Origin of the sequence: Kribbella sp. NPDC051952 (assembly GCF_040680855.1) — a bacterium.
Lineage (GTDB): Bacteria > Actinomycetota > Actinomycetes > Propionibacteriales > Kribbellaceae > Kribbella.
The window spans coordinates 57,533-115,203 of record NZ_JBFAXQ010000019.1; the positions used below are offsets into that span (position 1 = coordinate 57,533).

The window sequence follows — 57,671 nt, forward strand, 5'->3', positions numbered from 1 at the left end:
ACCACCAGGCCCACGAGGAAAAGGTAAGCCGATGGAGCAGAACAACGGGATCAGCGTCGGCGGGAACTTCGTCGCCGGGGCGGTCGCGGCCGGTAAGCACGCCCGGGCGACGAACATCTCGACCGGCGAATCCCTGGACGACGCAAGGACCCGGATGCAGGTGCTGCTCGACCTGCTGCACACACACGCCGGCGAACTGGCGCGACCCGACGAGACCATCGCAGTCGCCGAGCGCGCACGGCGGGAGCTCGAGACCGACGAGCCTGACAAACCGACGGTCCTCGGCTGGCTGACGACCGTCGCTTCCGGAGCCGGCTCGATCGCCGCGATCTCCGGAGCCGTGGCCGCTGTCCAGCAAGCGATCGCGGCGCTGCTGTGAATCTCACTGGTCAGGGATGACGTCATGCCTACCTTTTGCACCGAGTGCGGCACCCGCCGCGAAGGTGACCAGTCGTTCTGCACGAACTGCGCAACCAGGTACGACGACGTCGTACGACGTGACCGTTCTGCCGAAACGCCCGACGAGGCGGCCGAGGAGTCGGTCGGCCACGGCGCCGGCTGGTACGTCGGTCTCAGCGTGGCTCTCGCGGTCGTTCTGATCGGCGCGGTCGTCGGCGGCGGCGCCCTGCTGCGGAACCGGGTGTCGTCCGCCGATGTCACCGATGGTCCGATTTCCGGCGTGCGGCTGAACAGCGACGGGTTCATCGTGACCGGCGAGCCGGGCGACGAATCGACACCGGGCCTCGAAGAGCCGTCGTACTCCGAGGAGCCGTCCTATACCGAGGAGCCGCAGTACATGCCCGAGCCGACTCCGACGTACACCGAGGAGACGCTCACCCCGACTCTTACTCCGACTCTTACCCCGACAATGGCACCGCCGGACCTGGGCAACGCGACCGTATCCGTCGCACCTGAGGTCGCGAACAGCGCTACGGCGCGAGCGGTCGTCGCCCTGCTCACCGGCTACTTCACCGCCATCAACGAGCGGGACTACGCCAAGTACCGGCAGGTACTCACCCGGGGAGCACGGCAGACCCAAGCCGAGTTCGAGAAGGGCTACCGCACGACGAACAACTCCCAGGTGCTGGTGCGTGAGCTGGCAATCGGCGAGGACGGCCGCCTGATGGCGACGGTCGACTTCGTCAGCACCCAGGATGCCGCCGACGGCCCGGACGGCCAGACCTGCACGCGCTGGACCGTAGGCAAGTTCTTCGAGAAGGAGAGCTCCAAACTCCGCATAGGCAAAGCCCTGAAAGGCCACAGCTCCACGCTGGCCTGCTGATGGCCCGCGTACGTTCCAGTCAGGAACCCGTAGTACCCGCGACCGATTGGTTGCTCGCGGCACCTTTGGGGGTGAGCGTCGTTAGGGGGTGAGCGTCGTTTGGGAGGTGAGCGTCGCCGTGTCGTCGGGGCCGCACGTGAGCGTTCGTACGCCGAGAGTCAATGGGTATCTTCTTCAGCTCAGGTATGAGAGTTATCCACAGATTGCGAAGACCGGCCCTTCTGGCGCCCGAAAGTCCATATGTTCTTGGGCGAAGGAGGTGCTCGATGAGTGCTGGCAACGACAGAGACGGCCGCAAGGGTGGCCGTGGAGGCAGAAAGCGAGACAGCGGGATCGACGGCGATCGGCCGCATCCGGAGCTGACGCCGCTGACCATCACCCAGGCCGACCGATTGGTCCGTCTGGCCGAGGCTGCGGTCGCCGAACGCGGGTTGCCGATGCGGTACGACGGCGCAACCGCGCTGGTGCCGATCGGAGACGACGGCGCTCCGGTGGGCGACGGTACGTTCGCCGGGCTCGTGAATCTCGCACGCACCGTCGGCGGGTTGCCACGACAGCGGTGGCGCGACGCAGTGGCTGCGCACTTCGACCAGATGTTCCCTCCGGGCGGACGGCCGGCGATTCCGGAAGACCTGGAGGCCGAGCTGTACCTTCGCCTGGTCAGCGCGTCCGCGATCGAGCCCAGCTGGACAGACCGAGTGCCAGAGTTCGTGCCAGGTGTGCTCATCGCGCCGGCGACCTACGCGGGAACCGCCGTCGCGATGCATTTCGACATCGACCGGCTCGGCGTGCCGTGGGACGAAATGACCAGGATGGGCCTGGCGAACTTGCGCCGCCTCAAGGACGAGGTCGACCTCGTGCAACAGCCCGGTGACAACGGTGCCGAGGTTGCCATGCTCACCGGCGGCATGTTCACCGCCTCCCGGGCGCTGGTGCTCGACACCGTGCTGCGCGAGTCGCTGCGCGTCGAGAATCCGCCGTTCGGTTGCCTCGTGGCCATGCCGGCCCGGGACATGCTGCTCATTCACGTGCTGCGAGATCAGACGGTGGTGAGCGCCTTCGGCATGCTCGCCGGACTCGCCAGCTGCTTCTTCGCCGACTCGCCAGGACCGGTGAGTCCGCACGTGTACTACGTGACGGGCAGCGAGTGGCAACAGGTGACCGACTACAGCACCGGCACCGCGCGTCTCCAGGCCGGCGGTCGCTTCTCAGAAGCCCTGCGCCGTCTCGACACCGATCCACGCGGCACACCTCACTTCACACCGGCGCCCGGACGGCAGGACAACGCCGGAGCCGATCATGCCGATGATCACTGATCACTGGCTCTGGTAGTCGGTGAGTTCTCCGGACTCGCCCGGTTGCGGCGGTGCGCTGCGCAGGAATTTGTTTGCCTGCGGTTGGCGTTCGACGGGCCCCGTGGAATCCGTTGCTCGCGGCGACGGCGATGTCCGGCACGGGTTCGCGCTCCTCCAGCCGCGATGTGGTCAGGACCCTAGAGCGAGCGCAGAACATGCCCCAGTCCCCCGCCACCCCAAGCCTGCTGCCTGTGGATAACTCACCCCCGACACGAGCGGGGACTCCTACCCTCCGTTCCGGTGCACTCGACTCCCCGCTCTCCCCCCGGGGTGACGGGCGGGCGGGCCGTGACTGACGCTTTCAGGGATCCGAGAATCAGGCTCTCCGGCACGGCTCTAAGCAACGCTCGCGTGGGTCGATCGGACCTCGGTCCGGATCTGGTGCCCTCTGCAACTTCTCGGTAACGGGAAACTGGGGCATTGTCTGGGAAATCGATTTCTGCGACACTCCGTCGCGTGAGAAGGATTGTGAACCTCTGCGGGGACGGGGCGGTGTAGCTGTGCCGTCCCGACTCCCTCTGCCCTGTCGCCCCGGTCCCGTGGTCACCGTCGGCGTCGTGATCGGGCTGGCCTGCCTGGTCCTGTCGACCACCGCGGCCTGTACGGCGGCGCCCGGCAAGAATCCGCGCACCGACACGGCCCCGGATACGCCGTTCCGCCTCGACCGGGTCGATAACGTCACGAAGGTGGCGCAGCTGACCGGTCATGACTCGATGAACCACACCGGTGCGGTCGAGGTCGTGGGCCAGGACCTCGGCTCGATGTTCGACGCCGACGGCCGGACCTGGTTCGTCTTCGGCGACACCTTCGGGCAGCGGGACGAGGGCCAGACCGGCGGCGGTGGCACCGAGTGGCGGTCGAACACGATGGCCTGGACGACCGACACCGACCCGACCGACGGCATCACCTTCGGCGGCTACATCACCGACGAGACCGGCTGGGCCAAGGAGCTGATCCCCGGCAAGAAGGTCGACAACGACGAGATGACGATCATCCCGACGTACGGGTTCGCGGCCAACGGCGCCATGTACCTCGCCTACATGTCGGTGCGCCACTGGGGCGAACCGGGCGAGTGGGAGACCAACTACGCCGGTCTGGCGAAGTCGACCGACCACGGCCAGAACTGGACTCCGCTCGAGTCTCCGCGCTGGGACGGTGAGAGCAACTTCGTCCAGGTCAGCGTCGCCGCCCTCGACGGGAAGCTCTACTTCTGGGGCGTCACGCACGGCCGGTTCGGAGGCGTCGCCCTGATGCGGGTGACCGAGGCCGACGTCGAGCACCAGAACGCCTACGAGTACTTCACCGGCGTCCGCAACGGCGAGCCGACCTGGGGCAAAGATCCGGCCGCCGCCACCAAGATCGTGGACGGCACCGTCGGTGAGCTGTCCGTGGTGTGGAACGAGTACCTCGAACGCTGGATCATGACCGCCACGGACGGGTCCGGCGTGGGTTCCACCATCCGCGAGGGGATCTCGCCCTGGGGACCGTGGGGCGAGCCCAAACCTCTCGTCACACAAGACGACCTGCCGGGCGTCTACTCGCCGTACCTGCATCCCCGGTACGTCGCCAACGGCGGCCGGACGATCTACTTCACGATCTCCCAGTGGGATCCCTACAACGTGTTCTGGTACCGCGCCGACCTCGTCAAGACGCCGTGACGCCACCACCGACACCCAGCACCATCCATCGCAGATCACAAGGGAGCATCGACATGCGTCAACGGAGACTCAGGATCGTCGCGGCAGCGGCCGTGGCCGCGTTGCTCGTCCTCGCGGGCTGCAGCTCGAACTCCGCCAACTCGGGGAGCTCCGGGGCAAAGGGCGGTCCGGCCGAGATCACCTTCTGGCAGTCGCAGTTCGAGCCGTACCAGCAGAAGTGGTTCAAGACGTACGTCGACAAGTTCAACGCGTCGCAGACCGACGTCAAGGTCAAGTACCAGGTCGTCCCAGGTGACACCTGGCAGCAGAAACTCAAGGCCGCGCAGGCCGCCGGCACGCAACCCGACGTCGCGACGACGAACTACGGCGGCATCCCCGCGGGCGTCGCGAACGGCCAGTTCGCCGAGCTCGACGGGCTGCTGCCGGACAAGGCGTGGAGCGACCTCAAGGCCAACGTCGCCGGGTTCGTCCAGGTCGGCGGCAAGCACTACGCGTACCCGATGCTGGTCGAGCCGTCGACCGTGCTCTACTACCGCACCGACCTCGTCAAGGCTGCCGGTCTCGACCCGGCCACGCCGCCCAAGACCTGGGACGAGCTGCTCACCTGGGCCGAGAAGCTGACGAAGGGCAAGGTCAAGGGCATGTCGACCGCCTCCGTCGCGCCCGACCTCGGCTGGTCGAGCTGGGGCCTGCAGTACAACGCGTGCGGCCACCTGCCGATCAACGACGACTGGTCCGCCGCCAACGCCAAGGACCCGTGCTACACGAAGCTCTTCGAGCTGTACCAGACCCTCTTCCAGAAGGGCTGGATTCCGCAGCAGCCGAAGGTCGGTTACCCCGACGCGACGCCGTACGGTCAGGGCCAGGTCGCGATGATGGCGAACGGCTCCTGGGCGGTCGGTCAGCTCAAGCAGACCTTCCCGGCGATGATCAAGAACACCGCGGTCGCTGCGTTCCCGTCCATCGACGGCGATCCCAGCAAGCCGACCGCGACACTCGGTGGCTGGTCGCTCACGGTCGACGGCAAGTCGAAGCACAAGGAGGCGGCGGCGAAGTTCATCGAGTACCTGCTCGCGGGCGACCCGGCAGTGATGGCCGACTTCTTCCGGCAGAGTGGCTTCTCGAAGTACACCGTCCGCACCTCCGTGGACCAGGCGCTCGCCAGTGACCCGGCCGCGACGTCCGACCCGTTCATGAAGATCATCACCGACAAGGTGGTCGCGACCGGCAAGGCCGAGCCGGCGTACCCGTTCGACATCTCCCTCGCCTTCGCGACGGCGATCGAGTCCGTCATGAAGGGCAAGGCCGACATCCCGGCCGCGACGCAGAAGGCGAGCGACGCGATCGACCGCGTCATCAAGCAGCAGCGTCTCAAGGGCACGGCACCGAAGGGCTGACCGACAAATGCTCGACACCTCAACGCAGCCGACGGGCCCGGTCACCCAGGTGACCGGGCCGAACGGCCCGTCGCGCCGGCGCCGGCGCGGCGGGAAGGTCTCCGAACAGGTGCCGCGGCACCTGCGCGCGCACCTCACCGCGTACCTCATGATCACGCCGATGGTCGTGCTGCTCGGCATCTTCGTGATCTGGCCGCTCGTCTACGCCTTCTACCTCAGCTTCTTCGAGATGAGCTTCTACAAGGACGCCGACTTCGTCGGGTTCGACTTCTACAGGTTCGTGCTCACCGACCCGGACTTCTACGAGTCGCTCATGGTCGGCCTCAAGCTCGCCCTGATGGTGGTGCCGGCGATCCTTGTCCTCGCGCTGCTCCTCGCGAGCTTCATCGCGACGCTGTCGAAGCGGATGGCGGCGTTCATGAAGACGACCGTCTACGTGCCGGCCGTCGTCTCGAGCGTCGTCGCGGCGATCATCTTCGTCTTCATCTACCAGGACGAGGGCGTCGCGAACTGGTTCATCGGGCTGTTCGGCCAGGGCCCGCTCGCGTGGCTCAACACGGCGTCGACCGCGCTGCCGGCGGTGGCGATCCCCTCGATCTGGCTCGGCTTCGGCGTGTCGACCCTGATCATGCTCGCGGGCATCCTCGACATCCCCGACAGCTACTTCGAGTCGGCCAAGCTCGACGGCGCGAACTTCTGGCAGCGCACCCGCTACATCACCATTCCGTCGCTGCGCAACGTGATCCTCTTCCTGCTCGTCTCCGGCCTGACGGTGACGATCCAGGAGTTCCAGCTTCCGCTCGTGATGACGAACGGCGGTCCGGTCAACGCGACGAACACGCCGAACCTCTATATCTTCAACAGTTTCCGCGACGCCACGCCGTACGCGACGAGCTACTCGCTGACGGCGGCGCTGCTGCTCTTCATCGTCATCGGCACCATCTCGATCATCATCTTCCGGGTCGTCAGCTCCGAGAAGTCGTCGGACGCCTGAGGTGGCGTCATCGAAAGGACTCCGATGAACCGCTCGTGGTACGCCCCGCGCCGGCTGCTGTCGTACCTGCTCGTCGCCGGTATCGCCGTGACCGCGCTCTTTCCGCTCGCGTGGATGGCGATCTCCGGCTTCAAGGGCCAGACCGAGGTACTGCGCAGCCCGTTCCAGTTCTTCCCTGATGTCTGGCAGCTCGACAACTACCGCCAGATCCTCGCGGACCCGGCGTTCGTCCGTGCCATGGGCGTGACGTTCGGCGGGGCCGTCATCTTCACCGTCGCGAGCCTCACGGTGAACTCGATGGCGGCCTACGCGTTCGCCCGCCTCGAGTTCGCCGGGAAGCGGCTGTGGTGGCTCGTCTGCATCACGCCGATGTTCGTACCGGCGATGGCGATCCTGCTCACGTCGTTCGTCGTGGTGAGCAAGCTCGGCATGCTCGACACCCTGGCGGTGCTGATCATCCCCGGCGTCGCGGCGAGCGGCCAGATGTTCTTCCTGCGGCAGTTCTATCTCAACATGCCGGCCGCGGTGGAGGAGGCCGCGCTGATCGACGGCGCGACCCGGTGGCAGATCTTCCTGCAGATCTTCGTACCGCAGTCACTCGGGCCGTTCGTTGTCGTCGGCATCGCCTCGTTCCTCGGGTACTGGAACTCGTACGTCTGGCCGGTGCTCGTCATCTCGAACCCCGATCTGACCCAGATCATGCAGTACCTCGCCACGTTCCGGTCCGCGCGCGGCAACGAGTGGGGCCTGCTGATGGCCGGATCGACGCTGGCGGCGCTGCCGACGATCCTGCTCGTGCTCATCTTCCAGCGCTACATCGTCAACGGCGTCCGCCTGGCGGGCATCAAGTGACGCCAGGGCGCTGACAGGTCACCGGCATCCTGGGCGACAGGCCGGGGAAAGTAATGTACCTCTGGTAGTTGTCTCAGGTACTTTTTTGCCGTAGGCACCGACTGCCCCCTCGGTGCCGCCTGCGCTGCAGGTGTCCCTGCCCTTGAGGAGTCCCCATGCGGTACCCGTTCCGAACCTCCCTGGCCGTGGCTCTCGCCGCGGCCCTGGCTCTCGCCGGCTGTTCCTCGTCCGGTACGTCGGGAACCGCGTCCGGTGGATCCGGGGGCACCCTGGTCGTCGGCGTCACCTCGGACCCGGACACGCTGTTCCCCTGGAAGGCAACGCAGTTCCAGGCCGTCAACGTGCTGCAGAACATCTACGGGACCCTGACCGAGTTCGACAAGGACCTGAAGGTGGTGCCGGGCCTGGCCAAGGAGTGGAAGGCAAGCGACGGCGGCAAGACCCTCACCCTGACCCTGCGTGACGGTGTCACGTTCAGCGACGGCAGCCCGATGGACTCGGCGGACGTGAAGTTCTCGCTCGACAAGATCATGGACGAGAAGACCGCGGCCGTCGCCCGTGCCTCGCTCGCCTCCGTGAGCGCCGTACAGGCACCCGACCCGCACACGGTCGTGCTCAAGCTCAGTACGCCGGACGCCGGGCTGCCGGCGAACCTGGCCAGCACCAACCTGGCGATCCTGTCGTCCACGGACACCGAGCAGAAGCTCGGCTCGGCCACCAACGGCACCGGCCCGTACAAGCTGTCGAAGCGGACGGCGAGCCAGTCCCTGACGCTGGCCAAGAACGACAAGTACTGGGGTACGGACAAGCCCAAGCTGGACACCATCGAGTTCCGCGTGATCCCGGACGAGTCCTCGATCGTGTCCGCGATGCAGTCCGGTAACGTCCAACTGGCGGTCTTCGACGACCCGCTGGTCGCCAAGACCGCCGAGGGTGGCAACCTCCAGGTCGCCAAGACGCCGCAGCTGAGCTACCACGTGCTGCAGCTGAACGCCCGCCATGGTGACCTCGCCGACCTCAACGTCCGGCTGGCGATCCAGTGTGCGATCGACCGTAAGCAGGTGCTGGACGCGGCCGCGCTCGGCGAGGGCGAGGTGACCGGTCCGATCACGGCGCCGGAGTTCAAGTCCGACCCGGCGCAGCGGCCCTGCGCCCAGCGGGATCTGACCAAGGCGGCCGACTACCTCGCGAAGGCCGGCAAGCCCGACGGGTTCCACCTGAAGGCAATCGTCTCCCAGGGCGAGTACGCGACCTCGGTCAACGAGGCCCAGAGCCTCAAGGCCCAGCTCGCCGACGCCAAGATCACCCTCGACCTGGAGACGCTCGAGTCCGGCGCGTTCGTCGACCGGTGGGTGGCGGGAACGTTCGACGCCGCCGTCGCCCTCAACGGCGGCCGACCCGATCCCGACGGCATGTACGGCCGCTACTTCACGAGCAAGGGCAACCTGAACAAGGTGGCCGGCTACAGCTCCCCCAAGCTCGACCAGCTCTTCGCGGCCGGCAAGGCCAGCACGGACGACGCGCAGCGCAAGCAGATCTACAGCCAGGTCTCGGCCGAGCTGGAGAACAACGCGGCGTGGATCTGGCTCTTCACCGGGTTCACCTACACCGCCACCACCTCCCAGGTGCAGGGATTCGTCCCGATGGTGAACGGTTCCCTGCAGTACTTGCGCGCGACAACCATCAACTGATGGTCCGGCGTCTCCTGCGGCACCGCGTCGTACGGCGTATCGCGAGCACGATCGGCACCCTCCTCGGTGTTGCCGTCTTCGTGTTCGTGATGCTCCGTGCGATCCCGGGCGACCAGATCACGGCCGGACTCGGCACCGAGGCCGCGGCGCTGACCCCGACACAGCGAGAAGCGCTGTCCCAGTACTACGGACTCGACCAGCCGCTCCCGGTCCAGTTCTTCTCCTGGCTGGGCAACGTGTTCACCGGGAACCTCGGATTCTCCGCACGGGCCCAGCGCAGCGTGCTCGACCTGACGCTCGCCTCGTTGCCGGTGACACTGGAGTTGGCCGTCCTCGCAATCGTGCTCGCGATCCTCATCGGCGTACCCCTGGGCATGCTGGCGGCCTCGAAGCCCGAGTCGCCGCGGGATGTGCTCGGCCAGGTGGTGAGCCTGGCGGGCCTGTCCGTGCCTGCGTTCCTGCTGGCCACGACGCTGCTGTCGGTCTTCGCCGCCGAGCTCGGCTTCAACCCCAATGGGCGAGGTTTCGCGACGCTGGTGCAGGATCCGGGCCTGAATCTGCAGCAGATGTTCATGCCCGCGCTCGTGCTCGGGTTCGGCATCGCCGCACCGATCCTGCGCACGACCCGGACCGCGGTCCTCGACATCCGGTCCAATGACTTCATCCGGACCGCCCGCGCCAAGGGGGTGCCGCCACGCCGGCTGCAGTTCAAGCATGTGCTCGGCAACGCACTGGTGCCGATCGTGACGATGACCGGCCTGCAGTTCGGCTACCTCCTCGGTGGAGCGGTGGTCGTCGAGCAGATCTTCTCGCTCCCCGGCATCGGCCGGCAGGTCCTACTCGGCATCCAGCAGAAGGAGTACGCCGTGGTCCAGAGCACGGTGCTGGTGATCGCGCTCGCCTTCGTGCTCGTCAACCTGCTGACCGACACGCTCTATCGGATCATCGACCCGAGGGTGCGTGCGTCATGACCGATATCTCCCAGGCTGCGGAGATCCCCGCCGGCACCCGCCCGCACGGGCTTCTCATCCTGCGCAGCCGGACGGCAGTCACCGGACTGGTCGTCCTCGCGATCCTGCTGGTCCTGGCCCTGCTCTCAGCGCTCGGCCTGCTGCCTCACGATGCGATCGCCCAGGATCCGACGGCGAGGTTGCAGTCACCGTCGGGCAGCCACCTTCTCGGCACCGACCAGTTCGGCCGCGATGTCTTCGCCCGCGTAGCCGCAGGCGTGGCCAACTCGGCCCTGATCGCGGTCGTGGCGGTCGCCTTCGCAGCCGTCGTCGGAACCCTCGCCGGTCTCGTCGCGGGCTTCTACCGCGGCGCCTCGGACGGACTGATCGGCGGCGTCACGAACGTGCTGCTCGCGTTCCCGCCGCTGCTGCTGGCGCTGGCCCTGGCCTCGGTGCTCGCCCGCAACTGGTTCACCGTCGCGGTGACGATCGCGATCGTCTACGTGCCGATCTTCATCCGGGTCACCCGTGGGCCGGTCCTCTCGCTCCGCGAGATCGAGTACGTCAAGGCGGCCGTCAGCACCGGTCAGAGCCGGTGGATGGTGATGATCCGCCACGTCCTGCCCAACATCAGCTCGATCGTCGTCATCCAGGTGGCGCTGTCGCTGTCCTGGGCGGTCCTCACCGAGGCGTCCCTGAGCTTCCTCGGCCTCGGCACCCCTCCCCCGGCGCCGTCACTCGGCTCGATGATCCTCGAGGCCCGCACGCTCGTGTACGTCGCTCCGTGGACGATGATCGGCCCCGGCGTGGCGATCGTGCTCTTCGTCATCGGCCTGAATCTCCTCGGCGACGGACTGCGGGACACCCTCGACCCACGCAGCCGGAGCGGGCGATGAGTGACCTGCGGGCAACTGCCACCCGCCTGATCGCCTACGCCGGTGCTCCCCCGGGCATCGTCCTGGGGATCAACACTCCGGACCTCAAGGCGTCGGTCAGTGCCGGTTATCGAACCGTCGAGTGGGAGGGCGACGTACGGCGTGGGATGGCGGAGATGACCGTGGAGACCCACCACGATCTCGCCTCGGTCACCAAGGTTGTGGCTACGACGACGGCGCTGATCCGGCTGGTGTCCGCGGGCATGGTCGACCTCGATGCCGCCGTACGCCGCTATCTGCCGACCTTCACCGCCGACGCAACGGTCCGGGATCTCCTCCTCCACCGAGCCGGCCTCTGGGAGTGGTATCCCCTCTACATCACTCCTGACCCGGTGGAGGCGCTGCCACTGCGGTACGAACCTGGCCGCGAACGTCACTACTCCGATCTCGGCTTCATCCTGCTGGGACGGATCATCGCAACGGTCTTCGGCGCGGACCTGTCGTCGGCCGTGACCGACCTCGTCACCACTCCACTCGGGTTGAGCAGCACGCGGTTCGCCCACCCAGCGGGCGAAGCGGTCGCGACCAGCGCCCGCGACGATCGGGTCGAGATGACGATGCTCGACACCGGGCAGCCCTACCCGGTACCACACCGCAGTACCGAGTTCACCGGCTGGCGGCACCACTCGATCGACGGGGAAGTTGCCGACGGCAACTCCTACCACGCCTTCGGCGGCGTCTCCGGCCACGCCGGTCTCTTCTCGACCGTGCCGGATCTCCTGCGCTGGGCGACGGCTTTGGCCAACTACGAGGAGTACGAGGCGCTCTGGCGGCCGGACGTCGCCCGGGAATTCTTCACCGCAGGACCGGACGAGTCGCAGGCGTTGGGTTTCCGGCGCTACCGTCTCGACCTGCCCGACGAAACAGTCACCGTGCTGGGTCATCCCGGGTACGTCGGTTGCGCGGCGGGCTTCGTCCCGGGTCGCGGCATTGCGCTGGCCCTCGGGAGCAACCGGCTGCTCGTCGACGGACCTCCGGTCGGCACCGAGGCGCTCTTCACCGAGCTGCTCACCACAACCGGCGATCTGGCCCGAGGAGTTGCCCGATGACCGAGGTCGACGTACCGCTGCTGGCGATCCGGGACCTGACGGTCGCGTTCCGGACGCGGGACCGTGAGGTGACCGCGGTTCGCGGGGTCAGCCTGGAGATCCAGGCCGGGCAGACGGTCGCGGTCGTGGGCGAGTCGGGTTCCGGCAAGTCCACCACAGCCGCCGCGATCAATCGGCTGCTGCCCGGCAACGGCCGCATCGTCAGCGGCGAGGTGCTGTTCGAGGGCCGGGATCTCGCCCAAGCCAGCGAACGCGAGCTGACCGCGATCCGTGGCGCGGGGATCGGGCTGGTCCCGCAGGACCCGATGTCCAACCTCAACCCACTGATGCGGATCGGCGAGCAGATCGCCGAGGCACTCGTCGTCCATGGGCAGAGCACCGGCGCACGTGCCAAGGCGATCGAGTTGCTCGAACAGGTCGGCATCCCCGAGCCGGAGCGTCGGGCCGCGCAGTACCCGCACGAGTTCTCCGGCGGTATGCGCCAGCGGGCCCTGATCGCGATGGGGCTGGCCTGCCGCCCGAAGCTCCTGATCGCCGACGAACCCACGTCGGCGCTCGACGTGACCGTCCAGCGACGGATCCTGGATCAGCTCGAGCAACTCACCGCCGAGATGGGAACGGCGATCCTTCTCATCACCCATGACCTCGCGCTGGCCGCGGAGCGGGCCGACACGATCCTGGTGATGTACCGCGGCGAGATCGTCGAGGCCGGACCGGCCGCCGAGATCATCGCCAGGCCGCAGCACGAGTACACCCAACGGTTGCTCCGGGCGGCGCCCAGCCTGACGACGGTCAGCATGGTGACGAAGCTCGCCCCGGCCGACGCCGCGAACCCTGCCGAGGTCGCGAACCCGACCGACCTGGTCCGGATCGAGGACCTGCGCAAGGTCTTCACGCTGCGTGCGTCGAAATCCGGCGCCGCCTCCGAGTTCACCGCCGTCGACGGTGTCAGCCTCACCATCCCGCGTGGACAGACCGTTTCCATCGTCGGCGAGTCCGGGTCGGGCAAGTCGACCACGGCGAATCTGCTGCTGGGCCTGGAAGACATCACCTCCGGGCACATCCTCTTCGACGGCACAGACCTCACCTCCCTGAGCCGGCGCGACCTCTTCGCCTTCCGCCGCCGGGTGCAGCCCGTGTTCCAGAACCCGTACGCCGCACTCGACCCGAGGTACACCGTCGAGCAGTCGATCGCCGAACCACTACGAGTCCACCGGGTAGGCACGAAAGCGACTCGTACGAAGACCGTGGCCGAGCTGCTCGACAAGGTCTCGCTGCCGTCCGAGCTGGCCGACCGGCTACCGCACGAACTCTCCGGCGGTCAGCGTCAACGGGTGGCGATCGCCCGGGCGCTCGCCCTCTCCCCCGAACTCGTCGTACTGGACGAAGCCGTGTCCGCGCTCGACGTCCTCGTCCAGGCGCAGATCCTCGAACTGCTCGCGGAACTGCAACGGGAGCTCGGCCTCAGCTACCTGTTCATCAGCCACGACCTGGCCGTCGTACGGATGATCTCCCACACCGTCCACGTCATGCAGACCGGCCGAATCGTCGAAGGCGGCCGCCCCGACGACCTCTTCACCAACCCCCAGAACCCCTACACCCGCGAACTCCTGGCCGCCATCCCGAACCCGTCAGGCGTGTAGTCACAGGCATTGCCCCGAGCAACGATCAGTCGGCGGCGTGCGGGTCGAGGCCCTCGATCAGCGCGTTGAGGCCGGTGCTGAACTCGTGGTCCGGGCCGAGGACCGCGACCTGCTCGGCAAGTTGGACGAGGTGGGCCGCTTCGGGAGAGAGATCGCCGTCCGGGAAGAGGATGGCGCTGCCGTCGCGGGCCGATTGCTGTTCCAGCGTCGCACCGATGGTGTAGCGGGAGACGGCGATGAAGGCCAGGATCGCGTCCGCCCCAGTGAAACCTTGCCGCTCGAGGAGCGAGACCTGCGCGATCGCGTTGGTGAGCTCAGGAGCTCTCGGCCCGGCAACCACCAGCAAACGCGCCCCGTCCCGGACTGCGAGCATGGCACGACGCAGACTGTGCGAGTTGCGGGCGAGGAAGTCGCGCCAGTCCTCGTTCGGTTCCGGCAAGCGGTCGGTGTGCCAGCGTGCGAGCACCTCGGTGGCGACCGCGGCCAGGATCTCCTGTTTGTCGTGGAAGTGGTGGTAGAGCGCCGGCTGCCGCACCCCGAGGCGGGCCGCCACAGCATGCAGCGACAACTTGTCGAGGCCTCGCTCGTCGAGGACCTCGATCGAGGCAGCCACGATGGCCTGGCGATCCGTCCGTCGTTGCTGGGGCACGCGGGGAACCGTACCGGGAAGAGCTGAAGTTTATCAATGATAAGCTTCAGCTCACTGTGACCACGAGCGAAGGAGATGAGTCATGGACCAAGGGGATGCCTGGAGCGGGATTGTCCGGAAGAAGTCGCGTGGACTCTTCGACGGCTCGAATCTCTATCGCCGGCTCGAGGTCGAGTTCGACGACGGCGCGGTCCGGAAGATCAAGGTGAATCGCGACCTCTGGAAGCAACTCGAGGTCGGTGACCGGGTAGTGAAGGACGCCGGCGCCGATCCGAGCCGCGGCTGATCGCCTGCTACCGCTTGGCAGTCAGCCGGCGTGTAGCTGTTCGAATCTGTCGAGGAGGTAGGACAGGCCGTCCTCGAAGTTGTCGGTCTGGGCGGCGAAGCCTTGGCGCAGCAGCGGCACGATGTGGGGGTAGTCGCCGCTTTCGGCGCGTTCGGTCAGATAGCTGTTGACACTCGAGGTCCACTCGCCGGCGGCCGCTGGATCTGACGGTACGGCGCGTCGCTGCGCGGTGAGCCGGATGACATAGCCGACTGTGTAGTCGTTGACGGCTGTCGCGATGCTCCAGGCCGCTTGGTCGTCCAGAGCCAGCGGCGCCAAGGCTCGCATCCACTCGTCGAGGACCCGGAGGGTGTTCGGTCCCAGCGGGATCCGGTCGACCTGCACTTCGATCGTCCACGGGTGCGCCATCCCCTGGTCCCGCGTACGCCGCGCGATGGCCTCGAGCGCACTCCGCCACCGCGGCGGGAGTTCGTCGCCGAGCAAGCACTCCCCCGCGACCTGGTCGAACATGAGGTCGAGCAGGTCCTCCTTGCTCGACACATGCCCGTACAGGCTCATCGGCCGGACCTCGAGCGCCGCGGCGACGCTCCGGATCGAGACGGCGTCGAGCCCGTCGCGGTCGGCGATATCGACCGCCGCCTGCACGATGGCACCACGCGTGAGCGTCCTTCGCCGGGGCCGGCGGTCGTTCCGCGCCCAGACCGGTCCCGCAGTCTGACGGGTCGGTTCAGGCATCTGACCTCCGGTCGGCGGCGCCACGGGCGGGCGCTCGTGCGGGCATCGGCGGTACAGGATATCCGCCGGCGAAGGCGTCGAAGTCGGTCACCTCCTCCTGCTCGGCGAGGTCGGACCGCTTCTTCTCGGACGCGAACGTCAGTACGCCGATCACGACCAGGCAGACCGCGATCGCCACGAACAGCCACTGCCGGTCGACACCACCCCTGAGATCGATCGTGCGGATCGTGGCGACCGCGAGGATCCACAGCAACGACAACGGCATCAGCCGGGTCCAGCCGAAGTGCATGAACTGGTCGTAGCGCAGCCGCGGCAGCGACGCGCGCAGCCAGATGAAGACGAAGATGAAGAACATCACCTTGCCCATGAACCACAGGACCGGCCAGTAGCCGCTGTTCGCGCCGTCCCAGACCAGGTTGATCGGCCAGGGTGCGTGCCAGCCGCCCAGGAACAGCGTGGTGGCCATGGCCGACACCGTCGCCATGTTCACGTACTCGGCAAGGAAGAACAGCATGAACTTCGCCGACGAGTACTCGGTGTGGAACCCGCCGACCAACTCACCCTCGGCCTCGGGCAGGTCGAACGGTGCCCGGTTGGTCTCGCCGATCATCGAGATCACGTAGATCACGAACGACGGTGCGAGGACCAGGCCGTACCAGATCTTGTCCTGCGCCGCGACGATCTGCGAGGTCGACATCGAACCGGCGTACAGGAACACGGCGACAAACGACAGGCCCATCGAGATTTCGTACGAGATCATCTGGGCGCTCGACCTCAGTCCGCCGAGCAGGGAGTACGTCGCCCCGGACGACCAGCCGCCCAGCACGATGCCGTAGATGCCGACCGAGGCCATCGCGAGCACGAAGATCACTGCGACCGGCAGATCGGTCAACTGCAGCGGGGTGTGGGTGTCGCTCCACGGCAGCTTCACGGACGGCCCGAACGGGATCACCGACCAGGTGAGAAACGCCGGAATCACCACGATCAGCGGCGCGCACAGGAAGACCACCTTGTCGGCCGTCTTCGGGATCAGATCCTCTTTCAGGATCAGTTTCATGCCGTCGGCAAGCGATTGGAGCAGCCCGAAGGGACCGTTGACCGTCGGGCCGATGCGCTGCTGCATCCGGGCGACCACCCGGCGCTCGGCCCAGATGTTGAACAGCGTCAACAGCATCAGGAGCACGAAGATCAGCACTGCCTTGAGCACCAGCAGCCACCAGGCGTCGTGCCCGAACTGCGGCAACTCCGCAGCGCTGCTCCACCGAATGCCGTGCATTGCCATCGTCCCTCCGCCGTCTCCGCTAACAGATACGGTGTATCATTAAGAGTGAACGGGTCGCAAACGACAAAGGGAAAATCAGTCTGGCCGGGGTCTGGTTGTGTCGTAGTGTCGCTCTCTGATCGTTCGCCGGAGAGGGAGCTCAGAGTCTCGGTCATGGATGCCAACGGATTTCCTGCCCAGTCAGCACGAACCCGCCGGTTCACCCTCGGAGTGCCGCGCGCCTTCAGCCTCTCGCCCGCGGGCGACCGCGTGCTGTTCCTGCGAACCCGCGGCCCGGAGGACCGGACCAGCTGTCTCTGGATGCTCGACGGCGACGAGGAGCGGCTCCTGGTCGCTCCTGAGGATCTCGGCCCCGGCGGCCCGGTTCCCGACGAGGAGAGGATCCGGCGCGAGCGGGCTCGGGAGAGTGCGGCCGGGGTGGTCGCGTACTCGGCCGACTCGGACCGGAACGTCATCGCCTTCGCGGTCAGTGGTGATCTGTGGGTACTCGAGGTGGGCTCCCGGCCGCGGCCGGTCGCGACGGCCGGCCCGGTCGTCGATCCCCGCCTCGATCCGACCGGGAGCCGCGTCGCGTACGTGACCGGCGGAGCGATCCGGGTCGTAGAGCTTGCTGACGGCAACGATCGCCTGCTCGCCGCCGACCCGGACCCGGACGTCAGCTGGGGGCTCGCCGAGCACGTCGCGTCGGAGTCGATGGGGCGATTTCGCGGCCACTGGTGGTCGCCGGACGGCACCCGCCTGCTGGTGACGAGGGTCGATCTCGGCCCGGTCCAGCGGTGGTGGATCGCCGACCCGGCGAATCCGGCCAGCCCGCCACGAGAGATCGCCTACCCCGCGGCCGGCACGCCGAATGCCCTGGTGTCGCTGCACGCCTTCGCCCTGACCGGCGAATCCGTCGAGCTCGAGTGGGACCGGACGGCGTACGAATATCTCGCTTCGGTGGGATGGGACGCGCACGGCCCACTGCTCAGCGTGCAATCACGGGACCAGCGGACGCTGCAGGTGCTCGCAGCCGATCCAGACACCGGCCGGACAACTCTCCTGCACGAGCAGACCGATCCAGCGTGGATCGAGCTGATTCCTGGCACTCCGGCTCGGACGGCGGCGGGCAAGGTCATCCACACCGAGGACAGCGGATCGACCCGACGGCTGATCATCGACGGCGAGCCGGTTACCCCGGACGGCTTGCAGATCAGGGAGATCCTTCAGGTCACCGGCGACTCGGTGCTGTTCCGCGCGAACGACGAGCCCACCGAGTGCCACCTCTGGCTGATCGACGAGACCGGGCTGCACCAGTTGAGCGAGGGGCCCGGCTCTCACACCGGTGTCCGCGTCGACGACGTACTGCTGCTCGACTCCAACACCGAAGCAGGGCGCACCTTCACCGTCCGCCGGGCCGGGCGTCCGGACCAGCAGATCACCTCACTCCGCGCAGAACCGGTGATCAGTCCGCGTACCACCTGGCTGCGGGCCGGTGAGGACGAGATCCGGACCGCACTCCTCCTGCCCTCCTGGTACCAGCCGGGCGAACGGAAGCTGCCGGTGCTGATGGCGCCGTACGGCGGGTCCGCGATGGCATTGGTGATGCGGGTGAGCGCCGGATGGTTCTACACCGCCCAATGGTTCGCCGAGTCCGGGTTCGCGGTGGTCATCGCCGACGGCCGCGGCACGCCGGGACGTGGCCCGGTGTGGGACAAGACGGTGTTCCACGACACGTTGTCGGGGCCATTGGAGGACCAGGTGATCGCGCTGCAGGCGGCAGCGGCGTACTGCCCGGACCTCGATCTCGACCGCGTCGGGATCATGGGCTGGAGTGCCGGTGGCACGCTCGCGGCGGCCGCGGTCCTCCGCAGGCCCGACGTCTTCCATGCCGCGATCGCCGGAGCACCCGTGACCGACAAGCGTCTGTACGACACGCACTGGCAGGAGCGGTATCTCGGTCATCCCGACGAGTTCCCCGAGGTTTACGACCATACGTCGCCGATCAACGATGCGGCCAAGCTGGTCCGCCCACTGCTCCTCGTCCACGGTCTGGCCGACGACAACGTAGTTGCCGCCCACACCCTTCGCTTGTCCTCCGCCCTCCTGGCGGCAGGCCGCCCGCACCAGGTCCTCCCACTGTCCGGTGCCACCCACCGGCCCACCAACACAGCCGCCGTAGAAGGCATGATGCGCCACCAACTTCACTTTCTGACCGAATCCTTAAAGGGCTAGCCCTCGCGCGATCAGAAGTAGAGCGTCGAGCCGATCTGCGCGGTGGACGTCGGGCCGCCGAAGGCACGGGCGGCTTCGGCGGTGGCTTCGGCGGGCTGAAGGAGTGGGCCGACATGGGTGACGACCAGGTGCTTCGCTCCAGTACGGCGGGCGAGCCGGCCGGCCTGCTCCGGGGTGTGATGGACCTCCGTGGGCACGGGATCGTTTGCCTCGCACAACAAAAGATCGGTGCCGTCGGCAATCTCGTCCATGGCCGCGCAGGGAGCACAGTCACCCGAGTAGACGAGGCTGCGACCGTCGGCCTCCGCTCGCAGTGCGTACGCCTCGGTTCCGTGCTCGACCGCCCGACTGATCAGCCGCAGGTCCTGCAGCTGCACCTGATGCCCGTCGGACAGCGGCCGGAGCTCAATGACATCGCTCACGAAGGACGGGTCGGGCTGGGCGAAGAATCCGGCCAGCCGAGATCCAAGGGCTTCGGGTGCATAGACAGGGAGCGGCGCCGCTCGGGCGGGGAGCTCGCCGTACGCCAGGGCGTAGTAGGCGGTCAGCAGGTCGCCGATGTGGTCCAGATGGAGGTGGGAGAGCCAGACCGCATCCAGTGCGGCCAGGGAGGTGTGCCGGAGCAGCTCGCTCAGCGAGCCAGGCCCCGCATCCACCCACACCTCAGCCCCGCCGGCCCGAAGCAGATAACCAGAGCAGGGCTGATCCGGGCGCGGATAAGGAGCGGCGGTCCCAAGAATTGTGAGCGTGGTCAGAGCGCAGATCCAATCAAGCCAGGAGTCGGGCAAGCACCTTGATACCAGATGGCGCGTCAACCACAGAGAAGGGTTCACTGCTGTGCCGCAACGGTTTGTCGTCTTCGATGCCATGGGTGTCCTCTACCGCCACGGCAACGTCGTACGAGACGTCCTCCTCCCCTACCTGCGCGACCACGGCTGCACTCGTACCGAGGCCGAAATCCGCGAGGTCTATCGCCGCTGCACGCTGGGCGAAATCTCGACCGGCGAACTCTGGGCCTCCCTTGGAGTAGCTGGGACGGCCAACGATGCCGACTACTGCCAGCGGCACGAGCTGACACCAGATGCCCCACAGACCTTGCAGAAACTCCAGGAGGCCGGCATCACACCGTTGGTGCTGACCAACGATGCCGGGCCGTGGTCGGAGCAGTTGCGGCACCGGTTCGATCTCGATACCCACGTCGCCGCGTGGTTCGTCAGCTCCGAGATCGGTGCTCGCAAGCCGGACCCTGCCGCCTACCAACCGGTGCTCGCCCACCCGGGTCTGGACCCTGCCCGGACGCCTTTCGTCGACGACCGACCCACCAACCTGCTCGCGGCCCGCGCGGCCGGCTTCCAGCCAGTCCTCTTTCACAGCGACGACACCGACGCCAACCTCGAGGCCGGTTTCCAGCCACCCCTCATTCGGAGCATGTCCGAGCTGTGGAAATACCTGACCGCCACCGATCGCGGGGTCCGGCCCTTTCGGTGAAGGTTGGAACCCGGATGCAGGGTTCGGCAACGACACTGGTGACGGGGCCGGTGGAGTGAAGGGAAGCGGTGGGATGGGTGTCCGTGGGGAGAGATGGTGATCGGGCTGGGCGCCGAGCAGCCTGACTCGGTCGTGGCGGCAACCGATCTGGCCTTGTGGGAGCGTGCTTCGGCGGGTGACGAGGAGGCGTTCGGTCAGTTGTACGACCGGCACGCCAGGGCGGTGTTCAACTTCCTCCATCGGCGTACGGCGTCCTGGGCGGACGCCGAGGACCTCACGTCGGCCGTCTTCCTGCTGGCCTGGAGACGACGGGCTGAACTGGTGCTGGACCGCAACTCGATCCTGCCCTGGCTCCTCGGTGTCGCGGACCGCACCGCCCGGACCGCGTGGCGATCCAAGTTTCGTTACCGCCGGTCACTCTCCACGCTCAAGAACCTGGCCGCGGACGAGCAGGACCATGCCGACGACGTCGCCGAGCGGGTCGACCGCGACGTACAGCTCCGCAAGGTCCGCGATCAACTCACCCGGCTGCCGCGGCACGAACAAGAGATCGTCGAGCTCTGCGTCTGGGCAGGCCTCGATCAGCAGGCTGCCGCGATCGCCCTCAACATCCCGCTCGGCACGGTGAAGTCCCGGCTGTATCGCGCCCGTCAGCACCTCCGTGAGCTCCTTGCCCCGAATTCCGAGGAAGAACGATGACCAACGACCTGATCCCACCGCCCGAGCTCGACCTCCGACCAGCCACCCGAGGACGCCAGCGGAACGAGCTGATGCGGGTCGTGGCGCGCGAATCCACTCGCCGGCGGGTTCCGCGGGCACCGAACCTGATCGCGGCCGCGGCCGTTGCCGCTGTGATCGCCGGTGGCCTGTTCGGCATCCCGGCGTACCGGGACAGCAACCGCTCCCCCGATCCGGCGGCGACACCCAGCAGCCGGCCGCTGTCCACGATCCACCAACTCACCGCCGCCGAGATCAAGACGACGCTGGCGGCCTGCAGAGCGCAGACGAATGCGGTTGCCGCAGGCACCAAAGGACGCTTCGGGAACACCACCGTGGTTGACGCCTTCACCTTCACCGATGTGAAGAGCGCCGGATACACGAAGACGTGGCTGGTCGGCCGGCGCCCCACGCCGCCGTTGCAAGACACACTCGAGGTCTGCGGCCTCGACATCAACGGCAAGCTGGTGAGCGCCCAGGAGACCGTCGTCGCGCCGATGTCCCTGATGAGCCTGGTCGAGTCCAGCGGGCGAAACTACGGGCGGTTCAGCCTCCCGGTGGCCCGGGTGACCGTTCAGGCCACCGATGGCCCGGAGATCGACGCCGTGGCGCGCAACGGATTCTGGTTCGCTCCGCTCGAGCACACCACCAAGCCGTTCGACTCCTGGGAGAGCGCGGCGCGGCAGAGCGTCGGTTCGCCGGTCGGCGTGTATCCCGGCGTCCGGCTGCGCGGGTACTCCGGATCCGGTCGGCTGCTGTACGACTCCGCCCGGGACGCGTACAAGTTCGAGGATTGCTGGCCGTCCGGTGGCGGCGAGGCGGTTTGCCCGCAAACCGCCTGGAAGCGCGCCGACCCCACGCGCTGAGTGGCTGCTTCGTGCCTTGGGTCGGGCACGAAGCAGCCGCAGGTGTTGCTGTTAGGGATTGTTGGCTACGCCCTCGTCGATCTTGGGACCGCGGGCCGCGGTGATGGCGGCGTAGCTGATGCCTGCGATCGCCGCGCCGACGATCGGGGCCACGATGAACAGCCAGACCTGACCGAGCGCCGAACTCCCCGCGAACCAGGCGACGCCGAGCGAGCGGGCTGGGTTGACCGAGGTGTTGGTGACCGGGATGCCGACCAGGTGGATCAACGTGAGGGACAGGCCGATGGCGATCGGGGCGAATCCCTTGGGTGCCCGGTCGTCGGTCGAGCCGAGGATCACGTACAGGAAGAAGGCCGTGAGTACGATCTCGACGATCGCGCAGGCCAGGAACGAATAGCCGCCTGGCGACCGATCGCCGTACCCGTTGCTGGCGAATCCACTGTCGACGGCGCTGAAGCCGTCCTTGCCGCTGGCAACAGCCAGCAGAAGAGCGCCGGCCACCGTGCCGGCGACGATCTGGGTGACGATGTACGTCGGGACCCATTTCCACTCGATGCGCTTGGCAACGGCCAGGCCGATCGTGACCGCCGGGTTGAAATGACCGCCGGACACGTGACCAACGGCGTACGCCATGGTCAGCACGGTCAGGCCGAAGGCCAGCGCGACACCGAGATACCCGATGCCGACCGGAACCTTGTCCGGGGTGAGCACGACTCCCGCCAGGACGGCCGCCCCGCAGCCGCCGAACACGAGCCAGAACGTTCCAAGAAACTCCGCGCCGATCCGAGCCGCAGGACTAGACGATTCCACGACTACCTCCTCATCGAACCCCCGTTGAAGGTGAAGCACTATCGTCACAGTAAGCCATCGCCCTATGACATTTAGTGAAGGCAACGATCACAATTTCGAGTTGTACGGTCGGCGGAACGACTTTGACGCTTGCGGCTGATCGGAGATGTGAACTGGTGACGTCCAGGCTGGTTTGTGTTGGTGATCTTGTTGAGGACGTTGTGGTTTGGGTGGAGGGGGTGCCGCGGGCTGGGACGGATAACGCCGCGCGGGTTCACCGCGCGCGTGGCGGTGCGGCCGCCAATGTGGCGGTGTTTGCGAGCAGTCTTGGTACGACGGTTCGGTTTGTTGGGCGGGTTGGGGACGATGCTGCCGGCGAGGCGCTCGTGGGGGCACTGACCGCGGCGGGGGTTGATGCCAAGGTGCAGCGGGAGGGCCGCACCGGGACGATCGTGATTCTCGTGGATGCCGATGGGGAGCGGACCATGTTTCCGGATCAGGCCGCCGCCGCGCAGTTGAGCGGCGTACCGGATGCTTGGATCTCCGGCGCGGACGCGGTTCACCTTTCTGCGTATTCATTGGTCGGCCCGCCCTTGCGTGTCCTTCAGCGAGCTTCCGAGATCGCTCGTGCTGAGGGCGCGATCCTCACCATCGACGCGGCGTCGGTCGGCCTGATCGATTCGATCGGACCAGCGATCTTCCGCGACTTGATCCGGACTTTGCAACCGACGTACATCTTCGCGAACGGGATCGAAGCCGAAAGCTGTTCCCTGCAAGAACTCGCCGGGCCTGGCACGACAGTCGTGGTCAAGAATGGCAGCGAACCCACTCGCGTCCACCTCGCCGCCAACAGGTCGGTCACGGTTAAGGTGTCCCCGATCGACCACGTCCGTGACACCACTGGCGCCGGTGATGCGTTTGCGGCGGGCTTCCTTTCCGCCGTACTCGACGGTGCCGATACCGTCGATGCGGTCGAGGCCGGTCACCTCCTCGCCAGGAGGGTTCTCACCGAGCCCGGCGCCGCTCTGACCACCGAGGAAGGCCGAACTGTTGGTGACTGAGATTGCCCAGCCGATTGTGTCCGATGACGTGGCACAAGCTCTCGCCGAAGGCCGCGCGGTCGTCGCGCTCGAGTCGACCATCTTCTCGAACCTCGGCCTGCCCGCCCCGGCGAACGCCGAGGCACTTGAGCTCTGCAAGAAGGCAGTCCTCGACCAAGGCGCCGTACCGGCCGTGACCGCGATCCTCGACGGCCGGCCGCACGTCGGTCTCACGCCGGACGAGGAGCAGCGGGTGCTGCAAGGCACGCGCAAGACCGCCGAGCGCGACCTCGCAGTGGCCCAAGCACAAGCGTGGGATGTCGGCGTCACGACGGTTTCCGCGTCGGTCGCGCTGGCTCATGCGGCGGGCATCTCGGTGTTCGCCACCGGCGGTATCGGGGGTGTCCACCGCGGCTCGGAGCTCACCGGGGACATCTCGGCCGACCTCGATGCCATTGCCAACCATCCGGTCATCACGGTCTGCGCCGGCGCCAAGGCGTTCCTCGACCTGCCCCGGACCCTCGAGTACCTCGAGACCATCGGCGTACCGGTCCTCGGCTGGCAGCACGACTGGTTCCCGGCCTTCTATACCAGGTCGAGTGGTCTGTCAGTCCCCCACCGTGTCGACGACGAGCAGGTGGTCTGCGACGTACTCCGCTTCCGGTCCCGGCCGGACACCGGGGTCCTGCTCACGGTCCCGATTCCGGTCGAGCACGAGATCCCCGAGTCGCGGATCACCGCCGTACTCACGGCTGCCTTGGAGGCCAGTGATCGCGCCGGAATCACCGGCCCCGCGATCACGCCGTACGTCCTCGAAAGGATCGAGAAGGAGACCGACGGGCAGAGCATCCCGGCCAACCTCGCCCTGGCCCAGAACAACGCCGCCATCGCAGCCCGCGTCGCCGTAGCCTCAGCTCGGACATGAAAGGTCTCGTCGGGCTGATGGTGGCCATCGCCGCGGGTGATCGCGCGGCGGTGAGCGCGTCGCTCGACGCCCTACCGCGGTTGGCGACGGAGCGATTGGCGCGACCCGACGAACGCTTCATCGCCGAGTGCCAGGTCCAGGTCTGCGCCGAGCCCCTGCACGCAGCCGTGAGCGGCGCCGGGTCCGGCGCCGCCAAGCTCGAGCAGCGGATCATCATCCAGCTCCTCGATGAGGCCACCTGCGCTTAGATCAACGTGCTGCTCCTCGGATTGCCGCCTGTTGTTGGGCTGTCAGGGCGAGGCGCATGGTTTCGAAGGTGTGTTCTTGGGGCGCGGCTGAGGTGGTTCGGTTCTGTACGTCGCTGATCAGATCGCCGTAGTAGGTGGTCTTCACCTCGGAGCAGTCGATGTACTGCGTGCCTTCCTGGTTGACCAGGAAGAGGTGGTCACCGCCGTCCCGGCCCGCGATGTCGACGTACTTGCGCAGCTCGATGTACCCGTCGGTGCCGAGGATCATCAGGCGGCCGTCACCCCAGGTCGGCAGCCCGGCCGGCGTGTACCAGTCGACCCGGATGTAGCCCTGGGCGTTCTCACTGCGGAGCAGGATCTCGCCGAAGTCCTGCAGTCCCGGCTCGTCGGGGTTGGCGAAGTTGCCGACCGTACTGGCGACGACCTCGGCGGTCCGCGCTCCGGTGAACCAGAGGAACTGGTCGATCTGGTGCGAGGCGATGTCGGTCAGGATTCCGCCGTACCGGTTCTTGTCATAGAACCAGTCCGGGCGGCCGGCTCCACCGCCGAGGTGGGCGCGGTCACCGACGCGGTGCGGCCCGATCCCGAGGGTCTGTACGACGGTGCCGATCTTGCCCTCGCGGACCAGTTCGCCCGCCTTGATCACGCTGGGCACCTCGAACCGCTCGGAGAACGTCACCGACCAGAACCGCCCGCTCTGGCTGACCGCCTTCTCGATCTCCTCCAGCTGATCCAGACTGGTGCAGCCGGGCTTGTCGGTCACGACGTCCTTGCCGGCCCGCAGCGCGGCGACCGCGATCGGCCCGCGTCGATCCGGTACGGCGGCAGTCACGATCAGGTCGATCCCGTCCCGGCCGATCAGCTCGTCCGCGCTCTCGACCACCGGAACGTCCGGGTACTGCTCCCGGACCCGGGTCGCGATCGCGGCCGACGGGTCGTCGGTCGCCATCCCGGCGAACTCCGCTCCAGCCGCGATGAGCCCCGCGATCTGCCCGAAGATATGCGCGTGATCAAGCCCGACGGCGGCGAACCTGACAGCTTGCGTGGAAGTCACTCGGATCCCTCTCAACTCGGCGAACCTTCGACTACCCACCACCCTATGCCAGCCCGGTAAACGTTTGCCAACCCAACCAGTGTCCTACTGACTAGGGTGCGGGTATGTCAGATGGCTCAATCCGGCCGGCGACGCCGGCCGATCTCGACGGCGTGGTCGCCTGCGTGACGGCGCTCTTCGTTCAGGACAGCGGCACCCGGGACCCTTTGCGCAATCAGGGCTGGCCCGCGGCTCACGCAGCCGAGTGGTGCGCGGGAATGATCGCCGCTCCGAGCGCGCTGGTCCTGGTCGCGACCGACGGCGAGGACGTGGTCGGTCATCTGATCGGGGACCTCATGCCGGCCTCGGACATGTGGACCGGGGCGCGGGCCGAACTGGTGAGCATGTACGTCGACCCGGCCAGTCGTGGTGCCGGGGTCGGCGGACGACTGGTGGACGCGTTCGTTGCCTGGGCCAAGGATGGTGGAGCGGCCCGCCTCACGGTCACGGCGTACGCCGAGAACGAAGCCGCGCTCGCTCTGTATCGCAAGCACGGCTTCGCTCCGCTGTCCATCATCTCAACCGTCGACCTTTGATCCGCTCGGCCGAGCCGGCTAGGTGTTCCAGAGCTGGAGTTCGGAGAGTTGGGCTGCGGACCAGCCGGTGTTGGCGGTGAGGTTCAGGCGGAAGTAGCGCTTGGTTGTTGCGGGGAAGGTGATGGTGACGGTGTTGTTGTTGCCGGGGGCAAAGGAGTAGGTCGCGGATCCGACGATCGGGCTGAAGTTCGTGCCGTCGGTGCTGCCGAGGACGGACAGGGTCTCGGTGCGCGCTCCCCAGGAGGCAGGCAACTGCATGACGATCCGGCCGGCGCTGGCGGCGGAGCCGAGGTCGACCTGGACCCACTGCGGGAAGGCGTTGTTCGCGCTCTCCCAGTACGTCGATTGGTTGCCGTCGGTCACGTTGTTCGACGGGTAGACGTCGTTGTGGCTGGACTCGCTGGTCGGCTTGCCTGCTGCGAGATTCGTGCTCGTGGCACCAGCCCCAGTACCGGACAGTGCGACCGTGGCCGGGCTGTTGGTCGCATTGCTGTTGATCGTCAACGTCCCCGCGCGGGTCCCGAACGCGGTCGGCCGGAAGCTCACATTGACCGTGCATGACGCGTTCACCGCAATGCTGCTGCAGTTGTTGGTCTGCGTGTAATCACCTGAGGCCGTGACGCTCGAGACCGAGGCAGCCAGGCTGCCCGTGTTGGTCACAGTGACCGCCTGGGCGCCACTTGTCGTGTTGAGGGCCTGCGACCCGAAAGTGAGCGACGACGGGCTCGTGCTGATGATCGGAGCGTTGATCGGGGCGCCACCGCTCGGGTAAACCTCGAACTCCGACGCCTGCCCGGCGGGCCAGCCACTGTTGGCCGTGATGTTGACCCGCACATAGCGGGCGTTGGTTGCCGGAACCGTAATGTTCACGGTGTTGGTAGGCGAGGTGAACGTGTACGTCGCGGACGCTACCGGCGTGCTGAAGGACGACCCGTCAGTGCTTGTCTGGACTGACAAGGTCTGGGTGCGGGTGCCCCAGGCGGACGAAGGCGGCAGCGTCAGCGTCACCTTGCCGATGTTGCGCACCGCTCCGAGGTCCACCTGCAGCCACTGCGGGAAGGCATTGTTGGCACTTTCCCAATAGGTGTTCGCGTCGCCGTCCGTCGCCGTGGCAGGGGTCTGCGTCCCGTTGGCCTGACTGCTCGCCGTAGCCGGCTTCCCGCGGGCGAGGTTGGTGTCGGTCCCGATGCCGTTGCCTGTCAGGGAGATCGAGGTTGGGCTGTTGTTGGCGTTACTGGTCAACGCCACCCCACCGGCACGCGCTCCTGACGCGGTCGGCTTGAACGTGACCGTGACTGTGCAGGAGCCGCCGACCGCGATCGTCGCGCAGTTGTTCGTCTGGGTGAAGTCGCCCGAGGCGGACACACCCGACACCGTCGCCGACGCCGTACCCGAGTTGGTCACGGTCACGGTCTGAGTCGGCGAGGAACTTCCCACCTGGGTGTCTGGGAACGACAGGCTGCCCGGGTTCGGGGTGAGGATCGGCCCGGGTGCGACGCCCGTACCCGAGAGCGGGACGGTGGTGGTGACCCCGGCCGCGTTGACCGTCAGGTTTCCGTTCCGGCTGCCCGCTGCGGTGGGATGGAAGGTGACGTTGACGGTGCACGAGGAGCCGGCCGCGATGCTGGTGCCGCAGTTGTTGGTCTGGCCGTAGTCACCGGTGATCGCGATCGAGCTGACCGGCACTGCCGCAGTACCGCTGTTCGTGACGGTGACGGCCTGCGGCGTACTCGACGTACCGGTCGCGACGGAGCCGAAGCTGAGGGCGGTGGGGCTGATCGAGAGCTGCGATCCGTTGTCCGGCAGGTACGGCGGGAACGCCGGCGAGGTGAGGTTCTGACACTGTGCGGGGCCGAAGATGCCGGAGTTGCCGCCGCCATCGGTGAGGGTGAATCCGACGCCACAGCTGTAGATCGGGCCGGGCGCCTGCGTCCCGGTGGCGGTGCTGTTGGTGATCGTCGCCGAGCCGCCGACCTGCTCCTGGACCACCCACGTCCCGGTGTTCTGGATCGTCGCGTTGTTGATCTTGACGTTGCTGATGTTCGAGCCCGAGACGAACTGGATCGCCTCGAACGGACTCTGCTGGATGAGGATGTTGTCGACGTTGGTCAGCCCGGTCATCGCGCCGTCCCGGGCATCGAACCACAGGGCACCGACGCCGAACTGCCAGTTGGGATCCAGTCCCCCGGACCGGATGATCGTGTTGCGCAGAACGTCCGTACGCCCGAGGGTGGTCGAGCCGAACCGCTGCGCGACGTGGATTCCACCGCCCTGGGTGAGGCCGGCGTCGATGACCCTGTTGTCGGTGACGAAGTTGTCGTGGCCGCCGTAGATCGCGATGCCGTTGGCAAGGATCGGGTACTGCACCGTGTTGTGGTCGAACGAGTCGTTGACGTCGGCGTTCTGCTCCGCCCAGGTCGCCAGGCCGTCGTCGCCGAGGTTGCGCAGATCGCTGTTGGTGACCTTGGAGTTGGTGACGCCGTTGTGGAAGTTCACCCCGTCGGCCGTCACGTTGCGGATCCGCATGCCGTTGAAGACCAGGTTGGTGAACGGGCCGTCCATCCAGGCACCGACCTTCTCGTGCTCGATCCAGACCCGATCGACCGTGGAGTTGTTCAGCGCGCCGCCGATGCCGTTCACCTGGGCGCCGTCGTTGCGCTCCTGGACGTCGCCGAAGATCGCGAAGTCCGACAGATGTACGCCGCTACTCGCGTTGGGAGCGTAGTTGCCGTAAAAGCCCGGCGCCGCGCCCACGACGGTCGAGCGCCACATGCCCGCGCCCTTGAAGGTGATGTTGTTCAGGATCAGGTGACCCGGGATCTTGAACGTCCCCTCCGGAATCCACACGGTCCCGCCGGCACCGGCCGCGGTCATCGCCGAGTTGAACGCGGCCGTGGCATCCGCGGCGCCCGTCGGGTCCGCGCCCTTGCTGGTCACCGAGACCGAGCCGGCCGGCTGGCTCAGAGCGCCCGCGACTTTCTCGAAGTCGGCGAAGTCGATCGTGTACGACGCAGCGGTGTCCTCGGCGTCCACCTGGAGCCGGAACTTCGTGCCCGCCGGATAGGTGGTCTGGAACAGCCGGTGGACCTCGTCGTAGAAGTGGTGCGGGTTGCTCCCCGGCGAGTTCGTGAACGGATAGCCGCCGTAGTACCAGCTGTACGCGTTGGTCAAGGTGAAGTTCGGCTGCTTCGTCCCGTTGACGTACAGCGACAACTGCGGCGTGTAGACGGATCCGGAGCCGGTGTCGGGGATGCTGTAGCGGAAGACGATGGAGTTCGTCGCCGCGGGCGTCGTGAACTCGACGTACTTGCCGGTGCCTTGCAAGGTGACTGCCTTGCGATAGGAGGCCTCGGCGGCAAGCGTGTTGTAGCTGGCGCTCGGGCCGATGACAGTCCCGTTGGTCGACGCGTTCTCGGCCTGGACTTCGACGTACGGCAAGGTGGCGCCGACACCACCGGACGCGGCGGCCCACGCCGGTACGGCGGCGACGACGGCAAGACTGGCGGCGATCAGCGCACCGACCACGGCGAGTACGCCGACGCGCGCCTTCCCACTCCAGGATTCGCTTGACCGGAACATGCGCTGCTCTCTCTCGACAAGGGGCGGGTAGTCGATCCCCCCGGCCCTGAGAGACTCAGGCGCACTAGAGCCGAGCACCAGAGACCGTGGTGCGCAGACCGTAACCCCGCAGACACATCAACGCAATATCTCAATCAATCCTTGCAAGAATCGAACTCACGCCGTCAGAGTTGGTGTGGTCCGCGACGACGCCGTACCAGCAATGCGACCAGGCCGACGATCATGCCGAAGGCAAGCAGCAGGCCGGCTCCGACGATCGTCCGAGCGGGGCCGGACTCGTCCTGCGCGACCGGGTCGAGTAGACCGGCATCCACCGCGGCTGGCACGGCCACCGGCGTCGAGGTCGCGGTGGTCGGCACGGACGACGTACCGGTAGTCGGCGGCGTACTCGATGTTCGCGAGGACGATGCCGATGGCGTCCTCGTCGGCCTGCTGGTCGGCGCGCTCGTCGGCGTGCTGGTTGGTGGCGTGACGTTGCACTTCAGGCGTCCCCTGGCGCTGGCGACGACGTCTCCGGCGGCGTTCTGGGCCTGGAGCCGGTAGTTGGTGTTGTTCGGGAGCCCACCGAATTCGACGGGCTCGGTCCCCTGTGCGTCGACCGACACGACGTAGCTGTACTCAGCGGTGCCCGCCCAGATCAGCACCATGTGCGGCTCCGGGACCGTCGCTTTGGTGTCGATCAGCTTGGCCGTCACACCGATGTCGCCGTCGCTGCCGTCGCCGCAGCTGACCCGTACGTCGGTGAATACCGGGACGTGCGCGGTGTTCTGGGCTGACGCAGAAGTACTCCCCGCGAGGAGCAGACCTGTACCAAGCGTTGCAGTCAAGAGAACATGGATAGGTAGACGGATTCGGACAGAACGGATGGTGTGAAGTTGCTTCACGGTGCCCCCCTTGGACACCTACTTCGACGCCCCGAGCGGGATCAAAGTTGCCGATTCGCCTTTGTGGTAAGCGCTGCTCACTGTGTGGAGGCGCACGCGATGCAGGTGCGGGCCGTCGGTCTTGCCTCCAGGCGGGCGGTGGTGATCGGCCGGCCGCACCGCTCGCACACCCCGTAGGTGCCGGCCATCAACCGTTCGATCGCCGCCTCGACCTCTGCCAACTGACCTTGGACATGCTGCACCAGCGTCGCGACTTGTGACCGCTCGAACGCGATCGTCGCACCTTCAGGATCATGTTCGTCGTCTGCATTGGCGTCCCGCGAGGCCGCTACGACCTCATCGAAGTCGCCGGTCAGAGCCGCGAGCCGCTGGAGCGCCTGCTGTCGTTCCGCCTCGAGCAACTCGCGAGCGTCATCCATCCGTCAATCGTGACACCATCAGGAGTCGGCGGCGACCTCCGTGTTCTGGCAGGCCACAAGGCGCCATTGGTCGTCTTCTTTGGACATCACGAACAGCGGGGTGCCCTCGTTGAAGACGATGTCCTGGTTGTCTACCGACGAACCGTCGAGGTTGCTGTACTGCTGACGCACCTTGACGGCTGCGACATCCGGGCGGATGAACAGCACGTGCACCACCTCCATCGCGACCGACAGGCCCTTCGCCTTCATCCCACCAGGGAGGGCCTGCCGGGTGAACGCCGCGATCTCCTCCAGCCCCAAGAGCCGCTTGCCACCCCCGGTCGTCCAGATGGCGTCCTCCCGGAACAACCCGAGGAACTCGTCCGGAAGCTCGTTGCGTTGGGCATGCTGCACAGTCGCGACTACCTGCTTGATCGCCTCAACCTCGGCAACCTGATCTACCTGCTCCGCTGTGGTCATGCAACCAGTCAACTTGCTCAACCCAACTTGAGGTCAACCAGGAAAGCTCGCACTCGGCAGCTAGGGGTTGGTGGTGGTGAGGCGGGTGTGGCGTTGGGCGCTGGCGGGGTTCAGGCCGGCGATGGTGACGGTCTTGCCGTAGCGGGCGTACTTGGTGGTGATCGCGTCCAGGGTTGCGACGGTGGAGGCGTCCCAGATGTGGGACTCGCTCAGGTCGATGACGATGTTGGCCGGGTCGCCGCGGTAGTCGAACTGATGGACCAGATCGTTGCTGGAGGCAAAGAAGAGTTCACCGGTGACGGCGTACACCTTGGTGTCTTCGTCGGGATGCGCGACGTCCTTGACGCTGGTGAAGTGCGCGACCCGGCGGGCGAACAGGATCATCGCGACGACGACCCCGACAACCACGCCGATGGCGAGGTTGTGCGTGATGACGACGACCACGACGGTCGCCACCATGACGGTCGTCTCGCTGCGAGGCATCCGCCGCAACGTCTGGGGCCGGATGCTGTGCCAGTCGAAGGTCCCGACCGACACCATGACCATCACGGCAACCAATGCCGCCATCGGGATGTCGCCGACCAGGTCACCGAGCCCGACCACGAGGATCAGCAGGAACGTGCCGGCCAGGAAGGTAGAGATCCGGGTACGGGCGCCGGACGCCTTCACGTTGATCATCGTCTGACCGATCATCGCGCAGCCACCCATCCCGCCGAAGAGCCCGGTGATGACGTTGGCAACACCCTGCCCCCAGGCCTCGCGGGTCTTGCGCGACGGCGTGTCGGTGACGTCGTCGACGAGCTTCGCCGTCATCAACGACTCCAGCAATCCCACCAGCGCCATTCCCAGCGCGTACGGCGCAATGATGCGCAGCGTCTCCAGATTCCACGGCACGTCCGGCCAGAACAGCGACGGGAGGCTGTCTGGCAATTTGCCTTCGTCACCAACCGTCGGAACGGCCAACGACGTCAGCGCCACGAACACCGTGACCGTGAGAATGGCGACCAGCGGCGCCGGCACGGCCTTGGTGAATCGCGGCAGGAACACCATGACCACGATGCCGGCGGCAACCAGCGGATAGACCGCCCACGGCACGTGCGTGAGATGCGGCAGCTGGGCCAGGAAGATTAGGATCGCCAACGAGTTGACGAAGCCGACCATCACCGATCGAGGGATGAAACGCATCAGCTTGGCCACCCCGAGCAGGCCGAGAACCACCTGCAGGATCCCGGCCAGGATCACCGTGGCGACCAGGTACTGGAAGCCGTGATCGCGCATCATCGGCGCGATCACCAGCGCGACCGCACCGGTCGCCGCCGAGATCATCGCGGGCCTGCCGCCGAGGAACGCGATCGACACCGCCATCGTGAACGAGGCGAACAGGCCGACCCGCGGGTCGACCCCGGCGATGATCGAGAAGCTGATCGCCTCCGGGATCAGCGCGAGCGCGACCACCAGGCCGCCCAGCACCTCGATCCGCAGCCGGCGCGGCGACCGGAGCGCGGCCCGGACCGACGCGACGTCGACTTCTTCGACAGGGATGGACCTGGCCGGTTCGGGCGTGGCTGACTCAGGCGTCAGCGAGGTCATGCGATCTCCAGACAAGGGAGGCAGGCGGCACCGCTCATGCAGGCAGACGTGGCGCGTCATTGCGCCGGTGGCAGCACGAGATTCGGCGTCACAGAGGGGACGAGGAGCACCAGAACCCCTCAGCCCGAACTTTACCCGACCGCGCGTCGGCAGGCTGAGCCGCGAGTACCCAGCCCGTCAGTCGGAATCGGTGGCTAGCTCGATCAGGCGTTCTGCGACGAGGGCGCAGCGCTCCTGGACGCCGGAGCGGGCCGGACCGCTGTAGCGGAGCCGGGCCGACGCGCTGAGCGGATCCGCCCGAACCTCGATCAGCGATCCACCCGGTCGGGGCTGGACTCTGAGCGTGATCCGGATCCAGCCACCCAGCCCACTCCGCAACCGGAGCACCAGTTCCTGATCCGGGCTCCAACTCTCGACGATGGCGACCGTCAGATGCCGGTTGAAGGTGTGGCGTCCTCGAGGCTCCTCGCCTGGATCTCGCTGTACGACGCTGCCGGCGTCCGGCCAGCGCGGATCCGCGCGAAGCTCGGACGGGACCGCGACCATCCAGTCGGCGAACAAGGTCGAGTCTCGAACTACCTCCATGACGGCGGCGACGTCGACGGCACCGAACCGCCACGCCATCACCATCCGAGCCGCTTCCACTCCGCCGTACGTCGACCCCCGTCGAGGCTCTTGTATATCAAGCTTCAGCCTCACCACCACCAATGAGACGCACACGGCCTGACCTGCCCGGGGGTTTGGAAGACTGGCCCATGGTGAAACTACCGGCTTGGCTCTCTTCTCATGGCGTTGCGATCTAAGGAGTAGTTCGCATGACTGCCCTGCGTGTTCTCTTCCTCGGCGGAACCGGCATCATCAGCTCGGCGTGCTCATGGCAGGCCCTCGAAGCGGGACTCGACCTGACGGTCGTCAACCGCGGCAAGACCTCGATCCGCCCGATCCCGACCGACGTGCGGCAACTGACCGCCGACATCGAGGATCCGGTCGCCCTCGCCGAGATCGCCGGCCAGGACTTCGATGTCGTGGTCGACTGGATCGCGTTCACGCCGGATCAGGTGCGGGCCCGGACCGATGCGTTCCGTGGGCATGTCGGCCAGTACGTGTTCATCAGCTCGGCTTCGGCGTACCAGACTCCCCCGGCGCGGCTCCCGCTCACCGAGTCGACGCCGCTGCGGAACCCCTACTGGCAGTACTCGCGGAACAAGATCGCCGCCGAGGATCTCCTGACCACCCTCTACCGCGACGAGAACTACCCGGTCACCGTCGTACGGCCCTCGCACACCTACGACCGCACCGTCGTCCCGTTCGACGGCGGCTGGACGATCGTTGAGCGGATGCGCCGCGGCGAACCCATCGTGGTGCACGGCGACGGCACCTCGCTGTGGACGCTGACCCACCACCGCGACTTCGCCCGCGGAATGGTTCCGCTGCTGGGCAATCCGCGCACCCTCGGTGACGCCTTCCAGATCACCTCCGACGACGTCCTGACCTGGGACCAGATCGCGACCGCGCTCGCCACCGCGGCCGGGACGACCGCAGAGATCGTCCACGTCCCGTCGGAGGCCATCGCCGCGATCCACAGCGGGTGGGGCGACGGCCTCCTCGGCGACAAGACCCATTCCGCCGTCTTCGACAACGCCAAGCTCCGCAGCGTGGTCCCGGACTATGTCGCCACCATTCCGTTCGAGACCGGCGCCCGCGAGGTCGTTGACTGGCACGACGAAGACCCGACCCGCCGGCGCGTCGACCCCGCGGTCAACGAGGCAATGGACACCCTGATCGCCCGCTACCGAGTCTGACCGCGCCCGGCTGCGAGGATGGCCGCGTGGATCGGGCCGAGCGAGTCCTCGACGTACGCGGTGCGGGTGAGCACAACCTGCGCGATGTCGATGTGACCTTCGGCCCGGGTCTGACCGCGGTCGTCGGGGTCTCGGGGTCGGGGAAGTCGTCGCTCGTCTTCGACGTGGTGTACGCCGAGGCGCGCCGCCGGTTCATCGACTCACTGGCCCTCGGCGGGAACCGGACCCGGGAGCCGGCGGCCCACGTACGGCGCCTGGACGGACTCGGACCGGCCGTCGCGGTCGCCCAGAACGTCCTCAACCGGAACCCGGCCTCGACCGTCGCGACCTCGGTCGGTCTGCATCCGTTCCTGCGGATCCTGTACTCGCGGTTCGCCGAGGTCTCCTGCCCGCGCTGCGACATACCGGTACGGGCGCTCTCCGGCGACGAGCGACTCGCCGTCGCGTTGGAGATGCTCGACACCACCGACAGCCTCGACGTGGAGGTTGCGGTAGCCCGCGGGCTCGTCGGCAGCCACGGTCGCCTGCTGGCCGGACTACGCCAGGACTTCGCGGAGATCACCGTTGACGGACGTCCTTGGTCGGAGCCTCTCGACCCGGCAGAGAAACACGATGTGGTCGTCCACGTAGCCACGCTGCACGCCGGCATGGCCGTTGCCGACGTTCGGGTAGCCCTGGAGCAAGCCGATGCGTTGGGGAAACCCGAGATCCTCCTCGGCGGTACGCCGGTCCTGCGGGCACCGATCTGCCCGACCTGCGGCACCTGGGTCCGCCCACTCGAACCGGCAGCGTTCCACGACGGCACCGACACCTCCTCGCACCGCATCGCCGGCACCACGCTCCCCGACCTGATCAGCCGATCGGTCACCGAGGTCCTCGAGTTCGTCGAGCACCTGCCGCCCGGACGGATCCAGGACGAGCTCGTACGCCGGTTGCGTCCGCTGAGCACCCTGGGACTCGGCCACCTCAGCCTCGACCGCTCGATGCCCACGCTCTCGCGAGGCGAGGCCCAACGCACCCGGCTCGCGGTCGTCCTCTCGGGACGGCTCGAAGACCTGCTGCACGTCCTGGACGAGCCGACGATCGGCCTTCATCACAGCGACCTCAAGCGCCTGCTCGACGCCATCGCCGCGTTGCCCGGACCGGTGCTGATGGTCGAGCACGACCCGGTCGCCGTCGCGATGGCTGACGAGGTCGTGGAGATCGGCCCGGGCGGCGGAAGCTCCGGCGGCCACCTGGTGTTCCAGGGCTCGCCCGCTGAACTCTGGAAGGCTGACACCGCTTCGGGAGTCGGCTTCTCGACCAGGACGCGGTCCCGGCGCGAGCGGCGCCCGGTGTCCGACGTACGCATCCGTATTTCTGGCGCCGACCTTCGCAACCTGCGCGGCATCGACTTCGAGGTTCCGGTCGGGTCCCTCACGGTGATCACCGGACCATCGGGAGCAGGTAAGACCACCTTGGCGCGCGAAGTGCTGTTGGCGTCGCTGCGCGAGACCGAGCCGGTCGGGTGCGCGGCGTTCGATGCGCCAGTACTGCGGACTGTTGCGGTGGATCAGGCGCCGCTGGGCAACAACCCGCGATCGAACCCGGCCACCTACACCAAGGTGTTCGACCGCATCCGCGAGGTGTTCGCGGAGGCGACGGGTCGCTCGGCGTCGGACTTCACCTTCAACCGAGCCGAGGGCGCCTGCCCGGAGTGCGAGGGCATGGGCTCGGTCGAGATCCGACTGGGTGACCTGGCACCGATCTGGGTGCCGTGCGAGGGCTGCGAAGGCCGTCGCTACCGGCCCGAGGTGCTTGAGGCAACGTGGGACGGCCGGTCGATCGCTGACGTGTTGGCGTTGAGCGTCGACGAGGCCATCGCAGTATTCGCCGACCACCAGCCGGTGACTCGCATCCTCGAGTCCTTGCAGGAGATCGGGCTCGGGTACATCACCCTCGGCCAACCCTCCCCCAGCCTCTCCGGTGGCGAGGCGCAACGCGTCCGGCTGGCCCGCGAGGTCGCCAAGGCCCGCACCGGCGACCTGGTGCTCCTCGATGAACCAACCACCGGCCTGCACCCCGGCGACTTGGACCGACTGCTCGCCGTACTCGACAAGCTGACGGACAACGGCTGCACAGTGGTCGTCGTCGAACACCAGGCGGACGTGATCGCCGCCGCCGACTGGCGCATCGATCTCGGCCCGGGCGGCGGCCCCGATGGCGGACTCCTGCAGCATTGCGGGCCGCTCAAAGCCGACAAGCCGCCGACGGTGCGACCGCGCGCCAAGCGCCGCGCCAGCAGGAGATCGGCCGACGTCATCCGGGTACGGGGAGCCCGCGCCCACAACCTGCAGAACGTCGACGTCGACTTCGCCAAGGGCCGCTTCACGGTTGTGACCGGCGTCTCGGGTTCGGGCAAGTCGTCCTTGGTCAACGACGTGCTCGCGGCCGAGGCAATGCGTCGGCTGCTCGAATGCCTTTCGGTGTACGAGCGTCAATCGGTGCGCGAAGGCCCCGAGGCACCGGTCGACTCGCTGACCGGTCTGGGTCCGACGATCAGCGTCGACCCAGCCGGCACGACCTTCGGCGCGGGCGGACCGGGCATGTACGTCTGGGACGCCGCCCGGGTCACCGTTGGCCGATCCAGCGATCTCGAGCGTCTCGTCGCGGTCGTCCTCGCCCGTGCCGGCGTACGCACCTGCGATGAATGTGGCGGCACCAACGTGCGCCGGGTCGCGCCGACGCAGGGAGCGGCGTGGACGTGCGACGACTGCGCGACGAACGCCGTACCGATCGAACCGCGTCACCTCATCGGCTCGGCAGTCGCCGTTTGTCCGCAGTGCCTGGGGCTTGGGGTGGTGCGCGAGTACGACTTCGAGACGTTGATCCGGAGGCCGGATGTGCCGCTCGCCGACGGTGTGTTCGGCGGCAGCCTGTCCTGGGTCGGCAGCACGGTCGGCGAGCAGAGGGTGCTGGACGAGCTCGGAGCGCGGTACAAGTTCGACTCGAGGGCAACGCCGTGGTCGGACCTGAGCGACAAGGCCCGTCACGCCGTCCTGTACGGCGACTCGACCTGGGGCGGGCTGAACCAGTGGGCTCAGCAGGACCTCGGTGGCGCGGAGAGCACAGCATCCTCATGTCGCGAGTGCGGCGGCAAGCGGCTGCGCGATCCCTACCTGACGATTCGTCTCCAGGGCCACGATGGCAGCGAGCTCTTCTCCCTACCGCTCCTCGAGCTCGAAGCCGTACTGGCGTCAATGGACGAGCCGGACGACGAGCACGCGGCGCACGCGCGGACGGTCGCACTGCATCGACTCGCGTTCCTTCGCTCGGTCGGGCTCGGCTACTTGAACCTGAACCGGCCGACCTGGACGCTGTCCGCCGGCGAGGCGCAGCGGGTCGAGCTCGCGTTGGTGCTCGGCAGCGGCCTCGTCGGCATGACCGTGTTACTCGACGAGCCGTCCCGCGGCCTGCATCCGGCCGAGGTGACGGCTCTGATCCGCGCGCTGACCGAGCTCCGCGACGCCGGCAACACCGTCATCGCTGTGGAGCACGACCCCGCGTTCATCCGTGCTGCCGACGACATTGTCGAAGTAGGCCCAGGTCCGGGACGAGACGGCGGCCGGATCGTCAGCCTCGACAGCGACCGGTCAGTCACCCGGGCCATCCTGGACGGCAACCTGCCGGTCGCCGGCGGCGGACAGCGCCGCCAACCGACGGAGTGGATGCAGATCACCGGCGCGGACGAGAACAACCTCCACAGCCTCGACGTCCGCATTCCACTCGGCCTGCTCGTCGGCGTCTGCGGCCCGTCCGGCTCCGGCAAGTCCTCGCTCGTCATCGACACCATCGGGCTGGGGCTGTCGCGGCCGAAGGCCAACATCCCCGGCAGCGGCGTGACCCGGGTCCAACCCGGTGCGTACGACGCCATCACCGGCGCGCCCGCCCGTGTCGTGGTCGCCGACCAGTCGCGCGCCGAGATCACCTCGCCCGGGATGTTCCTCGGCCTGATCGGCGCGGTCCGCAAGACGTTCGCCACAGCGGAGACTGCCGTTGAACAAGGCCTCACCATGAAGGACCTGACCTATCGCTGCGACGCCTGCAAGGGCAAAGGCGTGTGGCAGGAGGGCATGTCGTTCCTGCCCTCCGTGACGCAGACCTGCGATGTATGTGCGGGTTCCGGCTACCGCCGCGAGGTCGCCGTACTGCGCGAACGGGGTCGAACCCTCGCCGACATCGAGGCCCTCACGATCGCCGAACTCGTCGACGAGTGGGGTGACCTCGACGTCGTACGCCGGGTCGGTGGTGCTGCGGTATCACTCGGACTCGGCTACCTGGTCGTCCGCCAGCCGGGGTGGAGCCTCTCCGGCGGCGAGGCCCAGCGACTCAAGCTCGCCAAGGAGCTCGCCCGCCCAACGAAGTCCGGCACCCTCTACCTGCTCGACGAGCCGACCGTCGGCCTGCAGGTCACCGATGTCGCCGTACTGGCGCAAGCCCTCGACTCGATCGTTGCTGCGGGCAATAGTGTCCTCGTGACCGAGCACGATCCGGTTCTCCTCGCGTCCTGCGACTGGCTGATCGAGCTCGGCCCGGGCGGCGGACCGGACGGTGGCCGGATCGTGTTCGAGGGCCTACCGGAGGACCTCGCCAAGGCCGGCACGCGCACGGCGCCGCATCTTCGGGAGGTGCTCGCATGAACGCTCTGTTGTACGGCGACCCATCACCGTCGCTGCGGTGGCGGGCGGCGATCGAGCTCGACGGTGCGACCGAGGCGGACGACGAGGTCGCGGCCTGGCGGACCGAGATCGACGAGAGCCCGGCCGTCCAGGAGCTCGTCGCGCAACTCGAATCCGCGCAGAGCCGGCCCCGAACTGCCGGCTACCTGCTCTGCCGGCTCGCCTACCTCGGCTACCGCGGCCCTGCGACCACTACGGCGGTTGACGCGATCTTCGCCTCCCAACGGCCCGACGGGTCGTGGTCCGACGAACCGACCGACGAGGGACCTCGCTTCATCACCATGCAGACCGTCGTGCCCTTGCGAGGAGTCGCCGCCGCGGGTTTCGCGACCGACCCACGAGCCGAACGCGCCTACGAATGGCTGCTCGGCGTACGTCTGGAGGACGGCTCCTGGCCCGCCGGACCGAAGGCCGATCTCGGCGGTCCTGGTCGCCCGGTTCCGCCGGAGAAGGAGTACCGCCGACTCCCCCAGGGACTCGGATGCCGCTCGGCAACGACCGGAGCCGTCGCCTGCCTGGCGCTGCACCCCGATCGGAAGCAATCGGACAGCGCCCGCGTCGGCGTCGACCACCTCCTCGCCCGCGAGACACGCGACGCCGCATCGATCGGCTGGGAGGTCTCGCGCCTGATCGGCCTCGAGCGCGCGATGGGTCAGATCACGTTCTACGCCACCTTCGACCTCGGCTTCCTGCTCGACCTCGCGTCCCGGTGCGATGTCTCGGTTCAGGACCGGCGAATGCACGATCTGGTCGGCTACCTCGAAGCCCTGCGCGGCCCGTACGGCCTCTGGCAACATCCGGCCCACCCCCAGCTGTCCGGCTGGCTGTCCCTCGACCTCGAAACCAGTCTCCGCCGTCTCGCCCCTTGACCATCGCACTGGTGAAGATCTTGCACGGTTGGTGAGTCGGGCGGAAAATCGCAACTACGGTCGCCTCTGGGACCGCGTGTCACCGCCCTGCACCGGTAAGGAGTCACGTGAGATTCTCGTTCTCGTCATCGCAACCCGAGGGGAGACCGGCCACAGGCCGTCGGTCTCGGCCTCGCGCAGTTCCCGTCCTCACAGTTGGTGCCCTCGTCGCCGCGATGCTGGTCCCGCTGACAGCCTCCGCCGGACCGTCCACGACGTACGCCGATCCGCCCGAGAGCGTCAACCTGGCCCTTCAGCCGGGTGCCGTCGCCTCCGCCAAGTCCCAGCGCATGACCGCGCCGGCGCTGACGTACGCGCCCGCCAACGCGACCGATGTGTTCGTGCACAACGGCTGGACCTCGAACTACGCGTCGGTCGGCAACGGCTACGACCCGACGCAGGACTGGTTCCAGGTCAAGCTGGCCACACCCGCCCCGGTGTACGAGGTGTTCAGCCGCTGGACGTCTCCGGGCAAGCCGACGGAGTACGACCTGGAAGTCTCCACGGACGCCGACTGCCAGACCTGGTCGACGGTCACCCATGTGGTGAATCCGAGCGACAAGGATTCCCAGGTGATCGACCGCAAGGACCCGATCTCGTGTGTCCGGATGCAAGCCCTGGCCACGACCTCGACCGTCGGGTACACGATCAACGAGTTCGAGGTCTGGTCCGGCCCGAAGCCGGCGCCGGTCGTGGGACAGATCATCCCCGTGCCGGTGAAGCAGACACCCGGTACCGGTCAGCCGTGGCAGCTCACGAGCAAGTCCCGGATCGTCGTCTCCAGCAGCGCCCTCGCCGCCACGGGTGAGGTCCTCGCCGGTTACCTGCGACCGGCCACCGGATTCGTCCTGCCTGTGGTGACAGGCTCCGCCACCGCCGCCGACATCGCCCTCTCGCTGGGCCCGGTGTCCGGCGTACCAGCGGACAAGACGGCCGAGGGCTACTCGCTCACGGTGTCGAGTGCGGGCGCGAAGATCGCCGCCCCGCAGGCACACGGCCTGTTCAACGGTTTCGTGAGCCTTCGGCAACTGTTGCCAGCAGCAATCAACTCGGCGATCCCCGGCGTGGGGCCGTGGACCGCACAGCCCATCACGGTTCTGGACTACCCGCGCTATGAGCATCGAGGTCTGCAACTGGACCCTGCCCGCAACTTCATGACCGTGGCCGAGATCCGGTCCACGATCGACCAGCTGGCAGCGTTGAAGGGCAACCAGCTGCACCTGCACCTGAGCGACTCCCAGTCCTGGCGCCTGGAGATCAAGGGCTACCCGGCCCTGGACGGCACAGGCTGCAACGGAGCCGCCTGCATCGCGGGCTTCTACACGCAAGAGGACTTCAAGGGCCTGGTCAAGTACGCCGCCGACCGGTTCATCGAGATCGTGCCGGAACTGGAAGGCCCGGCCCACGCCACCGCGGCGGTCAGGTCCCTCGGCGGGGTCGCGGTCGTGGGTTGCCAGGGTCAGACCCAGACCGACCGGTTCTGCACCAACCCGAACGACCCCGCGAGTGAGCGCGCGCTCGCCTTCTGGCGGGACGCGATCGCACAGCTGGCCGCGATCTCGCCCGGACCGATCATCCACATCGGCGGCGACGAAGCCATCGGAATGCCGCACGAGGACTACAAGTGGTGGATCGGCCAGATGGAGTCCATCGTCGACGCCACCGGCAAGCGCATGATGGGCTGGAACCCCGCACTCGAGGGATACGCACCGGGCTCGACCTCCATCAACCACTACTGGTCCGACTACACCGGCGGTGGTCCCCCGCTGATCAAGCCCGAGTGGTTCAACCAGCACCGCAGCGTCATCACCACGCCGGAGTGGAACGCCTACCTCGACTTCGGGTACGACGGTTCGCCCGGCCGGACCCCGCGGACAGAGCTCGACAAGGCGTACTCGTGGGATCCCGAATGGGTCTACGAGAAGTACCGTTCCGTCTGGGCGCAACCGGCGTACGGCGGACCGAAGGCCGAGGACATCATCGGCATCGAGGCGCCCATCTGGGGCGAGCAGATGCGCGGGCTGGCCACCAACGAGTTCATGGTCTACCCACGGCTGGCCGGCATCCTGGAGAAGGCCTGGTCGCCCAAGGTGCTGACCCAGGACTACGACGCCTACCGCCAGCGGCTCAGCGTCGCTGGAGCTCGATGGGCCTTTGCAGGAGTCAACTTCGGCTCCATCGCCCAGGTCACCTGGACTCCCGAGTCGATGGGTACGACGACCCGCCTCGGCGTGGACAGGACGCTGACCAACGCACCGCTGGGACGGCTGGCCGCCGGCTCGATCCCGCCGGGTGAATTCGCCGCCAGTATCGATTGGGGCGACGGATCCCCGACCGAGGCCGGCGTCATCGCAGCACGCGATTACGTCGCGAGTCAACGTCAGGGCAGAAGCCTGATGACCGTCAGCGGAAGCCACAGCTACCCAGCGGACGGGACCTACCACGGCGCCGTCACCTACACCCGTCAGGGCCAGAGCTGGGTCGTGCCGTTCGTGGCAACCGGCGTCCCAGCCTGTACGACGATGTTCACCGGAACGCACCAAGGCCCGTTGACCGTCTCCTCGGGTGTCGCGTGCTTCGACGGCGCGACCATCTCGGGCCCGGTCACCGTGGCTGCGGGTGCCGGCTTCTACGCATCCGGCTCCGAAATCCGCGGACCGGTGTCGGCGTCCGGAGCAGGCAACGTTCTCCTGTGCGGCACCACGGTGTCCGGACCGGTGAGCGTGGCCGGCCGGACCCGGGTCTGGCTCGGCAACCAGACCGGCGACTGCGCGCCCGCGACGATCAGGGGCCCGGTCAAGGTCAGCGGCTCCGCAGGCCAGGTGACGATCGACCGCGCCACCATCGCCGGACCACTCGCCGTACAGAACAACACCGGTTCGACGATTGTCTCCGGCAACCACATCAGCGGACCGTTGTCCTGCACAGGCAACAACCCCGCACCGACCAACGCGGGCCGCCCCAACTCCGTATCCGGGCCCAAGTCAGGCCAGTGCAGCGGCCTCTGACCCAGTGAAGCCGGTGGCCCTGCGCACTCGCAGGGCCGCCGGCCACGGAAAGAAACTGGGGTTTCACTCATCCGGAGATGATCGGCTCCGGGGACTCACCAACCCCAGTGGCCTCGAACGGTGGAACTGGCCCCCTTGCCCGGTGACCCTGCGGTTTCATAGAATGAAACTCAGAATCTAATTCACTCGGGCACGCGGGGGCCCGCTCTCTTTCGAGGTGAGTCCGCTGACACCGGCATCGCAGACCCAGACGAAGTCCCCGACCCGCCCCGAGGTGACCATCGAGGCAGAGGGCCGGGAGTACGGCGTTCGCTCCATCGAGCGTGTGTGCGCCGTCTTGAATCTCCTCCAGGAGTCCGTCGACGGCGTCACGCTGAAAGAGGTTGCCGACGCCGCCGATCTGCCGAAGTCGTCGGCCTTCCGTTACCTGTGGACCCTCGAGCGGAACCGGTACGTCGAGCGGGACGCCGAGACCGGCCTGTTCCGGATCGGACTGGGCTTCCTCGGCATGCAGTCGCGCCACCTGGAGGTGCTCCGCGAGCGGGTCCGCCCGTCCCTCGAGCGACTGCGCGACACTCTCGACGAGACGACCAACCTCGGTCTGCTCGACGGGCAGAACGTCATCTACCTGGAGATCATCGAGAGCCGCCGCAGTGTCCGGCTCGCGGCGAGTCGCGGCAGCCACGACCCGCTGCACTCCACCGCCCTCGGCAAGGCGATCGCCGCACATCTGCCCGAAGCCAGGGTGCGCGAGATGCTGGAGCAGGCCGGAATGCCCCGCAGGACAGCAGAAACCATCACGACCGTCGACGACTACCTCGCCGAGCTGGCGAAGGTCAGGCGCCTGGGCTACGCGGTCGACAACCGGGAGAACGAGCCCGACGGCCGGTGCGTCGCCGTACCGATCCTCGGCACCCGCCTTCCGGCCGCGGTCAGTGTGAGCGCGCCCGAGGCCCGGTTTCCGATGCGGGACGTCGAGAAGGCCGCGCAGACACTGATCGCGGTTGCCAGCGAGATCACGCTCAGCCCGGTGACGCAGGTCGACTCACCCAGCGCTTGACTCGAACGGGTACAGCGGCCGGCGCCGATGCTGATAGGCGAACCGGTCCAGCCCCATCGCGGTGACCCCGTCGGTGTCGACGACAAGCATTCGTACGGCGATCGGCGCGTAGCCGGCCCGAGGTGAGTTGACGCCCTTGGCAACCACCAGCCGATAGTCGGACGGGTCGACCCCGACCGACAGCAGCTGCTGCGCGCTCGTGCTCATCACGGCCGTCGAACACAGGATCACCGTCGGCCCGGCCGTGGTTTCGAGCACCGCCGTCGGTCCCATGTCGAAGAACCGGAATCCACCGTGGGTAGGCGTGGGCTCCTCGAACCGGCCATCGGAGACCGCGCGCACAGTCCCGTCCACAGGCACCGGACTGCCGGCCGAATGCGACTGCCACGCACCGACGGCGAGGCTCACCGTCGACCCGACTCCGGCGTCGATGCACTGCTGGGCAGACTTCGGATCGCAGAGGACGACCAGCAGCGACCGCCGACCACGCCGGATCGCGGCCTCGAGAATCACCGTCGAGTCGCCGGGCGAACCGCCGCCGATGTTGTCCCCGGCATCGAGCAGCACGACCGTGCCGTCCGGTTCCAGCGCCGCCAGGTCGAGCGCGTCATCGACCGATATACCGGTCGTCTCGAGCTCACGCCGTTGCTCCCAGACCGCGGCCGCGAGCTCGTCCGCAGCCCGCTGGGCTTCAGCCCGATCTCCGTCGTGGATGGCCAGACACGACATCCCGAGCTGCGGCACATCGGCGTACGGAAAGCCCTCGATGACGCTGGTGGACAGGACGCCGGGTCTCGCGGCGACTTCCCGCGCCTTGGCCAGCAGGCTCACCATCGGCTCCTCGCTCGTGTCCTGGCAGGCGATGTTGGAGACGAGCGGCAGGGCAACCATCACCTGCTCGGGCCGGATCTCACCGCGGACGGTCTGTACGACGAGTTCCGTACAGCGGATCGCCTGCTGCTTCGCGTCGACGTGCGGATTCGTCTGGTAGACCAACGTCACCGTCAACGCGTCCAGCAACCGCTGACTGAGGTTCGCATGCATGTCGAGGACGACGCCGACCGGTACGTCGGGACCCACCACAGCACGCACTCTTGCCGCGATCTCGGCGTCCGCATCCGCGTGGTTCTCCGCGACGGCGGCGCCGTGCAGGTTCAGCAGCACCCCGTCCCATGGCCCTTGGTCACGGAGCATTTCGATCATCTCGCCGACCAGCCAGTCGAAGGCGTCCGCCGTGATCGGTCCGGTCGGCGTGACGAACGCGAACATCAGCGGTACGACGTCCACACCCTGCTCGGCACCACCGACCAGGAATCCGCCGTTCGTCGTGGACGACGTCGCGTAGGCCTCGACGATCTCAGTTCCTCGCCAGACACCGCCGGCCGTGAACAGCGCGCGATCAGCGCGGACCGGCGAGAAGGTGTTGGTCTCGTGGTAGAGACCGAGCAAGGCAAGACGCATGATCTACCGCACCTTCAGCTTCCACTCGCCCAACGTTTCGTCGAAGCGATTCAGTGCGACCTCGAGCTCATGCGCTCCGTGAGCGGCCGACACGTACCAGACGCCACGCCCGGTCAACCAGATCCCGTTGTCTACAAGGGCTCCCGCAAGTTGCTCGTACCGTGCGAGATCGAGCTGCTGCAGCGACTTGTAGTCCGTCACCTCGGCATCGCCGAACGACACGTGGAACGCCGCCGGCAATCCAGCGACCCGCAACGGCACATCATGACGCGCCGCAACATCGAGCAGCCCGGCCATCAGCGCGCGTCCGTGTTCATCCACCCGCACGTACGGCGTCTCGTCGCGAAGCTCCCGCAGGGTCGCACGCACCGCGGCCATCGCCATCACCGAGGAGTTGAAGGTCCCGGAATGATTGACTTCTCCGGTCCCGAGTCTGCTCATCAGATCACCCCGGCCGACGACCGCGGCGACCGGGAATCCACCCGCGAACGCCTTGCCGTAGGTGGCGAGATCGGGAGTCACGCCGTACCGCTGCACAGCGCCGCCGAGGCCGATCCGGAATCCGGAGATCACCTCGTCGAAGATCAGTACGACGCCGTGCTTCGTGCACAGGTCGCGGACCTTCTCCAGGTAACCGGTCCTCGGCTCGATCACGCCCGCGTTGATCATGATCGGCTCCATGATCACCGCGGCCAGACGGTCCCCGTACCGCTCGAACTCCGCGGCCAGCAGGTCCGCGTCGTTCCACGGCAGGATGTGGCTTTCGCCAAGGTGCGCAGCGACCTGGCCCTGGCTCGCCACTCCCCAGGCTCCGTCGCGTTCGGCCGTCAGGATGTTGTCCAGCCAGCCGTGGTAGTGACCCTGGAAGCGAATGATCTCGGTCCGGCCGGTCGCCGCTCGCGCCAGCCTGAGCGCTGCCTGCACCGCCTCCGTGCCGCTCGTGCTGAACCGAACCATGTCCGGCCAGCCGGTGACCTCGCAAACGAGCTCGGCTGCTTCCACCTCCAGCTCGTGCTGTCCCCCGTAGACCAGCCCGCTCCGGCACGCGTCGAAGACTGCGTGCACCACGGCGTCCGGCGCGTGACCGAGAAAGTTCGGGCCTTGCCCGAGGAGATAGTCCACGTAGTCGCGACCGTCGGCATCGAACAACCACGCGCCCTTGGCGGAGCGGATGAACGGGTGCGGACCACGGAGGCGGACATTGGAGTGCACGCCGCCCGGAGCGCGTTCGAGTGCGCGCAAACGCAGCTCATCCGAACGGGACGTCAACTGGCTCTGTTCGTGTAGGGCCATCAGGCTCCCCCATCATGGATGGTTTCACTAGATAAAACCTGCGTGTTATTTCTTGCGACTACGCTACGATTACGTGGCGCTACGGTCAAGGGAGGCGCCTTCCACCCACCGGCCAACCCCTCGAGAGCGGCTCAGTACGCCGTCAGACCGCCGTCGACGTAGATCGTCGAACCGGTCACGGCCGCGGCGTCAGGGGAGACGACCCACGCGACCGCGGCAGCGACATCGCTGGGCCGGATCGGCCGAGGCAACGGAGTCACCTTGGTCCAGGCGCCCGCTCGCTCCGCGACATAGTCGGGCGCGCGGCTGGTCTCGGTCTCCACATCGCCGGGCGCCACGCAGACCACCCGCACGCCGACACGAGCCAGGTCGTACGCCAGCGCCCGCGTCATCCCGTCCATCCCCGCCTTGCTCGCCACGTACGCCGCTGCGTCCGCCTGAGCCTGGATGCCGGCGATCGAGCCGATGTTCACCACAACTCCACCGCCAAGCGTCAACTGGGGAAGGGCTTCGCGCACCAATCGGAGCGGGGCCTTCAGATTGACGTCGATCACCTGGTCGATGCGCTGATCGCTGAAGTTGCCGAGCGCATCGACGGCGGCAGCGCCGGTGACACCGGCATTGTTGACCAGGACATCGAGTGCACCGAAATGCGAAACGCATCCCTGGACGGCGCGGATGCACTCTTTCGCGTCGCCAAGATCATGTGCCGCGACTCGGACCCGGGCGGAGTCCTGGAACAGCTCCTGAGCAGCGACTACCTCGGCTTCGTCGCGCTGGACGACGTACACGTTCAGTCCGTCGGCCAGCAGCCGGGCGCTGATCGCGGCGCCGATCCCGGTCGCGCCACCCGTCACGAGAGCCGTGCGTTCTGCCACTGTCACACGTCCTGGTCAGGTGCAGCCTGCAGGCTGAGTTTGGAACTGCCGTTTCAAAGTCAGCTTGACAGCGGCGCCGCCGATCGTCAATTCAGGACGTGGTCACCCCGGCGACCCAGTCGTCGACCTGACCGGAGACATCGGCGACGTCGATCATCCGCACCTGGGCCGCGTCCGCCGCGAAGCGGCCGAGATCCTTCCAGCCACCGCCGGTGAGAATCAGCACCGGCTGTGCGTCCGACGTGAGACGTCCCGCGTCCGCATCGGCGAGCAACGCCGCCACAGTCGCGGCGGCCGCGGGCTCGACGAACACGCCCTCCGCCGAGGCCAGCCACCGTTGCGCGGACAGGATCGCGTCGTCGTCGATCGCCGTACCCCATCCCTTCGATCGAGCCACGGCTTCGGCCGCCGCGACGCCGTCGGGTGGGCGCGGCAGTTGCAGCGCGGAGATCCCGGTGCTGCTCCGTTCGACCGCGACGGACGGAATCTCGCCGGCCAGGAATCGCACCACCGGAGCGCATCCCGTCGACTGGCAGGCCACCATCGCCGGTCGCAGATCCCGTCCGGCGAGGCCGCGGGCGATCGCGACCACCAGACCGCCGCCGCCGACCGGAGCGTAGACATGGGTCATCGACGGCGCCTGCTCGGCGAGCTCGTAGGCGATCGTGTCGATCCCGCGCATGCCCTCAGGATTGAAGGCATGCAGGGTGACGCCGAGATACAGGTCGTGCCGTGCTGCCGCGGCCCGGACCTGCGCGAACATGTCGCCGTCGACCTCTGGCCGACCGGCGCCCTTCACCCTGATCACGGACACGACGTCGGACCCGTAGGCGAGCAACGGCAGCGACTTCTCGGGCGGCACCGAGCCGGCCAGGCAGAGGAAGCCGGGGACTCCGGCCCTGGCGCCGTACGCCGCCATCGCCATGCCGGCGTTGCCCGAGGATGTCGCGATCCAGCCTCGATAGCCCTGACTGCGGGCCAACGAGAGCGACATCGCCGCCACCCGGTCCTTGTACGAGCCGGTGGGATTCGCCGTCTCCAGCTTGGCCGATACCGAGCGCACGCCGACCCGGCGCGCCACAGCGGGAAGCTCGATCAGTGGTGTCCCGCCCTCCCCCAGGCAGACGGTTTCACTCAGCGGAGGCAGGTCCGACGCGAAGCGACTCAGCACACAGCGATCGGCCGACATCACGGCCCCTCCGATCGGACCGCCATCACGAACAGGACATCGCCGGGTCTGACCTGGGCCTGTCGGCGCAGGAACATGACGACCCCCGAGCGTGCGGCACGCAAGACTTCCAGCAGCTCACCTCGGTAGCCGTAGAGCCGACCGACCTCGCCGTCTTCGGGAACCACTTCGCCGGCTGTGGCCGACACGACGAACAGGCCGCTGTACGACGACCTGACGCCGGCATCCAGGTCCCCGGAGCCGGCGACCCAGCGCGGCGACGGACGCACCCGAGGCGACTCGGTGAGCATGCCCAGCTGGGCCATCACCGACAGCACACCGGTCACGTAGGCGTCGAGGTGGTCGAGCCTGACTCCGCCGCCACCACCGCACTCGGCGTAGATGGCCGGCACACCGCACTCCATCGCCGCGGTGAGGCTCCGCCCGGGCGGCCAGGACTCGTGCAACCAGATCATCGGCGCACCGAACGCGACGGCAGCGCGCAATGCGTCCTCTTGGTCCCGAGCCACACCGCAGAACAACGGCATGCTGTAGCGCAATCCTGCCGAATGCAGATCGATCAGCAGGTCCGCACCTTGGATCGTCCGGTCCGTGATCCCATCGGCCAGCGTCTCCGTCGGCTGCCCGTCCCGGTCACCCGGAAAGGAGCGCGCGAGGTCGCCATCGTCGTACGGCGTGGTGCGACTTCGTGCCGCCCACGCCGCCGGATTGGCGGGCGCCACTGCCCGCACTGTGCCGCGCAGCGCGGTGGTCTCCAGCTCCTGAAGGATGCGCCAGACGGCCAGCACACCCTCGTCCTCATCGCCGTGCACTCCCCCGAGCAACGCCAGCGTCGGCCCTGGCTCGTCGCCGTGCACGGTGTTCATCACGGTCCCGCCTGGCAAGACCTCCCGCTCCAGACGGGACCCACTCACAGCCGGCATCTCCCCACACCCTTTCCGCAGATTGAAACCGGAGTTCCAATATAGAGTGTGGCTGCGGCTGGGTCACCTGGACACGGCTAGCCCTCGCCGCGCGCCTGGGCGAGTTCGGCGGGCCGGCCGATGTCCTGCCAGTCCTCCTGGAGCGGCCACAGACCGACCGGCCAGCGGTGTTTCAGGCATTGATCCAGCAGCTCGGTGATCGGGAACAATCGCCCGCCCGGAATCCCTGGAATCAGCTTGGGTTCGAGCACGTAGATCCCTGCGTTCACGCGCCAGGATCGGACCGGCTTCTCGACGATCCGGACCAGGCGTCCATCCGTTTGCTCGAGCACCCCGAACGGCACCTCGTGCTGGTACTGCGTGGTCGCAATGGTCGCGACGACACCCGCGCGGGCGTGCGCGTCGAGCAGTCCGCCGACGGAGAAGTCCGTGACCAGATCGCCGTTCATCACCAGGAGCGGATCGTTCAGTTCGCCGTACTGTGCGAGCAGGCGTAGCGAGCCGCCGGTGCCCAGGGGGACGGCCGGATCCTCGCGCAGGTATTCGATCTGGCAGCCGAGGCTCGCGCCGTCACCGAGGTGATCCTCGATCATGTCGCCGAGGTGATTCACCGAGATGAAGATCCGGGTCACCCCCGAGCCGACCAGGTGCAGCACGAGCCGTTCGAGGATCGGGCGGCCGGCCACGCGCAGCATCGGCTTCGGAATGCTGTTCGTCAACGGCGCCAGCCGGGTCCCCTTACCACCGGCCATGATCACCGCGGCGTTGTGCCGCGGGTCCGGGCCGGCGAGCGCCTGTTCGGTGTGGATGCCGACGACTCTCCCGTTCTCGTCGACCACCGGCAACTCCCGCAGCCCGAGTGCGTGCATCAGATCGATCACCTCCCCTCGTCCCACTTCAGGTTTGGTCGCGACGCCAGGATCCTGCCGCAGCGGATACACCGGCGAGTCGAGTCCGGCGCCGTCGAGCAAGGCCCGGCGGATATCGGACTCACTGATCGCACCGATCAGCCGGCCGGCCGAATCGGCGATGAACGCACGTGAGGAGCCGGCCCGGTCGATCGCCTGTAGCGCGATCCGGATCGAATCCTCTTGGCTCACAAGCACCTCAGTAATACACATGGTCTCCCTCAGATTTCGTACCGAGCGCCACGGAACCAGGGTTACAGACCCGGTCACTGTCAGCCAGGAGACGATTTCAGCCTGTATCGAGACGGCGAAAAGAGACTGGTTTCAGCCGACCGGACAGACCGGCACGATCACAGACATGACTGCCGAGCAGATTCCACCCCGGGCGCTCGTTGTCGTCGGCGCGGGCGCCATCGCCCGCCAGATCAGGTCGCTGGTCAACGGCCTCGCCGGCGCCCCCTACCGGATCGTCGGCTATCTCGACGCGGCCGCCGCGACCCGCACGGGTGACTGCACACCCCTGCTCGGCGGGGACGAAGAGCTGGCCCGGGTCGATGCCTCGTATGTGATTGCCATCGGCAACCCGCAGGTCCGGCGACGGCTCGATATCTCCGCCAGTGCGTGGAATCGGCGCCCGGCGACACTCGTCCATCAGTCCTCGACGCTGGACGACGGGGTCACGGTCGGAGCGGGCACGGTCCTTCTTCCCGGCGTACGGATCCAGGTCGATACCCACGTCGGCCGGCACGTGCTGGTCAACGCCAACGTGGTGATCGGACACGACTGCGTTGTCCACGATCACGCCGTACTGAGCCCTCTTGCCATGCTCGGCGGCGGAGTCGTCGTCGAGGCCGCCGCGTTCATCGGCGCGGGCGCTACGGTCCTGCCCGAACGGATGATCGGTTTCGGCGCGATTGTCGGCGCGGGCGCGGTCATCACCCGTGATGTTCCCGCGCTGGCCCGGGTGGCCGGCGTACCCGCGAAAAGCATCGCCGGGGCATGAGTTGGCCGACCGGCCACGACCATCTGCCCCACGCCCCGGCCTTGACAGGGCGGAAACGCGTCCGTTAACTGGAATGAAACACGGGGTTCATTTGATGAACCACAGACCTGAGCAGCCCGCATCCACTGGCCGGAAGCGGGCATGACCACCGACCCCGGTCTCGTACTCCAGCCCTGAGGAGGTGCCCCCAGCACCTTCTGCTCGACGCCGCGCTGAGCGCAGGACGCCTCTCGAGCCACGCATCGTCCCAAGGAGCCCAGCCATGAACCGCCGCCGATCATTCATCGCGCCCCTGCTCATCGCCTTCACCATGGTCGCCTCCGCCGTCTCCTGTGGAAGCACCGACGACAAAGCCGGTGCGGAACCCGCTGCCAGTGCCTGCTCGCGGTCCCAGGGCAAGGTCGAGCTCACGTACTGGGCCTTCGGCCTCAATGCCCAGAAGATCGTGGACGGCTTCAACGCGAGCCATCCAGACATCCATGTCACCTTGAAGGACGTCTCGGCCAACACGGTCCAGCAGATGACCAACGCCCTCAAGGCAGGTACCGCACCTGACCTCGGCATGGTGGCGTATTCCGACCTGCCGGGCTTCCGCCTCAGCGACGGTCTCAAGGACATCTCGGCCTGCCCGGGTATCGCCGAAACCCAAGCCCAGCTGGTCCCCTGGACCTGGTCCCAGGTCAACGTCGGTGGAACCGGGATCTACGGGATGCCGCAGGACACCGGCCCGATGGCGCTGTACTACCGCAAGGACGTCTTCGACAAGTACGGGCTGACCGTTCCGACGACGTGGGCGGAGTACGAGGCCGTCGGTAAGCGTCTGCGGGCCGCGAGCCCGACGACCTATCTCACCAACTTCACCTCGGGTCACGCGGCCCTGCTGCTCAGCTTCATGTGGCAGAACGGCGCGCGCCCGTTCCAGTACGGCAAGGATCAGGTCACCATCGACCTCGCCGGCGACAAGGCCCGTCAGGTCACCGACTACTGGCAGAAGCTGATCGACGAAAAGCTCGTGACGACAACCGTCCAGCCGTTCACTCCGGCGGAGTTCAAAGGTATGAACGACGGCACGCTGGCCACCATGCTCGGCGCCAGTTGGCTTACCGGCGTCATGCTCGCCAACGCTCCCGGCGCGGCCGGCAAGTGGGCCGTGGCGCCCTTGCCCCAGTGGGATCCGGCGAAGCCCGCCGGTGCGAACTACGGAGGCAGCGGGAACGTCGTCTTCGCCAGCAGCAAGCACCCGGCCGAGGCAGCCGAGTTCGCCGCCTGGGTTGCGACGAACGAGCAGCCGCAGAAGCTGCTGACCTCGCTCGGCAGCGTCCCGCCCTCGCTGGCCGCGCTCAACCTGCCCGGCATGGACGCGAAGCCGCCGTACTTCGGTGGGCAGCCGGTCTGGCACGTGTTCCGTGACTCCTCGAAGGTCGTCGACACCAGCTTCCAGTGGTCCCCCAACATGACCGTCGTCGTGAACAGCATGAGTGACGCGATCACCAACACCCTGAAGGGTTCGAACACGCTCGAGGCAGGACTCACCAGCGCGCAACAGAAGGCGGTGGCTGATCTCAAGACTCGAGGTGTCGACGCGAAGGACGGGGGTCAATAGTGATCCGGACTCAATCACCGGGCGGGCCCGAAGAGACGGCGTACGAGCCTGAGTACGTCGACGCCAACGACCGGCTTCCGGTCCAGTCGAGGTCGATCCCGATGGCCGAGCCGCGCCGGCCCCGGCACTGGAAACGCCGCCTGATCGGCCTCGGCTTCCTGGGCCCGTTCTTCATCCCTTTCGTGATCTTCTACGTCGGACCGGTCGTCTACGCGGCGATCCAGAGCACGCGGATCACCGAACGGGTCGGCGGCATCTTCGGCACGGAGGTGACCAAGTTCGGCGGACTCACGCAGTACGGCGCTCTGCTCGGCAGCGGGGAATTCTGGTCGAGTCTGGGTCGGGTGCTCGTGCTCGCGGTGGTCCAGGTGCCGGTGATGATGCTGATCGCGTTGATGCTTGCACTGCTGCTGGACTCGCCCTGGGTCAAACTCGGCCGGTTCTTCCGCCTCGCCTACTTCCTGCCCTTTGCCGTGCCGGGCGTTGTCGCCGCGATCATGTGGGGATCAATGCTTGCGCCCAGTACGTCGCCCTTCTACCAAGCCGGCCTGCATGTCGACTTCCTCGGTCCTCATCTCGTACTGCCCAGCATCGGCAATGTCGCCGTCTGGACCTACGCGGGATCGAACACGATCATCCTGCTGGCGGCGCTCAAATCGGTTCCACCGCAGCTGTTCGAGGCGGCGCAGATCGACGGCGCCGGGCCGGTGCGGATCGCGTGGGCGATCAAGGTCCCGCTGGTCCGGCCGGCCATCGTCTTCACGGCGATCCTGAACATGATCGGCGTACTGCAGCTCATCACCGAACCGATGATCTTCCGCACGATCACCTCCGAGGTGACCTCGGGGTATACGCCCAACATGCTGGCGTACAACGCCGCGTCGGTGAACCAGTACCACTACGCGGCAGCCCTGTCGGTGACACTGGCGATCGTCACGTTCGGCGCATCGTTCGTGTTCTTGAAGACCCTGCAGAGGAGGGCCGGATCATGAGCGCCGCCGTACAGACACCTGGCCAGACGCGCGGCCGTGGCCCTGCCTTGATCGTCGGCGCGGTCCTGGTGGTCTTCGCCGCCTATTTCCTCGTGCCGCTGTGGTGGCTCGGCGTCACGGCGTCGAAGCAGCAGGGCGACTTCACCACGACGAACGGGCTGTGGTTCAGCGGGTTCCACCTGATCGAGAATCTCCGTGCCCTCTTCGGCTACGACAACGGAATCTTCACCAGATGGCTCTTCAACAGCCTTTTGTACGCCGGTATCGGGGCCTTCGTGGCCACGGTGCTGTCATCGATGACCGGCTACTACCTGGCGAAGTTCGCGTTCCGCGGCAGGCGCTTCCTGTTCTCGGTCGTCCTGGGCGCGGTGATGGTGCCGGTGACAGTACTCGCGCTGCCGTTGTTCCTGCTGTTTTCCTGGGCCCACCTCGTCGACACGTACTGGGCGGTGCTGCTGCCGAGCATCGTCAGCCCGTTCGGGGTGTACATCGCCCGGATCTTCGCCGACTCCTCAGTCCCGACCGAGGTGATCGAGGCCGCACGGGTCGACGGCGCCGGCGAGTTCCGGATCTTCGCGACGATCGCCCAACCGCTCATGGTCGCAGGGCTGGCGACCATCTACCTGTTCGCCTTCGTGGCGATCTGGAACAACTTCTTCCTGCCCCTGATGATGCTCCAGAACCAGGACCTCTACCCCGCGACCTTCGGCCTGTACGCCTGGAACAGCCAGGCCCACCTCGACCCCCACGTCCAGCTTCTGGTCGTGATCGGATCGCTGGTCTCCACCGCCCCGCTCATGCTCGCCTTCCTAGGCCTGCAACGGCACTGGCGCGCCGGCCTCACGATGGGTGCCTTCAATGAATGAGGTTCACCAGGGGAAGGCCCGGATGAGGTGGTCGGTGATGGCGGGGAGGTCTGTCGGCGGGTGATAGCGGCGGCTGAGGCTGGCTATTACGGATTGGGTGTCTTGGCACATGACCTCGGCCAGCGGGAAGCAGAGTTGGCGGTCGGGGTCGGCGAAGACCGAGTAGTAGTCGAGGAACTTGTTCGGGCCGCCGATGCGGGTGTCGTTGCTGAGGGCAAGGTACGCGTTCGGCGTACCGACGCTGTCCGCGACGATCAGGCCGTGCAGGCTCGACGAGAGGACGTAGTGGCATTGGGCGATCTCGCGGACGACCTTCGGCGCTGGTTCGGTCACGTCGATGACGGTCACGCCGGGCCAGGTCTGCAATTGCGTCACGGCCGGCAGATCGGCGTCGAGGAAGTGCGGGACCAGGCCGAGCAGGTGCTTCTTGCGGGGAGCCGCTCCCACCAGGACCTGCGCGAGCAGGCCCGGATCGCCCAGCGCCACCTGGGGGTCCACGTCCTTGATCCGCGCCCTGGTGAGAACCCCGCGTACGGCGGTGACCTCGAACTCATCGGCGGCGATCGCTCCGCTGGACTCGTAGAACATCCCACTCCCCCACAGCACGGGACGGTTGTTCTTCTTGCTGGACAGCATGATCTCGATGATCGAGCCGGCCGCGGCGATCTCGCAGGCGGACGACTCCGCCCACACAGTGCGCAACCCGAAGAGCGCTTCGACCAGATAGGGACCGAGCTCGTCACCGAAGTTGGCCCGGTTCGTGAGTGGCGGCGCCGGGCGCCACCAATACATGCGCAGAGGTTCTCGACGATGTGCCTGCAGTGTCATCGGTCAGTCCAGTTCGAGCGTCGGCTTGTACAGCGTGAACCAGTCGCTGAGATCAAGCACCCAGTTGATCTCCTGCGACAGCATCTTGGGCGCGCCGGCCGGATCACAGCGCGCTGCCTCCTCCAGCCAGTCGCGATCGACCAGAGCGAACACCGCGTCGTCGTCACCGGCAAGCACCTCCTTCGCACGCTGCTGCAGCGCTGCCGTGTAGAGCGGATCGTGGCTCGACGGGTAGCCACTCTTCTGGCGTTGCAGCACGGATGCGGGCAGCTGGTCCTTCATCGCGTGCCGGAGCACGCTCTTCTCCCGCCCGTCGAACGTCTTGAGCGACCACGGCACGTTGTAGACGTACTCGACCAGCCGGTGATCACAGAACGGCACGCGGACCTCGAGCCCGACGGCCATCGACATCCGGTCCTTGCGGTCGAGCCACTCCCGGACGAAACGGGTGAGGAACAGGTGCGACATCCGCCGCATCCGCCGATCCTCCGGTGCCTCGTCGTCCAGGTACTCCAGCGACGAGACCGCGTCGGCGTACTGGTCGGCGACGAAGGTGGACAGGTCCGCACGTCGTCGTACGTCGGGATGGACCAGCGAGCGGCCCAAGCTCGGGCTCGGTGACACGG

51 protein-coding genes (2 of these 51 running past the window's edge) are annotated in these 57,671 nt (G+C 67.3%); 31 read left to right on the plus strand and 20 right to left on the minus strand.

Features of this window, described 5'->3' with window-relative positions:
• The 13 genes from AB0L70_RS29845 to AB0L70_RS29905 form a co-directional block, all read left to right on the plus strand.
• Positions 1–27 carry the 3' end of a hypothetical protein gene (locus tag AB0L70_RS29845; RefSeq protein WP_363689982.1) on the plus strand. The gene continues 1,377 nt to the left of window position 1, outside the view, so 27 of the gene's 1,404 nt are visible here — the last part of the coding sequence; its start codon lies off the left edge, out of view; it ends in the stop codon at positions 25–27.
• A 4-nt stretch (positions 28–31) separates the two neighbouring features.
• The gene (locus AB0L70_RS29850) at positions 32–379 is read left to right on the plus strand and encodes a hypothetical protein (protein ID WP_363689984.1); all 348 of its coding nucleotides are present in this window, start codon (positions 32–34) and stop codon (positions 377–379) included.
• A 24-nt stretch (positions 380–403) separates the two neighbouring features.
• Positions 404–1,282: a zinc ribbon domain-containing protein gene (locus AB0L70_RS29855; protein WP_363689986.1), complete on the plus strand. Its 879-nt coding sequence runs from the start codon at positions 404–406 to the stop codon at positions 1,280–1,282.
• Between the two features lie 266 nt (positions 1,283–1,548).
• A complete protein-coding gene (locus AB0L70_RS29860; RefSeq protein ID WP_363689988.1) occupies positions 1,549–2,598 on the plus strand; it encodes a hypothetical protein in 1,050 nt (349 codons plus the stop codon).
• A gap of 539 nt (positions 2,599–3,137) precedes the next feature.
• Positions 3,138–4,295, plus strand: coding sequence for a DUF4185 domain-containing protein (locus AB0L70_RS29865; RefSeq protein ID WP_363689990.1), 1,158 nt, complete (start codon positions 3,138–3,140; stop codon positions 4,293–4,295).
• A gap of 53 nt (positions 4,296–4,348) precedes the next feature.
• Positions 4,349–5,692 carry an extracellular solute-binding protein gene (locus AB0L70_RS29870; protein WP_363689992.1) on the plus strand — a complete coding sequence of 448 codons (1,344 nt, stop codon included), beginning with the start codon at positions 4,349–4,351 and terminating at the stop codon, positions 5,690–5,692.
• 7 nt (positions 5,693–5,699) lie between these two features.
• Positions 5,700–6,686 carry a sugar ABC transporter permease gene (locus AB0L70_RS29875; protein WP_363689994.1) on the plus strand — a complete coding sequence of 329 codons (987 nt, stop codon included), beginning with the start codon at positions 5,700–5,702 and terminating at the stop codon, positions 6,684–6,686.
• Positions 6,687–6,710: 24 nt separating this feature from the next.
• Positions 6,711–7,538, plus strand: coding sequence for a carbohydrate ABC transporter permease (locus AB0L70_RS29880; RefSeq protein ID WP_363689996.1), 828 nt, complete (start codon positions 6,711–6,713; stop codon positions 7,536–7,538).
• A 155-nt stretch (positions 7,539–7,693) separates the two neighbouring features.
• Positions 7,694–9,229 (plus strand): ABC transporter substrate-binding protein, encoded by a 1,536-nt coding sequence (locus AB0L70_RS29885; RefSeq protein ID WP_363689998.1) that lies wholly within the window; start codon positions 7,694–7,696, stop codon positions 9,227–9,229.
• On the plus strand, positions 9,229–10,200 hold the full coding sequence (locus AB0L70_RS29890; RefSeq protein ID WP_363690000.1) for an ABC transporter permease: 972 nt from the start codon (positions 9,229–9,231) through the stop codon (positions 10,198–10,200). Before AB0L70_RS29885 ends, AB0L70_RS29890 begins: the two co-directional genes overlap by 1 nt.
• The gene (locus AB0L70_RS29895) at positions 10,197–11,075 is read left to right on the plus strand and encodes an ABC transporter permease (protein ID WP_363690002.1); all 879 of its coding nucleotides are present in this window, start codon (positions 10,197–10,199) and stop codon (positions 11,073–11,075) included. Before AB0L70_RS29890 ends, AB0L70_RS29895 begins: the two co-directional genes overlap by 4 nt.
• Positions 11,072–12,163 (plus strand): serine hydrolase domain-containing protein, encoded by a 1,092-nt coding sequence (locus tag AB0L70_RS29900; RefSeq protein WP_363690004.1) that lies wholly within the window; start codon positions 11,072–11,074, stop codon positions 12,161–12,163. The genes AB0L70_RS29895 and AB0L70_RS29900 overlap by 4 nt, the downstream gene beginning before the upstream one ends.
• Complete coding sequence (locus AB0L70_RS29905; RefSeq protein WP_363690006.1) at positions 12,160–13,806, plus strand: ABC transporter ATP-binding protein; 1,647 nt, start codon at positions 12,160–12,162, stop codon at positions 13,804–13,806. The genes AB0L70_RS29900 and AB0L70_RS29905 overlap by 4 nt, the downstream gene beginning before the upstream one ends.
• Positions 13,807–13,831: 25 nt before the next feature.
• Here the strand turns inward: AB0L70_RS29905 and AB0L70_RS29910 are convergent, their stop codons facing one another.
• Entirely contained in the window at positions 13,832–14,455 is a 624-nt protein-coding gene (locus tag AB0L70_RS29910; RefSeq protein WP_363690008.1) for a TetR/AcrR family transcriptional regulator C-terminal domain-containing protein, read from the minus strand.
• Positions 14,456–14,537: 82 nt separating this feature from the next.
• On the opposite strand from AB0L70_RS29910, the gene AB0L70_RS29915 reads away from it, so the two are divergent.
• The gene (locus tag AB0L70_RS29915; protein ID WP_363690010.1) at positions 14,538–14,741 is read left to right on the plus strand and encodes a hypothetical protein; all 204 of its coding nucleotides are present in this window, start codon (positions 14,538–14,540) and stop codon (positions 14,739–14,741) included.
• A 21-nt stretch (positions 14,742–14,762) separates the two neighbouring features.
• Here the strand turns inward: AB0L70_RS29915 and AB0L70_RS29920 are convergent, their stop codons facing one another.
• Both AB0L70_RS29920 and nuoH read right to left on the minus strand, forming a co-directional pair.
• Complete coding sequence (locus tag AB0L70_RS29920) at positions 14,763–15,476, minus strand: TetR/AcrR family transcriptional regulator (protein ID WP_363690012.1); 714 nt, start codon at positions 15,474–15,476, stop codon at positions 14,763–14,765.
• On the minus strand, positions 15,469–16,752 hold the full coding sequence (gene nuoH / locus AB0L70_RS29925) for an NADH-quinone oxidoreductase subunit NuoH (RefSeq protein ID WP_363690014.1): 1,284 nt from the start codon (positions 16,750–16,752) through the stop codon (positions 15,469–15,471). Before nuoH ends, AB0L70_RS29920 begins: the two co-directional genes overlap by 8 nt.
• 159 nt (positions 16,753–16,911) lie before the next feature.
• Here nuoH and AB0L70_RS29930 point away from each other — a divergent pair, with 159 nt between their 5' ends.
• Complete coding sequence (locus AB0L70_RS29930) at positions 16,912–18,972, plus strand: prolyl oligopeptidase family serine peptidase (protein ID WP_363690016.1); 2,061 nt, start codon at positions 16,912–16,914, stop codon at positions 18,970–18,972.
• An 11-nt stretch (positions 18,973–18,983) separates the two neighbouring features.
• On the opposite strand, the gene AB0L70_RS29935 is transcribed toward AB0L70_RS29930, so the two are convergent.
• Entirely contained in the window at positions 18,984–19,787 is an 804-nt protein-coding gene (locus AB0L70_RS29935) for an MBL fold metallo-hydrolase (protein ID WP_363690018.1), read from the minus strand.
• Positions 19,788–19,809: 22 nt separating this feature from the next.
• On the opposite strand from AB0L70_RS29935, the gene AB0L70_RS29940 reads away from it, so the two are divergent.
• From AB0L70_RS29940 to AB0L70_RS29950, 3 genes are all read left to right on the plus strand, one after another.
• Positions 19,810–20,460, plus strand: a complete 651-nt coding sequence (locus tag AB0L70_RS29940) for an HAD-IA family hydrolase (RefSeq protein WP_363690020.1) — start codon at positions 19,810–19,812, stop codon at positions 20,458–20,460.
• 93 nt (positions 20,461–20,553) lie between these two features.
• Positions 20,554–21,159 (plus strand): sigma-70 family RNA polymerase sigma factor, encoded by a 606-nt coding sequence (locus AB0L70_RS29945; RefSeq protein WP_363690022.1) that lies wholly within the window; start codon positions 20,554–20,556, stop codon positions 21,157–21,159.
• Positions 21,156–22,043 (plus strand): hypothetical protein, encoded by an 888-nt coding sequence (locus AB0L70_RS29950; RefSeq protein WP_363690024.1) that lies wholly within the window; start codon positions 21,156–21,158, stop codon positions 22,041–22,043. Before AB0L70_RS29945 ends, AB0L70_RS29950 begins: the two co-directional genes overlap by 4 nt.
• Before the next feature lie 51 nt (positions 22,044–22,094).
• Here the strand turns inward: AB0L70_RS29950 and aqpZ are convergent, their stop codons facing one another.
• Positions 22,095–22,853, minus strand: a complete 759-nt coding sequence (aqpZ, locus tag AB0L70_RS29955) for an aquaporin Z (RefSeq protein WP_363690026.1) — start codon at positions 22,851–22,853, stop codon at positions 22,095–22,097.
• 74 nt (positions 22,854–22,927) lie between these two features.
• On the opposite strand from aqpZ, the gene AB0L70_RS29960 reads away from it, so the two are divergent.
• From AB0L70_RS29960 to AB0L70_RS29970, 3 genes are read left to right on the plus strand one after another with little or no spacing between them, the layout of a single operon-like run.
• Positions 22,928–23,893: a PfkB family carbohydrate kinase gene (locus AB0L70_RS29960; protein ID WP_363690028.1), complete on the plus strand. Its 966-nt coding sequence runs from the start codon at positions 22,928–22,930 to the stop codon at positions 23,891–23,893.
• A complete protein-coding gene (locus AB0L70_RS29965; RefSeq protein WP_363690030.1) occupies positions 23,886–24,797 on the plus strand; it encodes a pseudouridine-5'-phosphate glycosidase in 912 nt (303 codons plus the stop codon). Before AB0L70_RS29960 ends, AB0L70_RS29965 begins: the two co-directional genes overlap by 8 nt.
• Positions 24,794–25,045: a hypothetical protein gene (locus tag AB0L70_RS29970; protein WP_363690032.1), complete on the plus strand. Its 252-nt coding sequence runs from the start codon at positions 24,794–24,796 to the stop codon at positions 25,043–25,045. Before AB0L70_RS29965 ends, AB0L70_RS29970 begins: the two co-directional genes overlap by 4 nt.
• Before the next feature lies 1 nt (position 25,046).
• Here the strand turns inward: AB0L70_RS29970 and AB0L70_RS29975 are convergent, their stop codons facing one another.
• Positions 25,047–26,099 (minus strand): Gfo/Idh/MocA family oxidoreductase, encoded by a 1,053-nt coding sequence (locus AB0L70_RS29975; protein ID WP_363690034.1) that lies wholly within the window; start codon positions 26,097–26,099, stop codon positions 25,047–25,049.
• 104 nt (positions 26,100–26,203) lie between these two features.
• Here AB0L70_RS29975 and AB0L70_RS29980 point away from each other — a divergent pair, with 104 nt between their 5' ends.
• Positions 26,204–26,674 (plus strand): GNAT family N-acetyltransferase, encoded by a 471-nt coding sequence (locus tag AB0L70_RS29980; RefSeq protein WP_363690036.1) that lies wholly within the window; start codon positions 26,204–26,206, stop codon positions 26,672–26,674.
• Positions 26,675–26,692: 18 nt separating this feature from the next.
• Here AB0L70_RS29980 and AB0L70_RS29985 read toward each other — a convergent pair whose 3' ends face one another.
• The 6 genes from AB0L70_RS29985 to AB0L70_RS30010 form a co-directional block, all read right to left on the minus strand.
• A complete protein-coding gene (locus tag AB0L70_RS29985; protein ID WP_363690038.1) occupies positions 26,693–30,253 on the minus strand; it encodes a choice-of-anchor D domain-containing protein in 3,561 nt (1,186 codons plus the stop codon).
• Between the two features lie 164 nt (positions 30,254–30,417).
• Positions 30,418–31,080 carry a hypothetical protein gene (locus tag AB0L70_RS29990; RefSeq protein ID WP_363690040.1) on the minus strand — a complete coding sequence of 221 codons (663 nt, stop codon included), beginning with the start codon at positions 31,078–31,080 and terminating at the stop codon, positions 30,418–30,420.
• A gap of 134 nt (positions 31,081–31,214) precedes the next feature.
• On the minus strand, positions 31,215–31,556 hold the full coding sequence (locus AB0L70_RS29995; RefSeq protein WP_363690042.1) for a TraR/DksA C4-type zinc finger protein: 342 nt from the start codon (positions 31,554–31,556) through the stop codon (positions 31,215–31,217).
• Positions 31,557–31,574: 18 nt separating this feature from the next.
• The gene (locus tag AB0L70_RS30000; protein WP_363690044.1) at positions 31,575–32,015 is read right to left on the minus strand and encodes an SgcJ/EcaC family oxidoreductase; all 441 of its coding nucleotides are present in this window, start codon (positions 32,013–32,015) and stop codon (positions 31,575–31,577) included.
• A gap of 60 nt (positions 32,016–32,075) precedes the next feature.
• A complete protein-coding gene (locus AB0L70_RS30005) occupies positions 32,076–33,605 on the minus strand; it encodes a SulP family inorganic anion transporter (protein ID WP_363690045.1) in 1,530 nt (509 codons plus the stop codon).
• 177 nt (positions 33,606–33,782) lie between these two features.
• Positions 33,783–34,235, minus strand: coding sequence for a hypothetical protein (locus AB0L70_RS30010; protein ID WP_363690047.1), 453 nt, complete (start codon positions 34,233–34,235; stop codon positions 33,783–33,785).
• 185 nt (positions 34,236–34,420) lie between these two features.
• Between AB0L70_RS30010 and AB0L70_RS30015 the strand changes: the two genes are divergently transcribed.
• The 5 genes from AB0L70_RS30015 to AB0L70_RS30035 all read left to right on the plus strand — a co-directional run bounded on the left by AB0L70_RS30015 (position 34,421) and on the right by AB0L70_RS30035 (position 45,101).
• The gene (locus AB0L70_RS30015; RefSeq protein ID WP_363690049.1) at positions 34,421–35,407 is read left to right on the plus strand and encodes an NAD-dependent epimerase/dehydratase family protein; all 987 of its coding nucleotides are present in this window, start codon (positions 34,421–34,423) and stop codon (positions 35,405–35,407) included.
• Positions 35,408–35,433: 26 nt separating this feature from the next.
• The gene (locus AB0L70_RS30020) at positions 35,434–40,086 is read left to right on the plus strand and encodes an ATP-binding cassette domain-containing protein (protein ID WP_363690051.1); all 4,653 of its coding nucleotides are present in this window, start codon (positions 35,434–35,436) and stop codon (positions 40,084–40,086) included.
• Positions 40,083–40,994 carry a hypothetical protein gene (locus AB0L70_RS30025; RefSeq protein ID WP_363690053.1) on the plus strand — a complete coding sequence of 304 codons (912 nt, stop codon included), beginning with the start codon at positions 40,083–40,085 and terminating at the stop codon, positions 40,992–40,994. Before AB0L70_RS30020 ends, AB0L70_RS30025 begins: the two co-directional genes overlap by 4 nt.
• Positions 40,995–41,209: 215 nt before the next feature.
• The gene (locus tag AB0L70_RS30030) at positions 41,210–44,041 is read left to right on the plus strand and encodes a beta-N-acetylhexosaminidase (protein WP_363690055.1); all 2,832 of its coding nucleotides are present in this window, start codon (positions 41,210–41,212) and stop codon (positions 44,039–44,041) included.
• Positions 44,042–44,258: 217 nt separating this feature from the next.
• A complete protein-coding gene (locus tag AB0L70_RS30035; protein WP_363690057.1) occupies positions 44,259–45,101 on the plus strand; it encodes an IclR family transcriptional regulator in 843 nt (280 codons plus the stop codon).
• Here the strand turns inward: AB0L70_RS30035 and AB0L70_RS30040 are convergent.
• The 6 genes from AB0L70_RS30040 to AB0L70_RS30065 all read right to left on the minus strand — a co-directional run bounded on the left by AB0L70_RS30040 (position 45,087) and on the right by AB0L70_RS30065 (position 51,945).
• Positions 45,087–46,562 carry a M81 family metallopeptidase gene (locus AB0L70_RS30040; RefSeq protein WP_363690059.1) on the minus strand — a complete coding sequence of 492 codons (1,476 nt, stop codon included), beginning with the start codon at positions 46,560–46,562 and terminating at the stop codon, positions 45,087–45,089. The two genes, AB0L70_RS30035 and AB0L70_RS30040, sit on opposite strands and share 15 nt — an antisense overlap.
• Before the next feature lie 3 nt (positions 46,563–46,565).
• Entirely contained in the window at positions 46,566–47,855 is a 1,290-nt protein-coding gene (locus tag AB0L70_RS30045) for an aspartate aminotransferase family protein (RefSeq protein WP_363690062.1), read from the minus strand.
• A 131-nt stretch (positions 47,856–47,986) separates the two neighbouring features.
• Complete coding sequence (locus tag AB0L70_RS30050; RefSeq protein WP_363690064.1) at positions 47,987–48,733, minus strand: SDR family oxidoreductase; 747 nt, start codon at positions 48,731–48,733, stop codon at positions 47,987–47,989.
• 91 nt (positions 48,734–48,824) lie between these two features.
• Entirely contained in the window at positions 48,825–49,922 is a 1,098-nt protein-coding gene (locus AB0L70_RS30055; protein WP_363690066.1) for a pyridoxal-phosphate dependent enzyme, read from the minus strand.
• On the minus strand, positions 49,922–50,836 hold the full coding sequence (locus tag AB0L70_RS30060; RefSeq protein WP_363690068.1) for a M14 family metallopeptidase: 915 nt from the start codon (positions 50,834–50,836) through the stop codon (positions 49,922–49,924). Before AB0L70_RS30060 ends, AB0L70_RS30055 begins: the two co-directional genes overlap by 1 nt.
• Before the next feature lie 86 nt (positions 50,837–50,922).
• Complete coding sequence (locus AB0L70_RS30065; RefSeq protein ID WP_363690070.1) at positions 50,923–51,945, minus strand: nucleotidyltransferase family protein; 1,023 nt, start codon at positions 51,943–51,945, stop codon at positions 50,923–50,925.
• Between the two features lie 166 nt (positions 51,946–52,111).
• Here AB0L70_RS30065 and AB0L70_RS30070 point away from each other — a divergent pair, with 166 nt between their 5' ends.
• The 4 genes from AB0L70_RS30070 to AB0L70_RS30085 all read left to right on the plus strand — a co-directional run bounded on the left by AB0L70_RS30070 (position 52,112) and on the right by AB0L70_RS30085 (position 56,217).
• Complete coding sequence (locus tag AB0L70_RS30070; RefSeq protein WP_363690072.1) at positions 52,112–52,756, plus strand: acetyltransferase; 645 nt, start codon at positions 52,112–52,114, stop codon at positions 52,754–52,756.
• A gap of 262 nt (positions 52,757–53,018) precedes the next feature.
• Positions 53,019–54,359 carry a sugar ABC transporter substrate-binding protein gene (locus AB0L70_RS30075; protein ID WP_363690074.1) on the plus strand — a complete coding sequence of 447 codons (1,341 nt, stop codon included), beginning with the start codon at positions 53,019–53,021 and terminating at the stop codon, positions 54,357–54,359.
• A complete protein-coding gene (locus tag AB0L70_RS30080) occupies positions 54,359–55,351 on the plus strand; it encodes a sugar ABC transporter permease (RefSeq protein ID WP_363690076.1) in 993 nt (330 codons plus the stop codon). The genes AB0L70_RS30075 and AB0L70_RS30080 overlap by 1 nt, the downstream gene beginning before the upstream one ends.
• Complete coding sequence (locus tag AB0L70_RS30085) at positions 55,348–56,217, plus strand: carbohydrate ABC transporter permease (RefSeq protein ID WP_363690078.1); 870 nt, start codon at positions 55,348–55,350, stop codon at positions 56,215–56,217. Before AB0L70_RS30080 ends, AB0L70_RS30085 begins: the two co-directional genes overlap by 4 nt.
• Before the next feature lie 3 nt (positions 56,218–56,220).
• Here AB0L70_RS30085 and AB0L70_RS30090 read toward each other — a convergent pair whose 3' ends face one another.
• Complete coding sequence (locus tag AB0L70_RS30090; RefSeq protein ID WP_363690080.1) at positions 56,221–57,009, minus strand: polysaccharide pyruvyl transferase family protein; 789 nt, start codon at positions 57,007–57,009, stop codon at positions 56,221–56,223.
• A 39-nt stretch (positions 57,010–57,048) separates the two neighbouring features.
• On the minus strand, positions 57,049–57,671 hold the end of the coding sequence (asnB, locus tag AB0L70_RS30095) for an asparagine synthase (glutamine-hydrolyzing) (RefSeq protein WP_363690082.1). It continues 1,213 nt past the right edge of the window; the window shows 623 of its 1,836 coding nt (coding positions 1,214–1,836); its start codon lies off the right edge, out of view; it ends in the stop codon at positions 57,049–57,051.

What these genes read in the sequence shown, in the direction of transcription:
- AB0L70_RS30090 (WP_363690080.1), bottom strand. Translation starts at nt 57,009, where the DNA reads ATGTATTGGTGGCGCCCGGCGCCGCCACTCACGAACCGGGCCAACTTC.
- AB0L70_RS29850 (WP_363689984.1), top strand. Translation starts at nt 32, where the DNA reads ATGGAGCAGAACAACGGGATCAGCGTCGGCGGGAACTTCGTCGCCGGG.
- AB0L70_RS29880 (WP_363689996.1), top strand. Translation starts at nt 6,711, where the DNA reads ATGAACCGCTCGTGGTACGCCCCGCGCCGGCTGCTGTCGTACCTGCTC.
- AB0L70_RS30015 (WP_363690049.1), top strand. Translation starts at nt 34,421, where the DNA reads ATGACTGCCCTGCGTGTTCTCTTCCTCGGCGGAACCGGCATCATCAGC.
- AB0L70_RS29900 (WP_363690004.1), top strand. Translation starts at nt 11,072, where the DNA reads ATGAGTGACCTGCGGGCAACTGCCACCCGCCTGATCGCCTACGCCGGT.
- AB0L70_RS30030 (WP_363690055.1), top strand. Translation starts at nt 41,210, where the DNA reads ATGCTGGTCCCGCTGACAGCCTCCGCCGGACCGTCCACGACGTACGCC.
- AB0L70_RS30040 (WP_363690059.1), bottom strand. Translation starts at nt 46,562, where the DNA reads ATGCGTCTTGCCTTGCTCGGTCTCTACCACGAGACCAACACCTTCTCG.
- AB0L70_RS29945 (WP_363690022.1), top strand. Translation starts at nt 20,554, where the DNA reads ATGGTGATCGGGCTGGGCGCCGAGCAGCCTGACTCGGTCGTGGCGGCA.
- nuoH (WP_363690014.1), bottom strand. Translation starts at nt 16,752, where the DNA reads ATGCACGGCATTCGGTGGAGCAGCGCTGCGGAGTTGCCGCAGTTCGGG.
- AB0L70_RS29930 (WP_363690016.1), top strand. Translation starts at nt 16,912, where the DNA reads ATGGATGCCAACGGATTTCCTGCCCAGTCAGCACGAACCCGCCGGTTC.
- AB0L70_RS29915 (WP_363690010.1), top strand. Translation starts at nt 14,538, where the DNA reads ATGGACCAAGGGGATGCCTGGAGCGGGATTGTCCGGAAGAAGTCGCGT.
- AB0L70_RS29920 (WP_363690012.1), bottom strand. Translation starts at nt 15,476, where the DNA reads ATGCCTGAACCGACCCGTCAGACTGCGGGACCGGTCTGGGCGCGGAAC.
- AB0L70_RS29980 (WP_363690036.1), top strand. Translation starts at nt 26,204, where the DNA reads ATGTCAGATGGCTCAATCCGGCCGGCGACGCCGGCCGATCTCGACGGC.
- AB0L70_RS30045 (WP_363690062.1), bottom strand. Translation starts at nt 47,855, where the DNA reads ATGGCCCTACACGAACAGAGCCAGTTGACGTCCCGTTCGGATGAGCTG.
- AB0L70_RS29890 (WP_363690000.1), top strand. Translation starts at nt 9,229, where the DNA reads ATGGTCCGGCGTCTCCTGCGGCACCGCGTCGTACGGCGTATCGCGAGC.
- AB0L70_RS30075 (WP_363690074.1), top strand. Translation starts at nt 53,019, where the DNA reads ATGAACCGCCGCCGATCATTCATCGCGCCCCTGCTCATCGCCTTCACC.
- AB0L70_RS30005 (WP_363690045.1), bottom strand. Translation starts at nt 33,605, where the DNA reads ATGACCTCGCTGACGCCTGAGTCAGCCACGCCCGAACCGGCCAGGTCC.
- AB0L70_RS29870 (WP_363689992.1), top strand. Translation starts at nt 4,349, where the DNA reads ATGCGTCAACGGAGACTCAGGATCGTCGCGGCAGCGGCCGTGGCCGCG.
- AB0L70_RS29985 (WP_363690038.1), bottom strand. Translation starts at nt 30,253, where the DNA reads ATGTTCCGGTCAAGCGAATCCTGGAGTGGGAAGGCGCGCGTCGGCGTA.
- AB0L70_RS29885 (WP_363689998.1), top strand. Translation starts at nt 7,694, where the DNA reads ATGCGGTACCCGTTCCGAACCTCCCTGGCCGTGGCTCTCGCCGCGGCC.
- AB0L70_RS29855 (WP_363689986.1), top strand. Translation starts at nt 404, where the DNA reads ATGCCTACCTTTTGCACCGAGTGCGGCACCCGCCGCGAAGGTGACCAG.
- AB0L70_RS30000 (WP_363690044.1), bottom strand. Translation starts at nt 32,015, where the DNA reads ATGACCACAGCGGAGCAGGTAGATCAGGTTGCCGAGGTTGAGGCGATC.
- AB0L70_RS29895 (WP_363690002.1), top strand. Translation starts at nt 10,197, where the DNA reads ATGACCGATATCTCCCAGGCTGCGGAGATCCCCGCCGGCACCCGCCCG.
- AB0L70_RS29970 (WP_363690032.1), top strand. Translation starts at nt 24,794, where the DNA reads ATGAAAGGTCTCGTCGGGCTGATGGTGGCCATCGCCGCGGGTGATCGC.
- AB0L70_RS29875 (WP_363689994.1), top strand. Translation starts at nt 5,700, where the DNA reads ATGCTCGACACCTCAACGCAGCCGACGGGCCCGGTCACCCAGGTGACC.
- AB0L70_RS29950 (WP_363690024.1), top strand. Translation starts at nt 21,156, where the DNA reads ATGACCAACGACCTGATCCCACCGCCCGAGCTCGACCTCCGACCAGCC.
- AB0L70_RS30085 (WP_363690078.1), top strand. Translation starts at nt 55,348, where the DNA reads ATGAGCGCCGCCGTACAGACACCTGGCCAGACGCGCGGCCGTGGCCCT.
- AB0L70_RS30010 (WP_363690047.1), bottom strand. Translation starts at nt 34,235, where the DNA reads ATGGTGATGGCGTGGCGGTTCGGTGCCGTCGACGTCGCCGCCGTCATG.
- AB0L70_RS30025 (WP_363690053.1), top strand. Translation starts at nt 40,083, where the DNA reads ATGAACGCTCTGTTGTACGGCGACCCATCACCGTCGCTGCGGTGGCGG.
- AB0L70_RS30070 (WP_363690072.1), top strand. Translation starts at nt 52,112, where the DNA reads ATGACTGCCGAGCAGATTCCACCCCGGGCGCTCGTTGTCGTCGGCGCG.
- AB0L70_RS29995 (WP_363690042.1), bottom strand. Translation starts at nt 31,556, where the DNA reads ATGGATGACGCTCGCGAGTTGCTCGAGGCGGAACGACAGCAGGCGCTC.
- AB0L70_RS29860 (WP_363689988.1), top strand. Translation starts at nt 1,549, where the DNA reads ATGAGTGCTGGCAACGACAGAGACGGCCGCAAGGGTGGCCGTGGAGGC.
- AB0L70_RS30055 (WP_363690066.1), bottom strand. Translation starts at nt 49,922, where the DNA reads ATGTCGGCCGATCGCTGTGTGCTGAGTCGCTTCGCGTCGGACCTGCCT.
- AB0L70_RS29905 (WP_363690006.1), top strand. Translation starts at nt 12,160, where the DNA reads ATGACCGAGGTCGACGTACCGCTGCTGGCGATCCGGGACCTGACGGTC.